This window comes from Pseudomonas sp. RIT-To-2 (assembly GCF_029623465.1).
In the GTDB taxonomy this organism is placed as follows: Bacteria; Pseudomonadota; Gammaproteobacteria; order Pseudomonadales; family Pseudomonadaceae; genus Aquipseudomonas; species Aquipseudomonas silvicola.
Genome location: NZ_JAPYKM010000005.1, coordinates 223031 through 271218, shown reverse-complemented (window position 1 = coordinate 271218; position 48188 = coordinate 223031). Strand labels below are relative to the sequence as shown.

Genomic DNA, 48188 nt, shown 5'->3' with positions numbered 1-48188 from the left:
GTGATCGTGCTGCTGGTGGTGCTGGTGGCGTTCATTCAGTTTGGCGGTGATCGGCTGGCCAAGGTGTTGAACAAGCGCTGAGGTATCATCGCGGCAAGACCATCAGTTGGCGAACCGCGATGACCCTCGACCCCAAGGCCCTGCAGCAGATCACCGAGACTACGCTGGGCAACTACAACCAGACCGCCGAGCGCTTCCGCGAAGGCACACGCGACCACGATGTGAGCCAGAACATCGAGGCCTTGCTGCGGCATATCCAGGTGCCGGCACCCGCGCGGATACTCGACTTCGGCTGCGGCCCGGGCCGCGACCTGCGCACCTTCACTGCGCTGGGCCACACGGCCACGGGGCTGGACGGCAGCGAACGCTTCGCCGAAATGGCGCGAGCCGACAGCGGTTGCGAGGTGTGGCAGCAGAACTTCCTGGCGCTGGACCTGCCCGCCGGCCAGTTCGACGGTATTTTCGCCAATGCCGTGCTGTTTCACATTCCGACCCAGGAACTTCCCCGGGTACTGCGCCAACTGCATGCCACGCTCAAGCCTGGCGGCGTGTTGTTCAGCTCCAACCCCCGGGGCGAGAACCAGGAAGGCTGGAACGGCCCCCGTTACGGTGCCTACCACGACCTGGAGAACTGGCGGCGGGTACTGGCAGAGGCGGGCTTCACGGAGCTTGAGCACTACTACCGCCCGGCAGGGCTGCCGCGTGAACAGCAGCCTTGGTTGGCGAGCGTCTGGCGCAAGGCGTAAGCCTGCGCCTCGCCGCGTAATCAGGTCTTGCGCGGTTCCTTGATCTTGTACCAGGCCACATAAAGCGCCGGCAGAAACAGCAGGGTCAGCAGCGTGGCGCTGATGATGCCGCCGATCATGGCGTAGGCCATGGGACCCCAGAACACTTCACGGGCGATGGGGATCATGCCCAGGCTGGCGGCCGCGGCCGTCAGCAGGATTGGCCTGCGACGGTGCTGGGTGGCTTCCACCACGGCGTCCCATGGCTCATACCCGTCCCGCTCGAAGGCGTCGATCTGGGTCACCAGGATCACCGAGTTGCGGATGATGATGCCGATCAGCGCCAATATCCCCAGTATCGCCACAAAGCCCATGGGCGTGCCCGTCGGCACCAGCGCCACCACTACGCCGATCAACCCCAGCGGCGCGACGCTGGCCACCAGGAACATCTTTTGCACACTGTGCAGCTGGATCATCAGGAAGGTCGCCATCAAGAACACCATCAACGGCACCACCCGCGCGATGGGGCCCTGGGCCTTGCCACTTTCTTCCACGGTACCACCGGTGGCCACCTTGAAACCGGTGGGCAGGCTGCTGGCGAACTTCTCGATGGTCGGCTTGAGCTGGGTAACCAGGTCGGTGGGCTGGATCTGGTCGCGCACCGCGGCTTTGATGGTGATGGTGGGCAGGCGATCACGCCGCCACACCAGCGGCTGTTCCAGCTCGTAACGCACCGTGGCGAAGGCCAGCAGTGGAATGGAGACCCCACTGGGGGTAACGATCTGCAGGTTCTGCAGGGTTTCCGGCGAGTCGCGCTCGACGTTCTCCGCCCGGCCCACCACGTTGATCAGGTAGATATCATCATTCACCTGGGTCACCGCCGTACCACTGACGATGCTGTTCATCAGCTTGGCCACGTCTTCGGAAGACAGCCCCAACTGCCGGGCCTTGTCCTGGGCGATGTCGATACGCAGCACCTTGCCCGGCTCGTTCCAGTCATAAATGATTTCGCCGATATGCGGGTTCTGGTCCAGCAGGGTGGCCAGGTCGATGGCGTGCTTGCGCACCTGGTCGATGTCCTTGCCGCTGACCCGGTACTGGATCGGCCGCCCCACTGGCGGGCCCATTTCCAGGGTTTGCACGTAGCTGCCGATGCCGACGAAATCTTCGCGCAGACGCTTGCGCAGCCGGTCCATCAATGCGGCGCGCTGCTCCAGGCTCTTGCTGACGATCACCAACTGGGCGTAGTAAGGGTTTTCCAGTTGCTGGTCCAGGGGCAGGTAGAAACGGATGGCGCCCTGGCCGATGTAAGTACTCCAGCGCGCGATGTCCGGGTCGTCCTTGAGCGTGGCTTCCAGCTTGTCGACGGCCTTGCGGGTTTCGTTGATCGAAGCGTTCTGCGGCAGGTTGAGTTCCAGCAGCACTTCGGGCCGGTCGGAAGACGGAAAGAACTGGTTCTGCACAAAGCGCATGCAGAACACCGCCAGCAGGAACAGCCCCACGGTGATCAGGATCGTCAGCCAGCGATGGCGCATGGCCCACAGCAGCCCGCCGTTTAAGGCCCGGCCGATGCGCCCGGGCTCATCGGAGTGCGGCTTCACGTTGGTGCTGAGGATATGCACACCCAGCACTGGCGCGAACAGCACCGCCACGCCCCAGGACACCAGCATGGCCACGGCAATCACGGCGAACAGGGTAAAGGTGTACTCACCCGCGGAGCTTGCATTGAGGCCGATGGGCACGAAACCGGCTACGGTCACCAGGGTACCGGTGAGCATCGGGAACGCAGTGGAGGTATAGGCGAAGGTGGCGGCCTGCTCCTTGGTCTCGCCTTTCTCAAGGCGCGTGACCATCATCTCCACGGTGATCATGGCATCGTCCACCAGCAAGCCCAGGGCGATGATCAGGGCACCCAGGGAGATCCGTTGCATGGTGATGCCGCTGTACTCCATGAACACGAAGACCATGGCCAGCACCAGCGGAATGGAACACGCCACCACCAGCCCGGCACGCACGCCCAGGCTGATGAAGCTCACCACCAGCACGATGATAACGGCCTCGAACAACGCGCTGGTGAAGCCGCCCACGGCCTCTTCCACCACCTGAGCCTGGTCGGAGACATTGTGGATGCCGACACCCACCGGCAGGTCGGCGGTGATCTCGGTGATGCGCTGGTGCAGCGCCTTGCCGAAGGTCTGGATGTTGCCGCCGTCACGCATGGCGATGGCAAGGCCAATGGCCGGCTGGCCGTTGTAGCGGAACATGGGCGTGGGCGGGTCGCTGTAGCCGCGCTGAATATCAGCCACATCGGCCAGACGATAGAACCGGTCATTGAGCCGCAGGTTCACCGCCGCCAGGTCTTTCTCGGAAGCGAACTGGCCGCTGGTGCGCACCGAAATGCGCTCGGGCCCGGCTTCGATGACCCCGGCGGGGGTCACGGCGTTCTGGCTCTGCAAGGCCTCTACCACTTGGCGCTGGTCGATACCCAGGGCGGCCAGCTTGCGGGTCGAGAAATTGAGGTAGAGCACCTCGTCCTGCTGGCCGATCAATTGGATCTTGCCCAGCCCCGGCACCTGGCGGATCTCGGCCCGGGCCTGCTCCACGTAGTCGCGCAGCTGGCGCATGCTCAGGCCATCGGCGGTAAAGGCGTAGATGGAACCGAACACGTCACCGAATTCATCGTTGAACGCCGGCCCCTGGATACCCTGGGGAAAGCTGCTGCGAATGTCGTCGATCTTCTTGCGTACCTGGTACCAGATCTGCGGAATGGCCTTGCCGTTGGTGGTGTCGCGCAGGTACACGAACACGGTCGACTCACCGGGCCGGGTGTAACTCTTCACGTAATCCAGCGAATCCAGCTCTTCGAGCTTCTTCTCGATGCGGTCGGTGACCTGCAGCAGGGTTTCGTCCTGGGTTGCGCCCGGCCAGCGGGTCTGGATGACCATGGTCTTGATGGTGAAACTGGGGTCTTCCTCGCGGCCCAGGTTGAGGTAGGAAAATACCCCCATCAGCAACGCCACGAACATCAGGTACCAGACGAAGGACTGGTGCTTGAGCGCCCAGTCGGACAGGTTGAAGCTTCCTTTCATCGCGTACTGCCCTCGTCCACTTTGACCTTCTGCCCCGGCTTGAGGCTGTTGACGCCGGCGCTGACCACCCGCTCGCCGGCCTTGACCCCGGCGCTGATCACTACACGGCCCTCGGCGCGGCTCAACACCTGCACGTCACGGGGGGCGACGGTCTGATTCTGCAGGTCGATCACCCAGATACGAGATTTGCCTTCGACTTCCTGAATAGCGCTGAGGGGCAATTCCACCCTGGGTTCGATGGCCGTGCTCAGGGTAACGCTGATGGCGGTGCCCAAGCGCAAGGCCGCCGGGGTTTCAGCCAGGGTCAGGCGCGCACGGCGGGTGCGGGTGGCGCTGTCGGCCTGGGGTTCGAGTTCGCGCACGGTGGCCGTGGTATTGATGCTCGGCTCCAGTTGGTCAGCCACTTTGAAACGAACGTCGCGGGGCAGGTTTTCCGCCAGCGATGAAGGCAGATCGATGACCGCCTCCTTGATGTCCGGGCGCGCCAGGGTCACCACTTCCTGACCGGCGCTGACCACCTGGCCTGCTTCGACGTTCCAGTGGGTGACCACGGCGTCGTGGTCCACGCGCAGTTCGCTGTAGTTGAGCTGGTCCTTGGCCTGGCTGACCGAGGCCTTGGCCTGGTCCAGCGAGGCGCGGGTGGTCTTGAGGTTGGTCTGGGCCACGTCCAGTTGCGCCTGGGCGCCGACGCCGCGGTCGAACAGCTCCTGCTGGCGGCGAGCATCGGCCTGGGCATTGATCCACTGGGCCTGAATCCGCGCCAGGTCACCCTGGCTGGAGCGCACCTGGTTCTGCAGGTCGGTAGGGTCCAGCGTAGCCAGCAGGTCACCAGCTTTTACTTCGCTGCCCACGTCCACGGCCCGACGGGCAATGCGGCCCGATACCCGGAAGCCAAGGGTGCTTTCATAGCGGGCCTGGATGGTACCGGCGAAACGGCCCAGTTGCGCTACGTCCAGTGGGCTGACCTGAACCGACAATACCGGGCGCACCGGTTCTGGCGGCGCTTCCTCCCTGGAGCAGCCCGCCAGCAGGACACCCAGGCAGGCCAGTGCGGTCACGTGCTTCATGGCTTGTCCTCGGCATGTTCCTGCTCGGCGATTTCCACCTGCATGTCCGGGTGCAGCAATTGGCCGCCCGCCACCACTACTTTCTCGCCGTCGTGCAAGCCGTCGGCGACCACTACCTTGCCGGTCAGGTAGCGGCTGACGCTGACCTTGTGCAGGTTAGCCTTGCCCTGGTCATCCACCACCCACACGGCAGGGTCGCTACCGTCCTTGGTCAGCGCTGACCAGGGCAGCTCGACACTGGGGCGCGCCGGCCCGGTCAGGGTACCGCTGACCACGGAGCCAAGGGTCATGCCAGTGGGCAGGCTATCCAGGGCTACCTTGACCTGCAAGGTACCGGTCTGCGCCGACACGGCCGGGGTGACTTCACGGACCTTGCCGCGGGTTTGCACACGTGGGTCTTCCACCAGGCTCACGGGCACCGGCTGTTCGGTAGGCGGCTGCACGAACAGTGATTCATAGACGTTGAACACCGCGTCACGCTCGCCGTCGCGGGCCAGGCTGAAGATCGGCACAGTGGCCTGCACCACCTGCCCTACTTCGGCCTGGCGGGCGGTGATGATGCCTGGCGCATCCGCCACCAGGTCGGTATAGCTCAATTGCTCGCGGGCACTGGCCAATTGCGCGTTGGCGGCGGCCAGGGCGCTTTGGCTGCTGCGCAGCGCGGCCTGGGCGGAGTCGTATTCACTCTGGCTGGTGTAGCCCTTGGGTAGCAGCTTTTGCTGGCGCACGAAGGCGGCCTGGGTCTGGGTGACCCGCGCCTGCTCGGCGAACACGGCGGCCTTGGCGGAGTCGACATTGGTCTGCAGGTCTTTGGGGTCGAGCTGGGCCAGCACCTGGCGGGCGCTGACACGGTCACCCACATCGACCATGCGCTTGATGATCTTGCCGCCCACGCGGAACGACAACTGGGTTTGCACCCGCGCCTGGATATCCCCGGTGAGGCTTACCGGCGGCGCGAAATCCAGCGCCTGCACAGCCTGCACCCGCACCCGCGGGCGCTCGGGTTCAGGTTGTTTATCCTGACCACAACCGGCCAGCGCTGCCGCCAGGCACAGCCCCCCCACGAACCTCAACCGAACAACCGCCATGCAGGCTCCTTTGCGTGCGTATCCCAGCCCAGAATTGATGCGACTGTGATCGTAGCTCAGGGTTCATCGAATATACAGAGATGATCGGAGATTTTGGCGGCACGATTGCGGCCTGGGGTAGCTGCTTCCGGGCAGGGCACCCCGCTCGAACGCCAACATCTGTTTTGCAGGCAGGATGGATCTTTTCTGCACGTTCGTACTCGAAACCCCCAACCTGCCTACCGCCAAGGAAGCCCCATGATGACCAACAAAACGTCGACCCCGCCTGCCCCTCAGGATTTCATCAAGCTGCTGGCCGCGTTGCGCCGCGCCGTAGCAGCCCCGCGCTGATCAGCAGGCAATAAAAAACGCCGACGCTGTGCAAGCCGTCGGCGTTTTTGTTTCAGCCTGAATCAGAACGCAGGCAACACCGCGCCGTTGTACTTCTTGGCGATGAATTCCTTCACTTCCGGGCTGGTCAGGGCAGCGGCCAGTTTCTTGATGGCGTCGCTGTCCTTGTTGTCCGGGCGGGCAACCAGGTAGTTCACGTATGGCGAATCGGCGCCTTCGATCACCAGAGCATCCTTGGCCGGGTTCAGGCCGGCGTCCAGGGCGTAGTTGGTGTTGATCATGTCCAGGTCAACCTGGTCCAGGGCGCGTGGCAGCATGGCCGATTCCAGCTCCTTGAACTTCAGATGCTTGGGGTTCTCGGCGATGTCTTTCGGGGTAGCCAGGGCGTTCTTCGGATCTTTCAGGGTGATCAGGCCGGCTTTCTGCAGCAGGATCAGTGCACGGCCGCTGTTGCTGCCTTCGTTCGGAATGGCAACGGTGGCGCCGTCCTTCAGCTCAGACAGCGACTTGATCTTTTTCGAGTAGCCACCGAAGGGTTCAACATGCACGCCGACCACGGTCACCAGGTGGGTACCCTTGCCGTCGTTGAAGTTTTGCAGGTATGGCAGGGTCTGGAAGTAGTTGGCGTCCAGACGCTTCTGGTCAACCTGCACGTTGGGCTGCACGTAGTCGGTGAATACCTTGATCTCCAGGTCCACGCCTTCCTTGGCCAGGGTTGGCTTGACCAGCTCCAGGATCTCGGCATGCGGTACCGGGGTGGCAGCGACCACCAGTTTCTCGTTGGCGTTGGCAACACCCATGGTCAGGGCGGCGGCCAGGGCAGTGAACAGCAGAGCCTTTTTCATGCAATGTCCTTGATCAATAAGGTGCCAGCGGCTTGATTGGCTGGCTTGGAGGCGGACGATACCGACATTCTTTATGCCAAGACAATATCTTTTATTTCGCTGCTTATGCCCTTTTCAACATTTTCCGGCCAATGGCCATGTCCGCGCCTCATGCATGCCTCAGCCCTTGTGTTGCGCCAGGCGCAACGCCGTCCGTTCCACAAGCGCCTTCAGCCCCTGAAGGCTTGAGCCAGAGCCTTCGCCAAGCAGCAGCTGGATCTGGCGTTCAATATCCGCCAGGGGGTCGACGATAGCCGGCAGGTTCAAGTGTTCCGGCAGGATCTCATCACCACTGCTGACCAGCAGCGCGAAATGGATGACATTTTCAAGCTCCCGGGTATTGCCCTGCCAGACATGACGCTCCAGAACCAGCTGCGCACTTTCGCTGATCAGCGGAACGGGCAGGTTCAGGCGTACGCTGTAGATGCCGACGAAATATTCGGCCAACGACAGGATATCGCCCGGCCGTTCACGCAACGCAGGCAGCTCCAGCTGGCCCTCGCTGAGGTAATGAAACAGGCGCTCGTTGAACTTGCCCGCCGCTACCGCCTGGGCCAGGTCGATGCTGGTCGCGGCCACCAGGCGCACATCCACGGGGCTGGGCTGCTGCGCGCCCACACGGGTCACTTCATGGTTTTCCAGCGCCGCCAGCAATTTGGTCTGGATGGGTAACGGCAGGTCACCTATTTCATCCAGGTAAAGGGTGCCACCGTTGGCCGAACCGAACCAGCCGGCCCGGCTGCTGACCGAACCACTGTAGGCGCCCGCCGTGTGGCCGAACAGCTCGGCATCAGCGTAGGTAGGGCTGATGGCCCCGCAATTGACCGACACGAACAGGCCGCCGCGGTCGCTGGCACGGTGAATGTGCCGCGCCAGCAACTCCTTGCCGGTGCCGGTCTCGCCGCGTATCAGTACCGGTAAGGCACGGCTGGCCAACCGCTCCATGTCCTCGCGCAATTGGCGGGAACGCGGGTCGACGAATACCAGCGCCTTGGCACGGATGCTCAGCGGGCTCTTGTCGGCTTCGGGAAAGGTCAGCAACGGCGGACCGAATTGTTCAGACTGGCTCATGAAAAAAACCTTATGCGCGACGCAAGGCGTGCTGCTCGATACGACCCTGCAAGCGGTACAGATAAGCGAAACCCTGCTCCCAGCGCTGGTGGCCGGACTTGACGTTGATATGCCCGGCGCCGGTGATGAGGCCGGCCTCGCTACCCCAGTCGCGGGCCATTTCCAGAGCACGCGGGGCACTGACGGCCGGGTCGTTGTCGGAACTGACGATCTGGCTGGGAAAAGGCAACAGGTGACGCGGGACAGGTGCGAAATTGCGCAATGCGGGCGAGCAGGCCGGCCGCTCGACATCGGCAGGGGCCACCAGCAGCGCTCCACGCACCTTGCGTAGCGATGCCAGTGGCGCGTGCTCAGCCCAGTGGGCCACGGTCACACAGCCCAGGCTATGGGCGATCAGGATGGCGGGCGTGTCATCAGCGTTGACCGCTTGTTCCAGCGCACCGACCCAGGCCTCGCGCTGAGGGGCGAACCAGTCCAGTTGCTCGACCCGCGCACTGTTGGGCAGGCTGTTCTGCCAATGTGTTTGCCAATGGTCCTCGGGCGAGCCCTGCCAGCCTGGGACTATCAGATAGCGGATCGATTCACTGCGCATGGAATACGCCTCCTGCATCATTTTGCGTGGGGTTCAGTATAAGGGTCGGTCATATATCCGTTAAGGAATAAGAAGCTATTTATTAATAACTTATAACCATATAACTGGGCCGCTTAAGGCCGGATTCCCAACAATCTAAATTATAATCATTCTCATGTATAGATTTGACGGCGCCTTGCCCTGTGCCTTCAGGCTGCCGCTTCGCAGACCAGGTGTTGCTTGGACGCGGCCAGCGACCGCTGCCACGGGGAGAGATACCTGCTGAATAGGTGTGGGTCGGATCCGACATCATCGGGCTGTCCACTTCGGACAATCACCCTTACAAGGAACGTTTAATCATGACCAATGATCAAGTAATCGCTGCAATCGCTCACCTGGTCGGTACTCAGTATGAGCCCGGCGTAAAAGCCCAGATCACCCAACTGACCGAGCGTGCTCGTGTCGTCGGCCCAAACGAAATGTCGACCAGGGAATATGACCTGAACCGCGTCCATATCGTCGCCAACGCCACCGGCACCATCGAGGCATTCACGTTCGGCTGACCCAACGCTGAGCAAAAAAAAGGCCCGTATCGTGAGATACGGGCCTTTTTTTGTCGGGCGAAAATCAATTACTTGATTTTGCCTTCCTTGTAGATCACGTGCTTGCGAACAACCGGATCATATTTCTTGATCTCGATTTTGTCCGGGGTGGTGCGCTTGTTCTTGTCGGTAGTGTAGAAGTGACCAGTACCGGCACTCGAAATCAAACGAATCAATTCACGCATGATTTTGCTCCCTTAGACCTTGGCGCCAGCAGCGCGGATTTCGGCCAGCACGACATCAATGCCACGCTTGTCGATGATACGCATGCCTTTGGCGGATACGCGCAGACGCACGAAACGCTTCTCGGACTCGACCCAGAAGCGGTGATGCTGCAGGTTCGGCAGGAAACGACGACGGGTTTTGTTGTTTGCGTGGGAAATGTTATTCCCGGTTACCGGACCCTTACCGGTAACTTGACAGACTCTCGACATGCCTCAGCCCTCTAAAACCACATGCCCAACCCGGCATGGGTTGGCCGCTTATCTCTCAGTCTTGGCGCCAGGCGCCGCGTTTCTTCAGGGGTCTTACCAGCCTCGCTCGCAGGCGAAGGATCCGGGCCCCTAGAAAAGAGCGCTGCTTTATACCAGAAAGACCTGCGGGCAACAACCATGACCTCACTTTCAATTTTCATCCGCCGCCGTTCCGCAGGCCCAAAGGCCGCCGTTACGGGGTGCGCTGGCGGGCGACCGCTCGTCGTGCCATCGGCGAAAATTTGGATAGTCAATTGCCCCGCGGATCTCTAGGGTAGGAACTTTATCCAGACTGCACTGGCAGATGGGCCATCAATCAGCCAAGGAACTCACCCATGCGTCTAGCGACTTTGCCGCTGCTGCTCGCTCCTCTCTTCACCCCGTTGCTGGCCCAGGCGGCACCGTTGACCGTGTGCACCGAAGCCAGCCCCGAAGGTTTCGACGTGGTGCAATACAATTCGCTGACCACCACCAACGCTTCCGCCGATGTGCTGATGAACACCCTGGTGGACTACGATACCGCCAAGGCCAAGGTGGTGCCGAGCCTGGCCGACAGCTGGACGTTGTCAGCCGACGGCCTGACCTACGAGTTCAAGCTGCACCCCGGGGTGAAATTCCACAAGACCGAATACTTCAACCCCAGCCGCGACCTGACGGCCGACGATGTGGTGTTCAGCTTCCGACGCATGCTGGATGAGGACAACCCCTGGCACAAGATTGCCCAGAGCGGCTTTCCCCACGCCCAGTCCATGCAACTGCCCAGCCTGATCAAGAAAGTCGAGGCCGTGGACCCACTGACCGTGCGCTTCACCCTGGCCCATGCCGACTCCACCTTTCTGGCCACCCTGACCATGGGCTTCGCCTCGATCTACTCCGCCGAATACGCTGACCAGTTGCTGCGCGCCAACACCCAGGACAAGCTCAACAGCCAACCCATCGGCACCGGCCCCTTCGTCTTCGGCCGTTTCCAGAAAGACGCCGTGGTGCGCTACCGCGCCAACCCCACCTACTTCCGCGGCAAGCCTGCGGTGGACCCATTGCTGTTCGCCATCACCGGCGACACCACCGTGCGCTTGCAGAAACTCAAGCGCAACGAATGCCAGATAGCCCTGTCTCCCAAGCCGCTGGATGTGGATGAAGCCAGCAAGGACAGTTCGCTGCAGGTGATCAAGACGCCAGCGTTCATGACCGCCTTCGTGGCCATCAACAGCCAGCACCCGCCGCTGGACAAGCCTCAGGTGCGCCAAGCCATCAACCTGGCGTTCGACAAGGCCAGCTACCTCAAGGCAGTGTTCGAAGGCACCGCGGTGGCCGCCAACGGCCCCTACCCGCCCAACACCTGGAGCTACGCCAAGGACCTGCCTGGCTACAACTACGACCCGGCCAAGGCGCGCGAACTGTTGGCCAAGGCAGGCCTGAAAGACGGTTTCAGCACCACTATCTGGACCCGCCCGTCCGGCAGCCTGCTCAACCCCAACCCCAGCCTGGGTGCACAGATGCTCCAGGCGGACCTGGGCAAGGTGGGCATCAAGGCCGAGATCCGCGTGATCGAGTGGGGCGAGCTGATTCGTCGCGCCAAGGCCGGTGAGCACGATCTGCTGTTCATGGGCTGGGCTGGCGACAACGGCGACCCGGACAACTTCCTGACCGCGCAATTTTCCTGCGCGGCCGTGCAGTCAGGCACCAACTTCGCCCGCTACTGCGACCCGGCGCTGGACAAGCTGATCACTGCCGGCAAGACCACTGGCGACCAAGGGGTACGCAGCAGGCTATACCTGCAGGCCCAGCAGCAAATTCAGGAGCAGGCCCTGTGGGTGCCGCTGGCGCACCCTACCGCCGCCGTGCTCGCCCGTGACAACGTCAAGGGCTACCAGGTGAGCCCATTCGGGCGGCAGGACTTCTCGAAGGTCACAGTGGGCCAATAACCGCCTTGCAACTGCACCAAGTCAGGGCCGCATCGCGGCCCTGCACGTTTCAGGGGCGAAAAAACCGCTACGATCGTCCATAAACGCCGTCGAAATACCCGTGAACGTCATGGCAGGCAAATTGCTACTACTGACTCATCCTTTGTAGTCAAAGTAAGGAATGGCCAATGCCCCTGCGTAGCGACTCGATGCAGCTCTCCCCCGCCGAACGCCGCTGGCTGCCCTGGTTCGGCAAGACCGGCAAGCTGGCCATGCGCTGGGCCTGCCACTGGAACCGGCATGCCGCGCCTACCCTGGAGAAGACTTTCGAGGCCATCGCCGATACCCGGGTCAAGCTGCTGCATGCCTGGGCCAATGAGCAATGGCAGCACCTGGCGGAACTGGCGGCCATCCTGGCGCGTGAAGCCGGTGGCCTGGATGCCGGGCTGCTGGCTGACAAGCTGCGCCAGGCTCCCTGCTTTTCCGAGTTGTTCGTGGTCGACCCGCAAGGCCAGTTGCTGGCCAGCACCTTCAACGGCGCCGCGCAGGGCCGCCAAGTGAATCCGGCGGCACTCAAGGAAGGTCTGAAAGCCCCTTTCCTGCACGGCCCGTACGTTGACCCGCTGACGCTGCAGATCGGCCCTTCCACGTCGCGCTTCCACGATGAAGTGACGCTGATGTTCTACCAGCCGCTCACGCATGATGGCAAACCCCACGGCTGCCTGTGCGGTCGTGTACCCAATGACGTGCTGGGCGACCTGATTCAGCGCGAAGCCGGGCACATCTTCCCGGAATCGGGGGACAACTACCTGTTCATGGCCCAATCGCGGTTCGACGCCGCGGTGGCCCCTGGCACCGCCCTTTCGCGCTCACGCTTCGAGGACAACGCCTTCACCCACGGCGACAACCTCAAGGGCGGGGTCAACACCGCCTTCGGTGTGGTCCGCGTGCAGCGCCATACCGAACTCGAGCTGCGCTTCACCGACCCGGCCACCGGGCAACTGCACCCTGGCATCCGCGAAACCATGCGTGCGGGCAGCAACCTGTTCGTCACCTACCCCGGCTACTCCGATTACCGCCACATTCCGGTGGTCGGCAAGGGCGTGACCTTTCAATTACCGGGCTCCCCGGACCGCTGGGGCATGATGTGCGAGGCCGACCTGGAAGAGGTCTACCGCCGCCGCTCCCTGACCCACGGGTTGATGAAGCCCTACCTGGTGACCATGGCCGGGCTGTTCGCCTGCAACTTCGGCGTGCAGCATTACAGCGGCCTGGACCAGACCTTCATCGACCTCATCCAGGTGTTCAGCATCCTCATCGCCGGCCTGCTGTTCAGCGCCCTGGGGCCCAAGCGCCTGGCCGCCCGACTGGAAGCCATGACCGACGTGATCCGCACCATCGCCGAGGGCGAAGGCAACCTGCGCCAGCGCCTGGACACCGCGACCATGGCCAATGATGAAACCGGGGACATGAGCCGCTGGATCAACAGCTTCATTGACAACCTCGACGCGGTGGTCGGCCAGGTCATCGCCGCCTCCCACTCGGTGGGGCAGACCAACGAAATGATGCTGGGCAAAAGCCGCATCGCTGGCCAGACCTCCAACGATGTGGCGCAGGCCATCCACCGCATGATGATCATCGTCGAGGGCCAGCTTGGCGAGATCCAGCAAGCCTCCCTGACCGCCGAGCAAATGAAGCAAGCCATGGACGAAGTCGTCCTGCGCGCCCAGGAACAATTTGCCTCGGTGCAGGCCGGCACCCAGTCAATCCGCGACGTGGTGCAGCGCTCGGCCACCAGCGTGCAGGAACTGGACAAGCGCATGAGCGAGATTGGCACCTTTACCGGGCTGATCACCGACATCACCAACCAGACCAACCTGCTGGCCCTGAATGCCGCCATCGAAGCCGCCCGCGCCGGGGAGAACGGCCGCGGCTTCGCCGTGGTCGCCGACGAAGTCCGCACTCTGGCCAGCCGCACTGCCCAGGCCGCCGCGCAGATCCGCACCATGGTCGAAGGCCTGCAAAGCGAGACCCGCAACGCCGTGGCCTTCATGGAGGGCGGCGTGCAGAACGTCGACGAAAGCCTGCGCCTGGCCGAAAGCGCCTCCTCGGAGAATGTGCAGTTGCATGAAGCGGTGGACAACCTGTTCGGCATCATCCAGCAGCTGAACGAAAAGAGCCTGGACTGCGGGCAGACCATCAAACAGGTCGACCAGGCCAGCGGCGACATGCGCCAGACCGTGGTGGTGTTGCAGAACAGCGCCGAGCGGGTGAAACACAATGCGAGCAAGTTGCAGCAGTTGGTGGGGCAGTTCGAGGTGACGGCAGGTGCTGCTTGAGATGAGTTCAATGCCTTTTTCTGAAATGGCCAGCAACGGTTGACACCCTGGACATCAATGCCTACTGTCTACATTGTAGACAACGTATACGCAACGATCTGGAGTGCTACCATGGCCTCACCTGTCCTGTCTTTCCGAGTGGAATCCGAGCTGATCAGCCAGCTCGATCAATTAGCCGAGGCGACCGACCGGGACCGCCAATACCACCTGAAACGGGCATTGGAGCGATATATCGAGACAGAGTCCTGGCATTTTCGCGCAGTGGCTGAAGGTATCGCCGATGCTGAAGCAGGCAACCTAATCGAATTGGATGCCGTGAAGGCTAAGTGGGAAGCGCGTGCCAAAAATCGCATTGACCAGCAAAGCGGAAAGTGACCTCGACGGAATTTTCGAGCATTACGCTCGCTTGATTGGCAATGAAAGAGCGGAAGCAGTCGCTTTCAGCGTACTGGAAGCACTCAGCACCCTGGACGCCTTCCCGCAGCTTGGCAGGCCTTCTGATATTCCCGATTGCAGGGAGTTGATCTTTTCGAAATACCCTTACCGTGCGGTTTACACGGTCAAAGGCAATAAGTTGCTGATCTATCGAATCCTGCATCAGCACGCTGAACGCCCGGAAGACTGGTAATCACCCGCCGCAGCGCAGCTTTGCGACTGCGGCAGGTGCCGTGCCTATCGCGGCATGACGACCCGACTTGAATCAGGTCAGAGCCATCCATATTCCACCATCGACAATGGCTCCCCCTCCCCCACGATAAAGTGGTCCAGCACGCGCACCTCAACGTATTCCAGCGACTCCTTGAGCCGCTTGGTAAGTACCCGGTCCGCCTGGCTGGGATGCGGGTTTCCGGAAGGGTGGTTATGGGCAAGAATCAACGCCGCCGCGTTGCGGGCCAATGCGCGCTTGATCACTTCCCTGGGATAGACGCTCGCGCTGTCGATCGAGCCTTGAAAAAGAATCTCGAATCCCAGCGGACGATGCTTGGTGTCCAGAAACAAGCACCCAAACACCTCACGAGCCTCATGACGCAGGACCGCCTTGAGATAATCACGCACGGCGCCTGGACTCTCCAGGGAAGGCTCCTTGTACAACTGCTCCGCCAGGTGACGACGCCCCATCTCCATCACCGCCTGCAATTGAGCGAATTTTGCCGGACCTAACCCCGCCTGCTCACTGAAAGCGGCTTGGTCCGCCGCAACCAGCTCGCGCAAACTACCAAAGCGGCTGATCAGTTCGCGCGCCAGATCCACGGCCGACTTGCCAGGAACCCCCGTGCGCAGAAAAATGGCCAGCAACTCCGCATCCGAAAGGCTTGCCGCACCTTGCCTCAACAGCTTTTCCCGAGGCCGTTCGGCTACCGGCCAATTTTGAATACTCATAGCGGCTCCCTGCCAGTGTGCTCGCTGCTCCCCAATGAGCGCTGTGCTATCTTAGCCCATCTTTTTTGCACGGTGAGCCGGCCCGGGGAGGTGCCATCACCGAGCGTCATCACTGGATCTGAAGGCAGGCCTATGCAGCGGCTGTATCGAAAACGCATCGTTCTGGGCGTCGGCGGCGGCATCGCCGCCTACAAGAGCGCCGAGCTGGTTCGCAGGCTTCTGGACCAGGGCGCCGAAGTGCGCGTGGTCATGACCCGCGGCGGCGCTGAATTCATCACCCCGCTGACCATGCAGGCTCTGTCGGGCCACCCTGTGCACCTGGACCTGCTGGACCCGGCCGCCGAAGCCGCCATGGGCCATATCGAGCTGGCCAAGTGGGCCGACCTGGTGCTGATCGCCCCGGCTACCGCCGACCTGATCGCGCGCCTGGCCCAGGGCTTGGCCAACGACCTGCTGACCACCCTGGTGCTGGCCACGGATGCCACCGTGGCGCTGGCCCCGGCCATGAACCAGGCCATGTGGCGCGACCCGGCCACCCAGGCCAACCTGCACCTGCTGCAAAGCCGCGACATGAAGGTGTTCGGCCCCGCAGCCGGCAGCCAGGCCTGCGGTGACATCGGCCTGGGCCGCATGCTGGAGGCCACCGAGCTGGCCCAATGCGCCGCCGACTGCTTCCAGCGCCAGTCGCTGACCGGCAAGCACGTGGTGATCACCGCCGGCCCGACCCAGGAAAACATCGACCCGGTGCGCTACATCACCAACCACAGCTCCGGGAAAATGGGCTTTGCCCTGGCGGAAGCCGCGGTGGAAGCCGGCGCCCGCGTGACCCTGATCAGTGGCCCGGTGCATCTGCCCACGCCAGACCGCGTGCAGCGCATTGATGTGGTCAGTGCCCGCGACATGCTGGCCGCCTGCGAGGCCGCGACCCCCTGTGACGTGTTCATTGCTTCGGCCGCCGTGGCCGACTACCGTCCGGAAGTCGTCGCCCCACAGAAACTGAAGAAAGACCCTACAAACGGCGACGGCCTTCTCCTGCAAATGGTGCGCAACCCGGACATCCTGGCCACTATCGCCACGCGTCCCGACCGCCCGTTCAGCGTCGGCTTCGCCGCCGAGACCGAGCACCTGCTCGATTACGCGGCACGCAAACTCAAGGACAAGAACCTCGACCTGATTGTCGCCAATGACGTGGCCAACCCCAGCATCGGCTTCAACAGCGAGGAAAATGCGGTCAGCCTGATTGACCGCGGGCTCAACACCACGGTGTTCACCCAGACCAGCAAGGGCAAGATCGCCCGCCAGATCGTTTCCTTTATCGCCCAACGGCTAGACCAGGTTTAACCATGCACGCTTTGCAAGCCAAGATCCTCGACCCCCGCATCGGCAGCGAATTCCCCCTGCCCCAGTACGCCACCCCAGGCTCCGCCGGCCTGGACCTGCGTGCCATGCTCAAGGAAGACACCGTCCTGGAGCCGGGCCAGACCATCCTCATTCCCACCGGCCTGTCCATCTACGTCGGCGACCCGGGCCTGGCTGCGCTGATCCTGCCGCGCTCCGGCCTGGGCCACAAACACGGCATCGTGCTGGGCAACCTGGTGGGCCTGATCGACTCCGACTACCAGGGCGAACTGATGGTGTCGTGCTGGAACCGCGGCCAGACGGCCTTCAACATCGCCATCGGCGAACGCATCGCGCAACTGGTGTTGGTACCAGTGGTTCAAGCGCACTTCGAACTGGTCGATACATTCGACGAAACCCAGCGCGGTGCTGGGGGGTTCGGCCACTCGGGCAGCCATTGACTACGCTGGAATGACAGCCAAGGGGCGGCGCCGGTAGCCGACCGTCAAAGGGAGATGCGCGGTGAACGACTTCACAGCAAGCGGCCGTGTCGGCGCTACCGAGACAAGCACGCCCCAGGTTCGTGCCGCCCTCTGGGTCGCCGGCATGGCCTTGGCCGTGGCGACCGTGCTCGTCGGCCTGGGGCTGCCCAGCCCCTCCCCCGACGCCGTCTACCGCTCGGTGGCCCAGGCTTCGGCCAACAGCGAGGGCCAGGTGCTGCACAAGCACATCGCCGTGCTGGCCGCCGAGACCGACAGCGCAGCCCACCAGCAGCAGGTGCTGCAACTGGTGCAGAACCCGGCCCACGCCACGAACCTGGTGGTGGCCTTGGGTTACCTGCCTGGCCTGGTCGACGCCTACGCCGTGGGCAAAGGCCAGGCCGCACTGGACAGTGACCGCCCTTCACCGATCAATTTTGTCACCCTGGATCTCATCCGCCAGGCTGAATCAGGTAATACCCCGCCCCTGCAGGCACAGAAGGTCGGTGACCGTTGGCTGGTCTACAGCCTTGCGCCCGTGCGTGACGCCACCGACTCCAGCATTCTGGGCACCCTGCTGCTAAGCTTCGACCTCGGGCGCGTGACCTCGGAATTCAGCGCCCTGCCGGCCGACGCCGGTGAATGGGTACTGGAGCAGCAATTCGACCAGGGCCCTGCCCAGACGCTGTTCAAGACCGGCGTGGGTGTACTGGACCAGCATTACCCGGTGCATGCGGGAAACTGGACGCTGACCCTCACCCCGGGCACCCTGTTCAAACCCCCGTTGCAGTGGCGCAGCCTGCTCTGCTGGGTGCTGGCACTACTGGTGGCCATTGGTGGCGCATGGCTGGCGCTTTCCATGCTGGCACGTCGCCTGCGCACACAGTTGGCGGCCGATGCCCGACAATTGTCCCAACTGATACAAGAACTCTCGGGCGGAAAAGCCGTCAAAGCCTTCAGTTTGAGCCTGCCGGAGCTCAATATCGTGGCCGCGAGCCTTGCCAGGCTGTCGTTGCAGGGCAACCGGCATGACAGCCCGGCTGTCGCGGCACAGAGCCTTGGCCGTGTAGCACCCCTGGCCGGGAAAGCGGTGTTCGGCCCGGCAGGATCGTTGCATCAAGATACCGACACACTCGATATCGCTATCCCCGACGACGATCAGGACCCCCTGAGAATGGAGCACCTCAACGCTATGAACAGCCAAGCGCACGTCGCACCCCAGTTTCCCGATAGCATCTTTCGCGCCTACGACATCCGTGGGGTTTTCGGCGACACCTTGACCGCCGAGACCGCCTATTGGATCGGCCGTGCCATTGGCTCGCAAAGCCTCGCCCAGGGCGAGCCGCATGTTGCCGTTGGCCGTGACGGCCGCCTGTCCGGCCCAGTGCTGGTGCAGCAACTGATCCAGGGCATCGCCGATTGCGGCTGCCATGTCAGCGATGTCGGCCTGGTGCCGACACCCGCGCTGTACTACGCCGCCAACGTGCTGGCCGGGAAGTCGGGTGTGATGCTGACCGGCAGCCACAACCCTCGGGACTACAACGGCTTCAAGATCGTCATCGCTGGCGACACGCTGGCCAACGAGCAAATCCAGGCCCTGCACGACCGCCTGAAGAACAACGACCTGGCGAGTGGCAAGGGCACCATCGAGAAAGTCGAGATCCTGGATCGCTACTTCAAGCAGATCAAGGACGACATCGTCCTGGCCAAGAAACTGAAAGTCGTGGTGGACTGTGGCAACGGCGCGGCTGGCGTGATCGCCCCGCAGCTGATCGAAGCCCTGGGTTGCGAAGTGATTCCGCTGTTCTGCGACGTCGACGGCAACTTCCCCAACCACCACCCGGACCCGGGCAAGCTGGAAAACCTTGAAGACCTGATCGCCAAGGTCAAGGAAACCAACGCGGACCTGGGCCTGGCCTTCGATGGCGACGGTGACCGCGTGGGCGTGGTGACCAACAAGGGCAACGTGGTATTCCCCGACCGCCTACTGATGCTGTTCGCCAAGGACGTGGTGTCGCGCAACCCTGGCGCCGACATTATTTTCGACGTCAAATGCACGCGCCGCCTGACCCCTCTGATCACCGGCTACGGTGGCCGCCCGGTCATGTGGAAAACGGGGCACTCGCTGATCAAGAAACAGATGAAGATCAGCGGCGCGCTGCTGGCTGGCGAGATGAGCGGGCACATCTTCTTCAAGGAACGCTGGTTCGGTTTTGACGACGGCATTTACAGCGCCGCGCGCCTGCTGGAGATCCTCAGCCAGGAAATAGACAGCGCCGAAGACCTGTTCGCTGCCTTCCCGAACGATATTTCTACCCCCGAAATCAATATACATGTGACCGACGAGGGTAAATTCAGCATCATTGATGCTCTGCAACGCGACGCACAATGGGGCGAAGCCAGCCTGACCACCATCGACGGTGTGCGGGTGGACTATCCCAAGGGCTGGGGGCTCGTACGCGCCTCCAATACCACGCCTGTGCTGGTGCTGCGTTTCGAGGCCGACGACCAGGCGGAACTCGAGCGCATCCAGAACGTTTTCCGCGCAGAACTGAAGAAAATCGCCCCTGATCTCCAACTACCGTTCTGATTCGTTTCACTGGAGCCCTGCATGACCCTCGAACGTGATGCCGCTACTAACGTCGCCAAGGTACTGTCCGAAGCGTTGCCTTACATCCGCCGCTTTGTCGGCAAGACGCTGGTGATCAAGTACGGCGGCAACGCCATGGAGAGCGAAGAGCTCAAGACCGGCTTTGCCCGTGACATCGTGCTGATGAAGGCGGTGGGCATCAACCCGGTGGTCGTGCACGGCGGTGGCCCGCAGATCGGTGACTTGCTCAATCGCCTGTCGATCAAGAGCGAGTTCATCGACGGCATGCGCGTCACCGATGCCCAGACCATGGACGTGGTGGAAATGGTGCTGGGGGGCCAGGTGAACAAGGATATCGTCAACCTGATCAACCGCCATGGCGGCAGCGCCATTGGCCTGACCGGCAAGGACGCGGAGCTGATTCGCGCCAAGAAACTGCAGGTCAGCCGCCAGACGCCGGAAATGACCAAGCCGGAAATCATCGACATTGGCCATGTGGGCGAAGTGGTGGGTGTGAACACCGACCTGCTGAACATGCTGGTCAGGGGTGACTTCATTCCGGTGATCGCGCCGATTGGCGTGGGCCCGGACGGTGAGTCCTACAACATCAACGCCGACCTGGTGGCGGGCAAGGTTGCCGAGGCCCTGAAGGCCGAGAAACTGATGCTGCTGACCAACATCGCCGGCCTGATGGACAAGGAAGGCAACGTGCTGACCGGCCTGAACACCGAGCAGGTCAACGCCCTGATCGCCGACGGCACTATCTACGGCGGCATGCTGCCCAAGATCCGCTGTGCGCTGGAAGCGGTGCAAGGTGGCGTGACCAGCTCGCACATCATCGACGGCCGCGTGCCGAACGCCGTGCTGCTGGAGATCTTCACCGACATCGGCATGGGTACCATGATCAGCAACCGCAAGCGTCACTGACCTGCCCAGGGTTAATTGGCCCCTGCAGGGGCCAATGAACCCGGTGCTTCAGTCGCCCAGCAGCGTCTGCACCCTCGCCCGGTCCTGGGCAAATTGCTGGTCCACCTGCTGACGAATAGCCTGATAGTTGACTATTCGCGCCTTCACATCGGCCTGCTGGGCCTGCAGCCCCTTGATCTGATCCAGCAATTGCTGAGGCACCACATGCCCGTTGCGCTGCAGTTCGGCCGCCTGTGCCTGAAAGGTGTTCTGCTGGCCCTGCAAGGTCTGCAGGTTGCCATTGGCAAGCGCCACCAGGCCGTCGACTTCCGCCAGCCGGTGGCTACGGGCACGGTCAAGCTCATCCAGGGAAGGATAAAGGTGCAGCAACTGTGCATCGGCAGCCGCGCGGGCGCTGGCTGCCTGCTGCTGGCGAATCTCGTCGGCGCTGGGCGCTGGCGGCACGGTCTGTACCACCCTGCCTTGGGCATTGAGCACTTCATAGCCCTTGCCCACGTACTCCGGCGGTACGCCCTGGCGGTCCAGGACGGTCACCCCATGGCTGTCGACGTAGCGGTAGAACACCAGCGGCGGCGGGGCATCCGCCGCACTTGCCAACGGGCACCACAGCACCGCGAGCAGGCAGAGCGCGGCGCAGGCCCGCACGCCAGTCACCCAGTCAGATACCGTACTGGGCGCGGTAGGCCTGAACGGCCGGCAGGTGCTGCTTGAGCTCGGCGTCGTCGGCCAGGAACTCCAGTACCTGGTCCAGGGAAACGATGCTGACCACCGGAATACCGAAGTCACGCTCCACTTCCTGAATGGCCGACAGCTCGCCATTGCCACGTTCCTGACGGTTCAGGGCGATCAACACGCCCGCTGCCTTGGCTTTCTGGGCAGTGATGATCTGCATGACTTCGCGAATAGCGGTGCCGGCGGTGATCACGTCGTCGATGATCAGGATATCGCCTTCCAGCGGCGAGCCCACCAGGCTGCCACCTTCGCCGTGGTCCTTGGCTTCCTTGCGGTTGAAGCACCACGGAATATCGATGCCGTGATGCTCGGCCAGTTGCACCGCGGTGGCGGCTGCCAGCGGGATACCCTTGTAGGCCGGGCCGAACAGCACGTCGAAGGCGATGCCGCTTTCAACCACGGCCGCGGCATAGTATTTACCCAGCTGGGCCAGGGCGGTGCCGGTGTTGAACAGGCCGGCATTGAAGAAATAAGGACTGGTGCGCCCGGATTTCAGGGTGAACTCACCGAAACGCAGTACCCCGCGATCGATGGCAAAACGAATGAAGTCGCGTTGATAGGCGTGCATGAAAAAAGTCCCGAATACCACGGCTTTAGCTAAATGAGTGGAGCTCGGGTATCATACACGCACGAGATTTTTGGGGCCATTTATGCGGATCATCAGTGTGAACGTTAATGGTATTCATGCGGCAGTCGAGCGCGGTTTGCTCAGTTGGCTGCAAGCACAGAATGCTGACGTCATCTGCCTGCAGGATACTCGTGCCTCCGCCTTTGAACTGGACGACCCAGCCTTCCAACTGGATGGCTACTTCCTTTATGCCTGCGATGCCGAAGTACCCACCCAAGGTGGCGTGGCACTTTACTCGCGGTTGCAACCCAAGGCGGTAATCAGCGGCCTCGGCTTCGAGACAGCCGACCGCTACGGGCGCTACCTGCAAGCAGACTTCGACAAATTGAGCATCGCCACCCTGCTGTTGCCTTCGGGCCAGAATGGCGATGAAGACTTGAACCAGAAATTCAAGTTGATGGACGACTTCGGCAAGTACCTGGACAAGCAGCGCCGCAAGCGCCGCGAGTACATCTACTGCGGCTCGCTGTATGTGGCGCAGCAGAAGCTGGACATCAAGAATTGGCGCGACAGCCAGCAATCCCCCGGTTTCCTGGCGCCCGAGCGGGCCTGGATGGACGAGATTGTCGGCAACATGGGTTATGTCGATGCCCTGCGCGAAGTCAGCCGCGAAGGCGACCAGTACAGCTGGTGGCCGGACAACGAACAGGCCGAGATGCTCAACCTGGGCTGGCGGTTCGACTACCAGCTGCTGACCCCAGGCCTGCGGCGCTTCGTGCGCAGCGCACGCCTGCCACGCCAGCCGCGCTTCTCCCAGCATGCCCCGTTCATCGTGGACTATGACTGGACCTTGACCATCTGAACGGCCGAGGTACAAAAAAGCCGACCCTTCGAGGTCGGCTTTTTTACGTGTGCCTGATACGGCGCGGTGCGGGGGACGACGCCCCAACAGCCTCGTTAGTCAGCCAGGGCAGCTTTTTGCAGCTCGAACAGGTCAACCATGCCTTTCTGCGCCAGCGCCAGCATGGCATTGAGCTCTTCAGGCTGGAACGGCGCGCCTTCGGCCGTGCCCTGCACTTCGATGAAACCACCGGTGCTGGTCATCACCACGTTCAGGTCGGTCTCGGCAGCCGAGTCTTCCAGGTAGTCCAGGTCCAGGACCGGCTCGCCCTGGTACATGCCTACCGACACGGCGGAGATCATGTGCTTGAGCGGGTCGCCGCCTTTCAGGCCGCCACGCTTCTTGACTACTTTCAGCGCGTCGACCAGGGCCACCATGGCGCCGGTGATGGACGCGGTACGGGTGCCGCCGTCAGCCTGGATCACGTCGCAGTCGACGTACAGGGTAATGTCGCCCAGCTTGGACATGTCCAGGGCGGCACGCAGCGAACGGCCGATCAGGCGCTGGATTTCCAGGGTACGGCCGCCCTGCTTGCCTTTGCTCGCTTCACGCTGGTTACGCTCGCCGGTGGCGCGCGGCAGCATGCCGTATTCGGCGGTCAGCCAGCCTTGGCCCTGGCCCTTGAGGAAGCGCGGCACGCCATTTTCGACGCTGACGGTGCAGATCACCTTGGTGTCACCGAACTCGACCAGTACAGACCCTTCGGCGTGCTTGGTGTAGTTGCGGGTGATGCGGATCGAGCGGAGCTGATCGGCAGCGCGACCACTTGGACGTTTCATCTGGGATACCTGTACTGAGGAACGAAAACTGCCGAGCAGTATAAGACCTGTGATCATTTAATGCCCGAGTTGCGTGCATGCCGCGGCCGGCCCGAGCCGGAGAGGCGGCCCTGGGGAAACAATTTTCAGCCCAACGGTCGACATGCTGTAACAGCAATGGTTTGGGCGCCGGCCTGCCGGTGCGCTACAATCCTGCGCCTTTGCAGCCATCCGGCTCTTATCCCACTCTGCGAGGTACTCCCATGGTGCACAGCATGACCGCCTTCGCCCGCGTCGAAAGGGCGGGCACCCAGGGGACCCTCAGTTGGGAGCTGCGCTCGGTCAACCATCGCTACCTGGAACCGCACCTGCGTCTGCCGGAGGCTTTCCGCGACCTTGAAATCGCCGTGCGCGAAGCGCTGCGCCAGGGTATTTCCCGTGGCAAGGTGGAATGCACCCTGCGCTTTTGCGAAGTCACCAGCGGCAAGCCGCTGCAGGTTGACCGCGAGCGCGCCGCGCAACTGGTGGCCGCCGCCGAGACCGTCGCCAGCCTGATCAAGCAGCCCGCCGCGCTCAACCCTCTGGAAGTGCTGGCCTGGCCCGGCGTGCTGGTGGCTGACGCCGCCGACCCGCAGGCCCTGAACCAGGAAGCCATCGAGCTGTTCAACGAGGCCCTGAAAGAGCTGAAGGCCGGTCGCGACCGCGAAGGCGCCGAACTGGCCCGGCTGATCAACGCCCGCCTCGACGCCATGAGCGAAGAAGTCAAGACGCTGCGTGCCCAGGTGCCGCACATGCTCGGCGTGCAACGCCAGAAGATCCTCGACCGCTTTGCCGACATGCAGGCTGAACTGGACCCCCAGCGCCTGGAGCAGGAAATGGTGCTGCTGGCCCAGAAGAGCGACGTGGCCGAGGAACTCGATCGTCTGAGCACCCACGTCACCGAGGTGCGCCGGGTACTGAAAACCGGCGGCGCGGCGGGCCGGCGCCTGGACTTCCTGATGCAGGAACTCAACCGCGAAGCGAATACACTGGGCTCCAAGGCCTTCGACCCGCGCAGCACCCAGGCTGCGGTCAACCTCAAGGTGTTGATCGAGCAGATGCGTGAACAAGTGCAGAATATTGAGTAAGGCAAACCGCAGAATGAACCACAGCACCGGCACCCTTTATATCGTTTCCGCCCCTTCGGGCGCAGGCAAGACCAGCCTGGTCAAGGCCTTGATGGATACTCAGTCCGAAACGCAACCGAGCATCCGCCTTTCGATATCCCACACCACCCGCGCCATGCGCCCCGGTGAAGCGGATGGCGTGAATTACCACTTCGTCGACCGCGCCGAGTTCGTGCGCATGATCGAACATGGTGATTTCCTGGAGCAGGCCGAAGTGTTCGGCAACCTCTATGGCACCTCCCGGAGCGCCCTGCAGCGCACGCTGGACGAAGGTCACGACCTGATCCTGGAGATCGATTGGCAAGGCGCCCAGCAGGTGCGCAAGCTGATGCCGGCCGCCCGCTCCATCTTCATTCTGCCGCCGACCCAGCAGGCCCTGCGCCAGCGCCTGACCAACCGCGGCCAGGACAGCGACGAGATCATCGACGGGCGCATGCGCGAAGCCGTCAGCGAAATGAGCCACTACAACGAATACGACTTCGTGGTGATCAACGATGACTTCGCCACCGCGCTTGAAGACCTGAAGGCGATTTTCCGCGCCAACAAGCTGCAACTCGACCAGCAGCAAGGTCGGTTCACCGAACTATTGAGCCAATTACTGGCTTAAATGAAGCTTTCCGCGCTGCGATAGGTTACCGTTGAGGTGTCTGCGCAGCGGCTGGACAGCCTGTTTGAAAATCAGCGCTTCCCTAAACGCTGGTGATTTTTTAAACTATCGAGTCCGCTCGCCCATCCGGGCTGCGCGCATACTGCATTTGCTACGAGGAAGACCATGGCCCGCGTAACCGTTGAAGACTGCCTAGAACACGTGGATAACCGTTTTGAGCTGGTCATGCTCTCTACCAAGCGTGCCCGTCAACTGGCAACCGGCGGCAAAGAGCCGAAAGTGGCGTGGGAAAATGACAAGCCCACCGTCGTAGCCCTGCGCGAGATCGCCGAAGGCCTGATCGACTATGCCGCTATCGCAGAAGCTGAAATCGTTGAAGACGAACCGCTGTTCGCAGCGTTCGAGGACGAGTCCAACGAGGCCGTCTAAGCCTATGCCTGGTCGACGTAGTACGGCGCGGGAATACAGCCTTCGGCAGGAGTCATCATGCCGAGCATAGACGCCCTCGCCGATCGCTTGTCGACCTACCTCGGCGCCGACCAGGTGAACCTGGTTCGCCGGGCGTATTTCTACGCCGAACAAGCCCACGACGGCCAGCGCCGCCGTAGCGGCGAGCCATACGTCACGCATCCGCTGGCGGTGGCCAATATCCTCGCCGACATGCACATGGACCATCAGAGCCTGATGGCGGCCATGCTTCATGACGTGATCGAAGACACGGGCATTGCCAAGGAAGCGCTCTGTTCGCAGTTTGGCGAAACCGTGGCCGAACTGGTCGACGGGGTCAGCAAGCTGACCCAGATGAACTTCGAGACCAAGGCCGAGGCCCAGGCCGAGAACTTCCAGAAGATGGCCATGGCCATGGCACGCGACATCCGCGTGATCCTGGTCAAGCTCGCCGACCGCCTGCACAACATGCGCACCCTGGAAGTACTGTCCGGTGAGAAACGCCGGCGCATCGCCAAGGAAACCCTGGAGATCTACGCGCCCATCGCCAACCGGCTGGGCATGCACAACGTGCGCGTGGAATTCGAGGACCTGGGCTTCAAGGCCATGTACCCGATGCGCTCGGCGCGCATCTTCCAGGCGGTCAAGCGCGCCCGTGGCAACCGCAAGGAAATCGTCCAGAAGATCGAGCAGTCCCTGGCCCATTGCCTGGCCGTGGACGGTATCGAAGGCGATGTCAGCGGCCGCCAGAAACACATCTACGGCATCTACAAGAAGATGCGCGGCAAGCGCCGTGCCTTCAACGAGATCATGGACGTGTATGCCTTCCGCATCGTGGTGGACAAGGTCGATACCTGCTACCGGGTGCTGGGCGCCGTGCACAATCTGTACAAGCCACTGCCGGGCCGCTTCAAGGACTACATCGCGATTCCCAAGGCCAACGGCTACCAGTCGCTGCATACCACGCTGTTCGGCATGCACGGCGTGCCTATCGAAATCCAGATCCGCACCCGCGAAATGGAAGAGATGGCCAACAACGGTATCGCCGCTCACTGGCTGTACAAGTCCAGTGACGACGAACAGCCCAAGGGCACCCATGCCCGGGCCCGCCAGTGGGTCAAGGGCGTGCTGGAAATGCAGCAACGCGCCGGCAACTCCCTGGAATTCATCGAAAGCGTGAAGATCGACCTGTTCCCGGACGAGGTCTACGTGTTCACGCCCAAGGGCCGCATCATGGAGCTGCCAAAGGGCTCCACGGCGGTCGACTTCGCCTATGCGGTGCACACCGACGTGGGCAACAGCTGTATTGCCTGCCGCATCAACCGCCGCCTGGCACCGCTGTCCGAACCCCTGCAGAGCGGCTCCACGGTGGAAATCGTCAGCGCTCCCGGCGCCCGACCGAACCCGGCCTGGCTCAACTTCGTGGTCACCGGCAAAGCGCGCACTCACATCCGCCATGCGCTCAAGCTGCAGCGCCGTTCCGAGTCGATCAGCCTGGGCGAACGCCTGCTGAACAAGGTGCTCAACGGCTTCGACAGCGCGCTTGAACGCATTCCCGCCGAGCGCGTGCAGGCCATGCTCACCGAGTACCGGCTGGAGCAGATCGAAGACCTGCTCGAGGACATCGGCCTGGGCAACCGCATGGCCTACGTGGTGGCGCGGCGCCTGCTGGCCACTGAAGGCGAGCAACTGCCGAGCCCCGAAGGCCCGCTGGCCATTCGCGGTACCGAGGGCCTGGTGCTCAGCTACGCCAAGTGCTGCACGCCGATTCCGGGCGACCCGATCGTGGGACACTTGTCCGCCGGCAAAGGCATGGTGGTGCACCTGGAAAACTGCCGCAACATCAGTGAAATCCGCCACAACCCGGAAAAATGTATCCAGCTTTCCTGGGCCAAGGATGTCACGGGCGAATTCAATGTCGAGCTGCGCGTGGAGCTCGAACATCAGCGCGGGCTCATCGCTCTGCTGGCCAGCAGCGTCAACGCCGCCGATGGCAACATCGAGAAGATCAGCATGGACGAGCGCGACGGCCGCATCAGCGTGGTTCAACTGGTCGTCAGCGTTCACGACCGCGTGCACCTGGCTCGCGTGATCAAGAAACTGCGGGCACTGACCGGCGTCATCCGCATTACCCGGATGCGCGCGTAGGGCCACTGCCTTCACCTCTCTGCCAAGGAGTCATCAATGACCAAGACTGTTATCACCAGCGACAAGGCCCCGGCGGCCATCGGCACCTACTCCCAGGCCATCAAGGCGGGCAACACCGTCTACATGTCTGGCCAGATTCCGCTGGACCCCAAGACCATGGAACTGGTGGAAGGCTTCGAAGCCCAGACCGTGCAGGTGTTCGAAAACCTGAAAGCCGTGGCCGAAGCTGCTGGCGGTTCGTTCAAGGACATCGTCAAGCTGAACATCTTCCTGACTGACCTGAGCCACTTCGCCAAGGTCAACGAAGTCATGGGCCGTTATTTCGAACAGCCTTACCCAGCTCGCGCCGCCATCGGCGTGGCCGCACTGCCACGCGGTGCACAGGTTGAAATGGACGCCATCCTGGTCGTCGAGTAAACCTTCACGGCGAGGCGCGCCCGCGCCTCGCCGGTCCCCTGCCCTATTTCCGGAAGGATTCCCCATGCGCCACGCGCTTGTCCTGCCGTTGCTGGCCGCGCTGCTCAGCGGCTGCGCCAGTCACAGCAATGTCGACCCCAGCGGGGTCTGGATCAACCAGCAAGTCATCGACGCCGCCGCCAAAGGCATCAGCCTGCGCCAGGCCATGCCGAAGAACGACCAACCGCTGGAATGGCAACTCAACAGCAAGGCCAACCAGGCCAGCTTCAGCAACGGCTTCGAAGTGGGCCAGGGCAACCTGCAACCGCTGGGCAAAGGCAAATGGACCGTCACCCTGTCGGGCTCGCTGACCGAAGACATGACCACCGTCAGCGATGACGAGCTGGAAGTGGAGGCCAACAAAGCTGGCCCCAAGCAGGTCTTCAACAGGCTGAAAACCACTGCCGAGCCTAACGCTCCCGTGGGCAGCAGCTTCGAACGCGCGTTATACGGCGCCTACATGGGCGGTGAATGGACGATCGTCGAAGGCCCGGGCCAAGGCAGCAATGTACGCTTCCTGGCGGATGGCCAACTGGCGGGCTTCCCCGGTGCCGACCGCTACGCCCTGTGCCTGGCCGGCGACTGCGCCACCATGACCGGTGGCCAGGACAGTATGTGGATCGAACGTAACAAGCAGGGCGCGCCATTCATCTTCAAGCGTGATGGCAAGCAACTGGAGATCTTCCAGGTCGTGAACCAGGCCCAGGCCGATGAAATGCCGCAGTTCAAGGCCGGCGAGCGTCGCTGGTTGCTGAAGAAGCAATAACCACGCCCCCCCAGCGCCTTGTGGGACCGCGCTTCAGCCGGTTCCACAAGGAACGCTGCAAGGTTCAGCCGTTGAGAATAGCTTCATACCCCTCGCGATAACTGGGGTAGCGCGGCACCCAGCCCAAAGCCCTGGCCTGGGCGTTGCTGCAACGCTTGTTGCCATTGCGCCGCAGCGTCGATTCTTCCCCCAACTCCCGCACCGCCAGCCGCGCCCGCAACCAGTCCACCACCTCGGCCAAGGGCGCAGGCTTATCGTCGACGCCCAGATAACAGCCCGCCACCGGCATGCCCTGGGCATCCTTCATCAACAGGAAGGCAAGCAGCCCTGCGGCATCGTCACTGTGAATACGGTTACCGAACAAGGCCGGCTCATGAGGCACCCGGTACCCCTGGCGTACCTGCTGCAGCAGGCGCTCGCGCCCCGGCCCGTAAATGCCGGTCAAGCGCACCACAGTGGCCGGCCCGCTTTCCCTGGCCACTTGCTCGGCCTCCAGCATCAGGCGCCCGGAAAAGGCGACTGGCTCCGTGGGTGAATATTCATCGATCCACTCCCCCGCCGCCTGTGCATAGACACTGCTGCTGGAGACGAAAAGCAGTCGGCGGGGCATCTGCCGGTTGTGCCTCAGCCAGCCAAGGACGCGCTTGAGCCCCTCAACGTAAGCGGCACGATACCCCGGCTCGTCATGCTGCTGGGCGGCGACGCAATACACCACATAGTCGATGGCACCCTGGGGCCAACTCGCCGGGCAGCCTGGCTCGGCCAGATCGCCGGCTACAGGAACAACCCCTTCGGGCAACCGCGCGACATCGCGTCGCAAGCCGAATACTTGCCATTGCTGCGCGAGCATCTGCCGGGCGAGGCGCCCGCCGACATCACCGCAGCCGACAATCAGAACATTTGGGGCAGACATGGAAGTTCTCCCGAATCAAGACTTTAGGCTCATCCCGGTGGCCAAAATGCCACTAAACCCGGAAAAAGTTCACCGTATCGCTTTTGTTAACAAGAATTACTTGCAATAATAATCGCCCATTTTGTTCTCGGCCTGTTCTCGAGGCCTCGAAGGACATCAACTCAATTTCCTCTCAGGTCCGGCCAGCATGACTCAGAATCAACCTTCCGCTTCGCCAACCCGCACTCGCCCATGGCGTGGTATTGCCGCGCTGGTCATCGGCCTTGCGCTGACCCCGGCCGCTTTCGCGGATGAGCCAGCTGCCCAGGCCCATCAACCGACTGCCGCCACTGCCGCTGCACCCGCTGTGCAGGACGCTGCGGTGCAACCGGTGGACGCCGCGGCTGCAACCCCGGTAGCGGATGAGCCTGCAGGTGAACCCGCCGTGGAAACCGGCTTCACGCTGGGCCATGACCTGTCGCCGTGGGGCATGTTCCAGAATGCCGACATTATCGTCAAAATCGTGATGATCGGTCTGGCTATCGCCTCCATCATCACCTGGACTATCTGGATCGCCAAAGGTTTCGAGCTGCTCGGCGCCAAGCGCCGGCTGCGTGGCGAGATCGCCCAGCTGAAAAAGGCCACTACCCTGGCGGCCGCGAGCGAATCGGCCAGCAAGCCGGGTACCCTGGCGCACTTGCTGGTGCATGACGCGCTTGAAGAAATGCACCTGTCCACCAACGCTCGCGAGAAGGAAGGTATCAAGGAACGCGTCAGCTTCCGCCTGGAGCGCCTGGTAGCGGCCTGCGGTCGCAACATGAGCAACGGCACCGGCGTACTGGCCACCATTGGTTCCACCGCGCCGTTCGTCGGCCTGTTCGGTACCGTGTGGGGCATCATGAACAGCTTCATCGGCATCGCCAAAACCCAGACCACCAACCTCGCGGTAGTAGCCCCCGGCATCGCCGAAGCGCTGCTCGCCACGGCACTGGGCCTGGTCGCCGCTATCCCGGCGGTAGTGATCTACAACGTCTTCGCCCGCTCCATCGCCGGCTACAAGGCTCAGGTTTCCGATGCGTCCGCCCAGGTACTGCTGCTGGTCAGCCGTGACCTGGACCACCAGCCAGGCGAGCGCAGCGCTCAGCCACACATGGTGAAGGTGGGTTAATCCATGGGTCTGCACCTCAACGAAGGTGGCGACGACCTCGCCGAGAACCACGAAATCAACGTCACGCCGTTCATCGACGTGATGCTGGTGCTGCTGATCATCTTCATGGTCGCAGCACCGCTGGCTACCGTGGACATCAAGGTCGACCTGCCCGCCTCCACCGCCAAGCCCGCGCCCAGGCCGGAGAAGCCGCTGTTCCTCAGCGTGAAGGCCGACCAGAGCCTGTACCTGGGCGATGACAAGGTTGACCGCACCCAGCTGGGCCCGGTACTGGACGCCAAGACCAAGGGCAAGAAAGACACCACCATCTTCTTCCAGGCTGACAAGAGCGTCGATTATGGCGACCTGATGGAAGTGATGAACGCGCTGCGTGCCGCTGGCTACCTGAAAGTCGGCCTGGTGGGCCTTGAGACGGTAGGGAAGAAATGATCACAGCGCGCCAAAAGCTGACGCGTTATGGCGGTAGTCTGGCGGTGGTGCTGGGGATTCATGCCCTGGCCATCGCCCTGGCGCTCAACTGGCATTCGCCACCACCACCGCAAATGCCTCCACAGGCGATGATGGTGGAACTGGCGCCGGTGCCGGAAGCAGCACCGCCACCACCGCCGAAGGTGATCACGCCACCGACGCCGCCCACCCCGGTTGAAGAACTGCCGCTGCCAAAACTGGCCGAGGCGCCAAAACCGACCATCGCGATTCCCAAGCAGGAAAAGCCCAAACCCAAGCCCAAGCCACAGCCGCCCAAGCCTGAGAAGAAGCCGGAACCGCCCCAGGAAACGCCACCGTCGGAAAAAGTCGTCGACACCGCACCCGCGAAGGAATCGGCACCCAAGGCACCCGTCGCGCAGCCTCAGCTGCCGTCCAACAGCAATGCCCTGCCAAACTGGCAAGGCGACCTGCTGCGCCACCTGGCCAAGTTCAAGCGCTACCCCGAGGACGCGCGTCGCCGTGGCCTGCAGGGTGTGAACCGCCTGCGCTTCGTGGTGGATGGCGAAGGCAAGGTGCTGTCGTTCGAACTGGCCGGTGGTTCGGGCAGTGCGGCGCTGGACCGCGCCACCCTGGAGATGATCCGTCGGGCACAGCCGCTGCCGCCGCCGCCCAAGGAACTGCTGAACAACGGCACCCTGGAAGTGGTTGCGCCGTTCGTCTACTCGCTGGACAAAAGATGAATATCTGTTTCTGACATACAGATGCAACCTTGATAACGTGCGTCTATCGATTGCAGCCGCTATGCTGGGCTCGCAACTTCATGGACGCACGTTATGACTCTCACAGAATTGCGCTACATCGTCACCCTCGCCCAGGAGCAGCATTTCGGCCATGCCGCCGAGCGCTGCCACGTCAGCCAACCGACCTTGTCGGTGGGGGTCAAGAAACTCGAAGATGAACTGGGCGTGCTGATTTTCGAGCGCAGCAAGAGTGCCGTGCGCCTGACCCCGGTCGGCGAAGGTATCGTTGCCCAGGCGCAGAAGGTCCTGGAACAAGCCCAGGGCATCCGCGAACTGGCCCAGGCCGGCAAGAACCAGCTGACTGCGCCCCTGAAGGTCGGTGCCATCTACACCGTCGGCCCGTATCTGTTCCCGCACCTCATTCCGCAACTGCACCGTGTCGCACCACAGATGCCGTTGTACATCGAAGAAAACTTCACCCACATCCTGCGCGACAAATTGCGCAATGGCGAACTGGACGCAGTGATCATCGCCCTGCCGTTCAACGAGGCCGATGTGTTGACGTTGCCGTTGTACGACGAGCCGTTCTACGTGCTGATGCCTGCCGGGCACCCATGGACCCACAAGGAAACCATCGACGCCTCGCTGCTGAACGACAAGAGCCTGCTGCTGCTCGGCGAAGGCCACTGTTTCCGCGACCAGGTGCTCGAGGCATGCCCTACCCTGGTCAAGGGTACCGAGGGCGCCAAGCACACGACGGTGGAGTCAAGCTCCCTGGAAACCATTCGCCACATGGTCGCCTCCGGCCTGGGCGTCTCGATACTGCCGCTGTCAGCGGTGCACAGCCACCATTACGCCCCCGGCGTGATCGATGTCCGGCCGCTGACCCCGCCATCGCCATTCCGCACCGTGGCCATCGCCTGGCGCGCCAGCTTCCCGCGGCCCAAAGCCATCGAGATCCTGGCCGACTCCATCCGCCTGTGCTCCGTGGCCAAGCCAACCCCGTTGAGTAAAGTGGCGACATGACCGAGCTGTCCCAGGTATCGGTTACCGCCCTCAAGGGCATCGGCGAGGCCATGGCCGAGAAATTGACCAAGGTGGGCCTGGAGAACCTTCAGGACGTGCTGTTCCACCTGCCGCTGCGCTATCAGGACCGCACCCGCGTGGTGCCCATTGGCGCCCTGCGCCCCGGCCAGGATGCGGTGATCGAGGGGGTGGTCAGCGGCGCCGACGTGGCCATGGGCAAGCGCCGCAGCCTGCTGGTGCGCCTGGGCGACGGGACGGGTTCGTTGAGCCTGCGCTTCTACCATTTCAGCAATGCCCAGAAAGAAGCCCTCAAGCGCGGTACCCACCTGCGCTGCTATGGCGAAGCGCGCCCTGGCGCCTCGGGCCTGGAAATCTACCACCCCGAATACCGCGCCCTGACCGGCGACGAACCGGTGCCCGTGGAACAGAACCTCACGCCCATCTACCCCACCACCGAAGGCCTGACCCAGGCACGCCTGCGGCAGCTGTCGCAACAGGCCCTGGCCATGCTGGGCCCGCGGAGTCTGCCAGACTGGCTGCCGCCGGAACTGGCCCGTGAACACCAGCTGGCGCCGCTGGACCAGGCCATCCGTTACTTGCACCATCCGCCGCCAGACGCCGACCTGGAAGAGCTCGCCGTGGGCCATCACTGGGCCCAGCACCGCCTGGCGTTCGAGGAACTGTTGACCCACCAGCTGTCCCAGCAACGCCTGCGCGAAAGCCTGCGGGCCTTGCGCGCGCCGGCCCTGCCGAAGGCCAAGCGCCTGCCGGCACAATACCTGGCCAACCTGGGTTTCAAGCCAACGGGCGCGCAGCAGCGGGTGGGCAAGGAAATTGCCTACGACCTCAGCCAACGCGAACCCATGCTGCGCCTGGTGCAAGGCGACGTCGGCGCCGGCAAGACAGTGGTCGCGGCGCTGGCGGCTTTGCAGGCGCTTGAGGCCGGCTATCAGGTGGCCCTGATGGCCCCTACCGAAATTCTCGCCGAACAGCATTTCATTACCTTCAAGCGCTGGCTCGAACCCCTGGGCATAGAAGTGGCCTGGCTCGCCGGCAAGCTCAAGGGCAAGGCCCGGGTTGCCGCCCTTGAGCAGATCGCCGGCGGCGCCCCCATGGTGGTCGGTACCCATGCGCTGTTTCAGGAAGAGGTGAAATTCGCCAAGCTGGCCCTGGTGATCATCGACGAACAGCACCGCTTCGGCGTGCAGCAGCGCCTGGCGCTGCGCCAGAAAGGCGTGGGAGGACGCATGTGCCCGCACCAGTTGATCATGACCGCCACACCTATCCCGCGCACGCTGGCCATGAGTGCCTACGCAGACCTGGACACTTCGGTCCTGGACGAACTGCCCCCCGGCCGCACCCCGGTCAATACCGTGCTGGTGGCCGACAACCGGCGCGTCGAGGTGGTCGAACGGGTGCGCGCCGCCTGCGCCGAGGGCCGCCAGGCCTATTGGGTATGCACCCTGATCGAAGAATCGGAGGAGCTGACCTGCCAGGCCGCCGAAACCACCTTCGAGGAGCTGACCAGCGCCTTGGGCGAACTGCGCGTCGGCCTGATTCATGGGCGCATGAAGCCCGCCGAGAAAGCCGAGATCATGGCCCTGTTCAAGGCCGGCGAATTGCAACTGCTGGTGGCAACCACCGTGATCGAGGTGGGGGTCGACGTGCCCAATGCCAGCCTGATGATCATCGAGAACCCCGAACGGCTTGGCCTGGCGCAACTGCACCAGTTGCGTGGCCGCGTCGGCCGTGGCAGCGCCGCGAGTCACTGCGTGCTGCTGTACCACCCGCCCCTGTCGCAGATCGGCCGCGAGCGCCTGGGTATCATGCGTGAAACCAATGACGGCTTCGTGATCGCAGAAAAAGACCTGCAGTTGCGCGGCCCCGGAGAGATGCTCGGTACCCGCCAGACAGGTTTGCTACAGTTCAAGGTAGCCGACCTGATGCGCGACGCCGATCTGCTTCCAGCCGTACGAGAAGCGGCCCAGACCCTGCTCTCGCAATGGCCGGCACACGTCGACCCGTTATTGGAACGCTGGCTCCGGCATGGCCAACAATATGGACAGGTTTGAAAAAAGACTTGGCACGACCGAACCAGCTTGCAGCGCAAGCTGGGTATACTGTCGGCCATGTAGGAATATGGATACAGACCATGACTGAAGTTGCCCTGGACACCGCGACCCCCCACACCCCGTCTGTCATTCAGGATATGCTGGGGAAGCTGGGAATCAGTTATCGCGAGGTGCTCGACCACCCGCACCTGAACCCTGCGCGCAAGGTCCAGGCGGTGCTGCTCAACGACGCCGTTGGCGCACTGATGGTGCTGTTTCCGCAGAATCAGCTGCTGGATCTCGACCGCTTGGCCGAACTCACCGGCCGCAAGCTGACCGCAGTGCCGCTGGACCGCATGACGCGAATGCTGGCCAAGCACGACCTCAAGCAATTGCCCGGCCTGCCAACGCTCACCAGCTCGCCGTGCCTGTACGACGAAAGGCTGGTGGAAGAGAGCGACCTGCTGGTGAACTCGGGGGAACCCGGCCTCTGGCTGGAGATCGGCCGCGACGACTTCAGGAAGGTACTGAACAAGGCCAGCGCCGGCAACTTCGGCGTGCTGCTGACCAGCATACGCCCCAACCTCAACCGCCCCGACGATGACCGCAAGGAAATCACCCAGGCCGTTCAAGTGTTCACCGCACGGCGTATCCAGCAACGGCTGGAGGCCACCATCGAGATTCCGCCCCTGGCGGAAACCGCGCAGAAAATCATCAAACTACGGGTGGACCCCAACGCCACCATCGACGATATCACGGGTGTGGTCGAAACAGACCCGGCGCTGGCGGCACAGGTGGTCAGTTGGGCGGCCTCCCCCTACTACGCGTCGCCCGGCAAGATTCGTTCGGTTGAAGACGCCATCGTCCGCGTGCTGGGGTTTGACCTGGTCATCAACCTGGCCCTGGGCCTGGCGCTGGGCAAGACCCTGAGCCTGCCCAAGGACCAGCCGCAGCACGCCACGCCCTACTGGCAGCAGTCGATCTATACCGCCGCCGTCATCGAAGGCCTGACCCGCGCCATTCCTCGGGCACAGCGGCCCGAAACCGGGCTGACCTACCTGGCCGGCCTGCTGCACAATTTTGGCTACCTGCTGCTGGCCCATGTGTTCCCGCCGCACTTCTCGCTGATCTGCCGCCACCTGGAGGTCAACCCGCACCTGTGCCACAGCTACGTGGAACAGCACCTGCTCGGCATCACCCGCGAGCAGATCGGCGCCTGGCTGATGCGGTTCTGGGACATGCCCGACGAGCTGGCCAACGCCCTGCGCTTCCAGCACGACCCTGGCTACGATGGCGACTACGCCCAGTACCCCAACCTGGTATGCCTGGCGGTGCGCCTGTTGCGCAGCCGCGGTATCGGCTCGGGTGCCGACGAGGGCATTCCCGATGAACTGCTGGAGCGTCTGGGGCTTAGCCGTGAAAAGGCCGAGGATGTGGTCACCAAGGTGCTGGACGCCGAGGTCATGCTGCGCGAACTGGCGGCGCAGTTCAACCAGCACTGACGCCTGTCAATGCTGCGGGAGCTGGCCTGTCAGCTCCCGGAAACACAGCTGCGGCGACAGGTCGTTGGGCAGAACCCGCTTCACTTCTTCGGTTTCAGGTATTTCATGATGCCCTGGAACCAGATCACCAGAGCCGGGTTGCCCTTGATCTGGATGGTCTTGTCCTGAATACCCTGCATGAAGGCCAGTTGCTTGTTCTTGGCCTGCAACGTTTCATAACCGAATGCCGCGTCCTTGAACGCGATCGCGAAGGCCGGTGCGTCCACCTTGCCGCCTTTGCTGGTGATGCCCATATCCTTGACGATGAAGTGCCTGGCCACCTTGCCATCCAGCGTCTGCAACTGAAATACCAGGTCGCGGTCCTTGAGTTGCTGAGCGAACGCCGGGTTCCTGCGACTGGCCCGCGCCATCAACAGCCCCATGGCCCAAAGCAAAAAGCGAAACTTCATGTACACGCCTCGAAATAGAAGTGGATGACGATCGCGGCAGTTTACCGAGATCCTGCACAATCACCATATAAAACCCACCAGCCTGCGGACATCGCTGATTTTCCTCGATTTTAGCGGGTCATATCGTGACATCGCCGGCTGTCTAAGCCCGCAACAAACTGCGCCCGCCCCCACCTTCCATTGTCCCGGCAACTCCGTCACGATAAGCACGCGAACTCTGGTCGCACCCTTCCCTCGTGAGCACCACGCAGGGATGACCTCACGGGTTTGACAGGCATTAGTGGGACCACTAGCCTTTTTTCGGATCCCACACATATTTTGTGACAATTATGATCAGGTAAGCCAATCGTGACAGCCAAAAAGCCGTTGAGCTCCATTCTGGTCAGCGAGCAGGTGCCCGCCCATCTTGCTCGCTCGGTCATCGAGGAAAAATTGCGAAGTGCAATCGTGGACGGCCGACTACCGGCGGGCACCGCGGTACGACAACAGGAACTGGCAACGCTGTTCGGCGTCAGCCGAATGCCAGTGCGCGAAGCATTGCGTCAGCTCGAAGCCCAGGGACTGCTCAAGGTTGTCATGCACAAAGGTGCCGTGGTGGCGCCGCTGGTCGACGAGGATGCCGCTGAAACCTACGACTTGCGCCTGCTGCTGGAAACCGAGGCCCTGCGCCAGTCGGTTCCCAACCTGACCGAGGCGCACCTTGCCGAGGCGCGATACTGCATCGACCAACTCGATACCGAGACCAACCCGGCCGAACTCGGCCGGCTGAACCGCCTTTTTCACATGGCACTGTATGCCGGCGCGAACAACAGCAAGCTGCTGCGCATGATCGAGCAGGAGCTCAACCAGGAAGAACGCTTCCTGCGTTTTCACCTGTCTTCCATGGGCCTTGGCAAACCTACCCAGGATGATCACATAGCCTTGGTCGACGCGGTCCAGGAGCGCAACGTGGACCTGGCCGTGGGCATATTGCAACAGCATCTGGCCAATGCTTCGCATACTATTCGCCACTACCTCGAAACCCGCGCCTCGGCATAACCGTGCCGGGTGAGGCTGCCCGTCAAGGGCAACCCATGCTGATGTTCGCGGCCTGCTCTCCAGGCCACGGACCCACGGCGTCCCGGCTGCCCGGCGCTTCATGAACCGCTCTCATTTATCACGCTCTTTTCCCAGGAATGCGCCCATTCCCGGGTGAGTGCCGTCGCCCGCTTCCTCGCCCTCCTCCTCGACTTCATGTCCTGATACCGCGCGCCGATGGAAAATCGGCTTTTTAGCGCACACTCTTGCACTGGCCAATGGCCGTGAATGGTTCTTTTCAAGTAACGGATCATCACATCGTCACCCACGCAGGAGCGTAAACCACGGGCACCGCCCTGAATCAATAAGACAGCAGCCACCCACCTACTTGAGTGCTCTGAGTGAGGCATTCACTCATTTTTATTTATTTTGACTATAAAACGTCGAAAGGGGAGCACTTGCGCCTCTAAAACTTGCTGCGCTTGTTTTAGCGAACCCCTATTTCTCTTAAAAACATAACTTATTGTTTTTTAACGATTTTATTTGAAATACAGATAAAACCTGGTCTAACTTGATTAGCACTGGCGGGGCAGTTCCCCGGCAGCCAACGCTGCAACGGGCATAAGTTTATATCCGACCAGCCACGGTACGGAATTGTTCAAGCAGCACGCAAAGCGATAGCCAGAAGTTTCAACTCATCGTTAATAACTTTAAGGAAGCGCCATGACCTTTCAAATTGATGTGCTCGTACAAAAGAAAAACCAACTGAGTGCCCACCCGATATTTGGCGAAATCAATTCATTGCCCGTATTGCAGCGTTTCATGGAAACCCATGTGTTCGCGGTATGGGACTTCATGTCGTTGACCAAGCGCCTGCAGCGGGAGCTCACTTGTGTGAACCTGCCGTGGCTGCCCCCGACAGATGCCAAGGCGGCACGGTTGATCAACGAAATCGTACTGGGCGAAGAATCGGATGAGCGCCTGAACAATGGGCACTACAGCCATTTCGAACTCTATCTCGATGCAATGCGCGAGATAGGCGCGGATACCGGCCCCGTCCAGCAATTCGTGGCCCTGCAGGCCGAGGGCGTGCACTACCGGACCGCCCTGCAGAGCGTTAATACCGACCCTGCGGCTATCCATTTCGTGACTGACACGCTGGAAACCGCCCTGCATGCCCCCGCCCATGCCGTGGCCGCGGCCTTCCTGCACGGCCGGGAAAGCGTGATCCCCCAGATGTTTCAGCGCCTGCTGGATGACTGGGGTATTACCGAACACCAGGCCCCCACCCTTTGCTATTACCTGCAGCGCCACATTGAAGTCGACTCCGATGACCACGGCCCCGCAGCCCAGTCACTGCTGGACCGCCTGACCGGCGATGACCCTCAGCGCCTGGCCGAAGCGCACGAAGCCGCCATCGCTGCCATCGACAGCCGCATGGCCCTGTGGGACAGGCTGCGCGTCAGCATGAAAGCCGGGGCCGAGGTGAATGCATGAACGCCGCCGACTACCGCTCATTCGCCGACGCGTGGGAAGACCGCGCCACCATTCGCACCCGTCCGCGACGGCGTGTGGAAGACGACGAGCGCCTGATCTACCCCCTCAGCCGCCAGCCGTTGGTGCTGGGTGCCACATTTCTGCGGGAGTGCCCGCACCAGCGCGATTTCGCCCTGGTGCAAAGCCTCTACAAATTCATTCATGACGTGGTGATTTTCGAGACTGAAATCGTCAACCGCACGGCCAGCAGCATCGCCCGCGGGCGCTTTCCCCTCGACTACCCCTTTGCCTGCCGCTACGACGCGATGACCGTGGTCGTGGACGAGGACTACCACGCACTGGTGGCCATGGACTTCATGCAGCAGACCATCGAACTGACCGGCATCGAGCCCATTGCCCTGCCCGCCGAGATCGAGCTCAGCAGGGCGATACCAGCGGCGCTGGCGCAGGTACCAGCGGCACTGCGGCCAGCGGCGGAACTGATCTGCGTGGCAATCGCCGAGAACACCCTGACCAACGATGTGGCTGCGTTCGCTCGCGACGACACGGTCAAGGACTCGGTCAAGGGCCTGATGGCCGACCACCTGCTGGATGAAGGCCGCCACTCGACCTTCTGGACGAGGCTGGTGCGCATCTACTGGCAAGGCGCCTGCGCCAGCGACCGGGCAGCGCTGGCCAGCATGCTGCCAGTGTTTATCGAACGTTATTTGACCAATGACATCCAGAAAGCCTTCGACCTGGCCTTGATCGAGCACCTGCACCCCGACCCGACCGTGCGCCGGGCCCTGGGCGAAGAAGCCCAGAGCCTGGCATTTCCGATCAACGCTCAACACCCGCTGCTGGGCAACATCCTGCGCTTTTTCAAAGGCAGTTCGATGCTCGACAGCCCTTGCGTAAGCGATGCCCTGGCCGCCTACCTGGCTTGATTCAAGGAGAAGACAATGAAACGTCTGCAGATCATCCTGTATGGTTCCAGCCGTGCCTTGCATGCACTCGGCACGGTACTGCAAGAGTATGGGCACCAAGTAAGCCCGACCTGTGAACAGCCCGATGTGCTCATCGAGGACGGCAGTGGCCAGGCCCTTCCGGCTACCCCGCCTCGCTGCCTGCACCTGGGTTTGCGCCTGTGCCTGGAGCCGGGCAGCGGCAACCTTCCCCGGGTGCAATGGCAATGCTGGGCCGGCACGGCCCAGGCCCAGCGCCTGGTCATCTGCCAGGCGCTGGCAGCATCGGCAGCGGGCAATGGCGAAGCACTGCGTGCCAGCGTCGAGCAAAGCCTGCTGGAGCGCATGAGCCTGGAGATCACCCGCTTTTCCCGCGATCCGCAGCACTTCGCCCAGCGGGCCGTGTGCGACGCAGCAGGGCTGGGCCGGCAACAAGGCCTCGATGCAATCGAACCGCTGGCGTTCGAACATCGCCTGAGCCAGAACAACGTGCCACACCTGCTGGATGAACAACTGCCGTCGCTGCTGGAGCAGTTGCACGCCAGCCTGCGCCTGAATGCCGGGCGCACGGCGCTGCAACTGGCCGACAGCGCGTTGAGTTATGCCCAGTTGCAGCAGCAGGCGGCAGCGATCCGTGCCGCCCTGCCGGCAGGCGGAGGGGTGATCGGTGTGTGCCTGGAAAAGTCGGTCGAACTCTACGCCAGCCTGCTGGCGGTGCTCGGCAGCGGTGCCGTGTACCTGCCGATGGACCCCAGTCATCCCTCGCAGCGCCTGCGCGCCATTGCTGAAAATGCGCAGGCCAGCCTGTTGCTCCATAGCGGGCCGGCGCCGTTCAGCCTCGACGGCATGCAGGCGCTGCGGGTGGACGATATCAAACCTGCCGCTCCCGGCAGCCACTGGTTCGACCAGCCCGTACAAGGGCAGTCACCCGCGGTGGCCATCTACACCTCCGGCACCAGCGGGCAGCCCAAGGGCGTGCTGCTCAGCCATGCCAACCTCAACCACTTCCAGGCCTGGTACCGGGGGCACGTGGAACTCACCCACGACAGCCGTGTGCTGCAATTTTCCACCATTGGTTTCGATGCCTCGCTGCTCGACATCCTGCCCACCTTCGCCGCGGGAGCGACACTGGTAGTGCCCACCGCGGACCAGCGCCGCGACCCCGCGCAATTGATCGAACTGCTCAATGCCCAGGAAGTCAGCCACGCGTTCCTGCCCCCCGCCCTGCTGAGTATTCTGCCGCCCACAGCGCCCCTGGCCTTGCAGCACCTGATCACGGGCGGTGACGTGTGCGAGCCGGCGGTGCTGGCGAACTTCGCCGGCCGCTGCCAGTTCCACAACATCTATGGCCCGACCGAAACCACGGTGCTTGCCACTACCCGGCGCATGCACCCTGGCGACAACCCGCGGCAGATCGGTGGGCCGATCGCCAATACCCAGCTGCTGATCCTCGATGACCAGGGCTGGCCCGTCGCTGACCACACACCGGGCGAGCTCTACATAACCGGTGCCGGTGTGGGCCTGGGTTACCTCAACAACCCGCAACTGAGCGCCGAGCGCTTCGTCACCCTGAACCTTCCCGATGGGCGTAGCCTGGCGGCCTACCGCACCGGCGACATGGGCCAATGGGCTGAACAGGGCATTGTCCTGAGCGGGCGGCGTGACAACCAGGTGAAGATCCGCGGCTTTCGGGTCGAACCGGAAGAAGTGGAACACTGCCTGCGTGCCAGTGGCCAGTTCGCCCAGGTAGCCGTGGCCGTCGACCCACAACACCGGCTACTGGCCTTCGTCGCCCAGCCCCGGGCAGGTGACGGGCAGGCGCTGGCCAACCTGCAGGCCCATGCCCAGGCCCACCTGGCCGACTACATGCGGCCACTGCAATACACCGAACTGACCGTGCTGCCCGCCACCGCCAATGGCAAGGTCGACCGCCGAGCCCTGCTCACCCTGCCTCAAGCCCACGCCCAAGCCCACGAAAGGCCGGCCAATGCCACCGAAACCCAACTGCTGGCCCTGTGGAGCGAACTGCTGGAATTGCCTGCCGAGGCCATCGGCACTGATCACAGCTTCTTCAACCTGGGCGGCCACTCCATTTTGTTGTCGCAGATGCTGGTACAGATCCGTGAGCGTTTCGGCACGGGCATTCCGATCAACCGCTTTATCGAGCACCCCACCCTCAAGCGTCTTGCCGAACTGGTCGATGGCGTCGAGGACCAGGTGCGCCAGGTCAGCCCACGGGCACTGGCCGATGCATTCCGCGAACTGAACCTCACACCCTTGCCCGTCGAACATATGGGCGACGTGCACAAGGTCATCGTGACCGGAGCGAACAGCTTTCTGGGCGTGCACATCGTCCAGGCCCTGTTGGCGTGGGGGGCCAGCGAGGTCGCCTGCCTGGTCAGGGCCCAACCGGGGCTCAGCGCCAGTGAGCGTTTCCAACAGGCGCTGGTGGAGAACCGGCTGGAACACCTTGACCTCAGCAGGGTGCGGGTACACGCCGCTGACATCACCCAACCGCGACTGGGGCTGAGCGACGCGTTGTACGAAGAAATCGACGCCCACTACGGCGCGCTGATTCACAACGCAGCGCAGGTCAACCACGTGCTGGATTACGATGCACTGGCCGCCACCAACGTCGAGCCGGTATTCCATTGCCTGCGCCTGTGCGAAGGGCGGCGCAAGAAGATCTTCAACTTCGTCTCCACCCTATCGGCCTCCAGCGTTGTCGACGCCAACGGTAACGTGCTGGAAGAACCGCCGGCCGATACCCCGCCCATCTACATTCGCAATGGCTACAACCTGTCGAAATGGGTGGCCGAGCGAATCATTCAGCGCGCCCGGGAGGCCGGGGTGTGGGCCAACCTCTACCGGCCCGGAAACATCACCTTCAACAGCCGCACCGGGGTCTGCCAGCCCCACAAGAACCGCCTGATGCTGATGCTCAAGGGCTCGCTGCAACTGGGCCAGGTGCCAGCGCTGGACCTCAACTTCGACCTGATGCCGGTGGATTTCCTCGCGCGCTTCCTGGCCTTCCACGCCAGCCGCTACCAACCGGCGCGGGCGGTGTTCAACCTGCACAACCCTGAACCGCTGAGCTGGGCCAGTTATGTGGATGCCTTTCGCGAAGCGGGCCGGGACTTCGAGCTCGTCAGCGTGGCCCAGTGGCAACGGCAACTGGGCCGCGTGGACGCCGACAACGCCCTGTTCGGGGTGCTGGGCTTCTACCTGGATGGCTTCGAGGAAGACATCGGCGACATCTCGCGCATCGACCATGGCAATGCCCGCAGCGGCGTGCAACGCATGGGCGAGCGCTACCCCAGCAAGACTCCGGCGCTACTGCGCAAGGGTTGCGCGTACCTGAAAGAAATCCAGTTCATCTGAACCACCCTACCCAAGGAGAAACACCATGAACGTACTGACCCCCGATACCCTTGTACGCAACCCTCAGGGCTGCACCGTCACCGCCGTGGTCAACATCGCCGCGCCTGCCGACAGCGTCTGGAAAGTAGTGGGCAACTTCGCCGGCTTCGATAAATTCATACCGGCCCTGGAACGCATCGAAATGACCGGCAGCGGCGTGCGCTCGGTTCGCAAGAAGTTCTTTCGCGACGGCGAGAACATCGTCATCGAGCAACTCAACAGCCACGATGACCAGGCCCGCCGCATGACCTGGAGCCTGATCTACACCACCCTGAACATCGGCAACCTGTGGGCAGCCATGGAGGTCACGGCCAAACCTGACAACACCAGCGAAGCAAAATGGACCATCCAGGGCGAGCCCTGGGAGGGCGGCGCCCAGGCCCTGCCGGCTTTCGAGGCGTTCCTGCAAGGCTTCGCGGATGACGCCATGAACAATGTGCGCAACCTGTTCAGCTAACCCGAAGCGCTAACCCTGTGGGACCAGTTGGCCACCCAACCGGTCCCACACCCCAGCTTGTGTATAGCCAGTGTTGCAAAATGTACAAGGCTTCATGAAAATAAGACTAATTATCATTCATGCAGTCTTGCGCGGCGCATCCTATGTCCTCCCAAGAATTTGCCGTGGGTTCGCTTTACCGCGCCCATCACGGCTGGCTCAACACCTGGCTGCGCAGCCACCTGGGCAACGCGGCCGATGCCGCGGACCTGGCCCAGGACACCTTCCTGCGCCTGCTGCAACGCACTGAACGCCTTGAACTGAGCGCCCCCCGTGCGTTCCTGCGCACTATCGCCCGGGGCTTGGTGATCGACCATTGGCGCCGCGAAGAACTGCACCGCGCCTACCTGGAAACCATCGCTCACCTGCCCGCCGCCGAAGCTCCGAGCCTGGAAACCCGCGCCTTGCTACTGGAGTTGCTGGAACAAATCGCGCGCCTGCTGGACGGGCTCAAGCCCAAGGTGCGCAAGGCCTTCCTGCTATCCCAGTGCGAAGGCATGCCCCACAAGGATATCGCCGCGCAATTGGGCGTGTCCCTGCGCTCGGTGGAGCGCTATGTGGCTGATGCCCTGTTCCATTGCTACCTGCTGCGCTATGAACAGTGACCCCGGCGGCCCTGCGCCAGACCCGCAGATGGTGCGCCAGGCCATTCACTGGATGCTGCGCCTGAACAATGACGGCGGTAGCGCCCGGGTACAGCGCCAATGCGCCACGTGGCGCGCGGCAGACCAGCGTCATGAGCTGGCCTGGCAGCGCATTCAGTCGCTGACCCAGGAAGTGGCCGGCCACTACCGCGCCGTACCCGGTGCCGGCCTGGCCCTGGAAAACAGTGCCCAGCGCCTTGGCCGGCGCCAAGCCTTGAAATTGCTGGGGGTGGTTTCCCTGGTGGGCGGTGCCGGGTGGTTGGGCAAAGACCTGGAACAATGGCAGCAGTGGGCATCGGATTACGCGACCGGCGTCGGCGAACGCCGCACATTTACCCTGCCGGACGGCTCGCAGCTGCAGCTCAATACCCGCAGCGCCGTTGACCTGCGCTTCAGCGCGCAACAACGCCTGCTCAGCCTCAAGCACGGTGAAATACTGCTGACCTGCCAGCCAGACCCGCAAGGCCGGCCGCTGCGGGTCCACAACCGTGATGGCCTGTTCGAAGCCTCCCAGGGGCGCTTCGCCCTTCGCCAACAGGACGGCTGCACCCGCATGACCGTCGCCCGCGGTCAGGTGGCCATCTACCCGGCCTCAGGCGGCGCGCTGGCCTGGGCGCAAGCAGGCCAGAGCTGGCAAGTCGACAGCGCCGGCGCTCGGCAGGTTGCTGCGCCCGAGATGGACATGGGCGCCTGGGCCGACGGTCTGATCGTGACCCGCGACATGCGCTTGCAAGCCTTCCTCGAAGAAGTGGGCCGCTACCGCCATGGCTACCTCAGTTGCGCCGCAGACATCGCCGGGCTGCGGCTGTCGGGTGTGTTTCGTCTAGACGACACCGACAAGCTCCTGGCCCTGCTGCCCCAGACCCTGCCCGTGCGGCTGCATAGCCGCACCCGCTATTGGGTGCGCCTGGAAAGGTCGGTGTAGCCTCCCCAAGCCCCATGCCAGCCAATGTCTTCATGGCAGCTCGGTGCTGAAGGGGGCTATGGCCCCCAACTTTTTTGGCGGGTTTCGCCGGCCCGTTCGGCTTGGACAGTAATTAACCCGTTCAAGCCCCTTTCCACGCTCGGAACCGCATCATGACCGGCAAGACCTCATCGCTTCCGCTTTCCCTGCCCAGCGCCGTGCGCGCCGCATTGCTGTCTACCGCCCTTGGCCTGGGTGCCCTGCCCCTGGCAGCCCAGGCAGCCGCGGCCCAGGACGCACAGGCCGCCACCCGCGCCTACGACGTTGCTGCCGGGCCGCTGGGCGAAGCCCTCAATCAGTTTGCTCGCCAGGCCGGCATCACCTTGGCCGCCACCCCCGCGCAAACTCAGGGCAAACAGAGCCAGGGCCTGCACGGCACGTTCAGCGTCGGTCAAGGCTTGAGCGCCCTGCTGGCCGGCAGCGGCTTGCAGGCCAGCAGCAGCGACGGCGCCAGCTTCGTGGTCCAGGACACCCAGGACCAAGCCATGGCGCTGCCTTCCACCGACGTACGCGGCTTTGCACTGGGTAACGCACTGGGCAGCATGGACGGCTACAACGCCACCCACAGCCAGATCGCCACCAAGACCAGTACTGCCTTGCTGGAAACGTCGCAAAGCGTATCGGTAGTCACCCGCCAGCAAATGGACGACCAGGGCTCGCAGACCGTCGCCCAGACCATGCGCTACACCCCTGGCGTGCTGACCAACCCCTATGGCGCTACGCATCGCTATGACTACGTGGCCATGCGCGGCTTCAACGACGGCTCGGTGGACAACATCTACATCGATGGCCTCAAGTCCATGGGCGACAGCGGCACTTACAGCACTATGCAGATCGACCCCTACTTCCTGGAGCGGGTCGATATTCTCAAAGGCCCCTCATCGGTGCTCTACGGGCGCAGTTCCCCCGGTGGCCTGGTGGCATTGACCAGCAAAAAGCCGCTGTACGAGGCCTACCACGAGATACAGGCCACCGTCGGCACTCAGGGCCAGCATGGCGTGGGCTTCGACTTCAGCGGCCCGGTGGATGACGACAAGCGCATTGCCTACCGCGTGACTGGCCTGACTCACGAGTCCGACACGCAGTTCGACCACAATGAAGAAAAACGCTACGCCATCGCGCCCACGCTGAGCATCGATTTCGATGAGGATACTTCGCTGACCCTGCAGGCCTACCTGCAACACGACCCGGAAGGCGGCTACCACGGCGGACTGCCCGCCGACGGCCTGTTGCACCAGCGCAACGGTCAGCGCATCTCCGAGCATTACTTCGAGGGCGAGCCGGGCGTCGACCATTACAGCCGTGACCAGCAGTCATTCGGCTACCAGTTCGAGCACCGCTTCAACGACGTATTCACCGCGCGGCAGAACTTCCGTTACCTGGACTCCAAGGTCGACCTGGACCAGGTCTACGGCTACGGCTACACCAGCGCCACCAGCAACGAGCTGAACCGCTACTACTCCGGCGCCAGCGAACGCCTGCATTCGTTCATCATCGACAACATGCTGCAGGCCGAGTACTTCACCGGCGCCGCCAGGCACAC

45 protein-coding genes and 1 pseudogene (1 of these 46 cut by a window edge) are annotated in these 48188 nt (G+C 62.7%); 32 read left to right on the top strand and 14 right to left on the bottom strand.

Annotated elements, in window-relative coordinates:
- A pseudogene (locus QBK88_RS07260) lies at window positions 1–81 on the top strand (ABC transporter permease); the annotation flags it as partial.
- A 38-nt stretch (window positions 82–119) separates the two neighbouring features.
- Complete coding sequence (locus QBK88_RS07255) at window positions 120–746, top strand: class I SAM-dependent methyltransferase (protein ID WP_268147151.1); 627 nt, start codon at window positions 120–122, stop codon at window positions 744–746.
- 20 nt (window positions 747–766) lie between these two features.
- Here the strand turns inward: QBK88_RS07255 and QBK88_RS07250 are convergent, their stop codons facing one another.
- The 6 genes from QBK88_RS07250 to QBK88_RS07225 form a co-directional block, all read right to left on the bottom strand.
- Window positions 767–3814, bottom strand: coding sequence for an efflux RND transporter permease subunit (locus QBK88_RS07250; protein WP_277961509.1), 3048 nt, complete (start codon window positions 3812–3814; stop codon window positions 767–769).
- A complete protein-coding gene (locus QBK88_RS07245) occupies window positions 3811–4881 on the bottom strand; it encodes an efflux RND transporter periplasmic adaptor subunit (protein ID WP_277961508.1) in 1071 nt (356 codons plus the stop codon). Before QBK88_RS07245 ends, QBK88_RS07250 begins: the two co-directional genes overlap by 4 nt.
- Window positions 4878–5969: an efflux RND transporter periplasmic adaptor subunit gene (locus QBK88_RS07240; protein WP_277961507.1), complete on the bottom strand. Its 1092-nt coding sequence runs from the start codon at window positions 5967–5969 to the stop codon at window positions 4878–4880. The genes QBK88_RS07245 and QBK88_RS07240 overlap by 4 nt, the downstream gene beginning before the upstream one ends.
- 392 nt (window positions 5970–6361) lie before the next feature.
- Window positions 6362–7144, bottom strand: a complete 783-nt coding sequence (locus QBK88_RS07235) for a MetQ/NlpA family ABC transporter substrate-binding protein (protein WP_277961506.1) — start codon at window positions 7142–7144, stop codon at window positions 6362–6364.
- Window positions 7145–7303: 159 nt separating this feature from the next.
- Entirely contained in the window at window positions 7304–8254 is a 951-nt protein-coding gene (locus QBK88_RS07230; RefSeq protein WP_277961505.1) for a sigma 54-interacting transcriptional regulator, read from the bottom strand.
- Between the two features lie 10 nt (window positions 8255–8264).
- On the bottom strand, window positions 8265–8846 hold the full coding sequence (locus tag QBK88_RS07225) for an alpha/beta hydrolase (RefSeq protein WP_277961504.1): 582 nt from the start codon (window positions 8844–8846) through the stop codon (window positions 8265–8267).
- A 338-nt stretch (window positions 8847–9184) separates the two neighbouring features.
- On the opposite strand from QBK88_RS07225, the gene QBK88_RS07220 reads away from it, so the two are divergent.
- Complete coding sequence (locus QBK88_RS07220) at window positions 9185–9388, top strand: I78 family peptidase inhibitor (RefSeq protein WP_277961503.1); 204 nt, start codon at window positions 9185–9187, stop codon at window positions 9386–9388.
- A gap of 68 nt (window positions 9389–9456) precedes the next feature.
- Here QBK88_RS07220 and rpmG read toward each other — a convergent pair whose 3' ends face one another.
- A complete protein-coding gene (gene rpmG, locus QBK88_RS07215) occupies window positions 9457–9612 on the bottom strand; it encodes a 50S ribosomal protein L33 (protein ID WP_003177274.1) in 156 nt (51 codons plus the stop codon).
- Between the two features lie 12 nt (window positions 9613–9624).
- Window positions 9625–9861: a 50S ribosomal protein L28 gene (gene rpmB, locus QBK88_RS07210; protein WP_008366806.1), complete on the bottom strand. Its 237-nt coding sequence runs from the start codon at window positions 9859–9861 to the stop codon at window positions 9625–9627.
- 374 nt (window positions 9862–10235) lie between these two features.
- Here rpmB and QBK88_RS07205 point away from each other — a divergent pair, with 374 nt between their 5' ends.
- From QBK88_RS07205 to QBK88_RS07190, 4 genes are all read left to right on the top strand, one after another.
- Window positions 10236–11825, top strand: coding sequence for an ABC transporter substrate-binding protein (locus QBK88_RS07205; RefSeq protein ID WP_277961502.1), 1590 nt, complete (start codon window positions 10236–10238; stop codon window positions 11823–11825).
- A 167-nt stretch (window positions 11826–11992) separates the two neighbouring features.
- A complete protein-coding gene (locus QBK88_RS07200) occupies window positions 11993–14143 on the top strand; it encodes a methyl-accepting chemotaxis protein (protein WP_277961501.1) in 2151 nt (716 codons plus the stop codon).
- A 111-nt stretch (window positions 14144–14254) separates the two neighbouring features.
- Window positions 14255–14518, top strand: a complete 264-nt coding sequence (locus tag QBK88_RS07195; protein ID WP_277961500.1) for a ribbon-helix-helix protein, CopG family — start codon at window positions 14255–14257, stop codon at window positions 14516–14518.
- Complete coding sequence (locus QBK88_RS07190) at window positions 14481–14771, top strand: type II toxin-antitoxin system RelE/ParE family toxin (protein ID WP_277961499.1); 291 nt, start codon at window positions 14481–14483, stop codon at window positions 14769–14771. Before QBK88_RS07195 ends, QBK88_RS07190 begins: the two co-directional genes overlap by 38 nt.
- Window positions 14772–14848: 77 nt before the next feature.
- On the opposite strand, the gene radC is transcribed toward QBK88_RS07190, so the two are convergent.
- On the bottom strand, window positions 14849–15523 hold the full coding sequence (gene radC, locus QBK88_RS07185; protein WP_277961498.1) for a RadC family protein: 675 nt from the start codon (window positions 15521–15523) through the stop codon (window positions 14849–14851).
- Between the two features lie 132 nt (window positions 15524–15655).
- On the opposite strand from radC, the gene coaBC reads away from it, so the two are divergent.
- The 4 genes from coaBC (at window position 15656) to argB (ending at window position 20857) form a co-directional block, all read left to right on the top strand.
- Complete coding sequence (gene coaBC, locus QBK88_RS07180; protein WP_158152804.1) at window positions 15656–16864, top strand: bifunctional phosphopantothenoylcysteine decarboxylase/phosphopantothenate--cysteine ligase CoaBC; 1209 nt, start codon at window positions 15656–15658, stop codon at window positions 16862–16864.
- A 2-nt stretch (window positions 16865–16866) separates the two neighbouring features.
- Window positions 16867–17322: a dUTP diphosphatase gene (gene dut, locus QBK88_RS07175; RefSeq protein ID WP_158152803.1), complete on the top strand. Its 456-nt coding sequence runs from the start codon at window positions 16867–16869 to the stop codon at window positions 17320–17322.
- A 1210-nt stretch (window positions 17323–18532) separates the two neighbouring features.
- On the top strand, window positions 18533–19930 hold the full coding sequence (gene algC, locus QBK88_RS07170) for a phosphomannomutase/phosphoglucomutase (RefSeq protein ID WP_277961512.1): 1398 nt from the start codon (window positions 18533–18535) through the stop codon (window positions 19928–19930).
- A gap of 21 nt (window positions 19931–19951) precedes the next feature.
- Window positions 19952–20857, top strand: a complete 906-nt coding sequence (gene argB, locus QBK88_RS07165; RefSeq protein ID WP_277961497.1) for an acetylglutamate kinase — start codon at window positions 19952–19954, stop codon at window positions 20855–20857.
- Window positions 20858–20905: 48 nt separating this feature from the next.
- On the opposite strand, the gene QBK88_RS07160 is transcribed toward argB, so the two are convergent.
- Both QBK88_RS07160 and pyrE read right to left on the bottom strand, forming a co-directional pair.
- On the bottom strand, window positions 20906–21511 hold the full coding sequence (locus QBK88_RS07160) for a DUF4124 domain-containing protein (RefSeq protein WP_445764902.1): 606 nt from the start codon (window positions 21509–21511) through the stop codon (window positions 20906–20908).
- 4 nt (window positions 21512–21515) lie between these two features.
- Entirely contained in the window at window positions 21516–22157 is a 642-nt protein-coding gene (pyrE, locus tag QBK88_RS07155) for an orotate phosphoribosyltransferase (RefSeq protein WP_277961495.1), read from the bottom strand.
- An 82-nt stretch (window positions 22158–22239) separates the two neighbouring features.
- Here pyrE and QBK88_RS07150 point away from each other — a divergent pair, with 82 nt between their 5' ends.
- A complete protein-coding gene (locus tag QBK88_RS07150) occupies window positions 22240–23019 on the top strand; it encodes an exodeoxyribonuclease III (RefSeq protein ID WP_008366828.1) in 780 nt (259 codons plus the stop codon).
- Window positions 23020–23114: 95 nt separating this feature from the next.
- Here the strand turns inward: QBK88_RS07150 and rph are convergent, their stop codons facing one another.
- Window positions 23115–23837, bottom strand: a complete 723-nt coding sequence (gene rph / locus QBK88_RS07145; RefSeq protein ID WP_158152800.1) for a ribonuclease PH — start codon at window positions 23835–23837, stop codon at window positions 23115–23117.
- 242 nt (window positions 23838–24079) lie between these two features.
- On the opposite strand from rph, the gene QBK88_RS07140 reads away from it, so the two are divergent.
- The 6 genes from QBK88_RS07140 (at window position 24080) to QBK88_RS07115 (ending at window position 29406) form a co-directional block, all read left to right on the top strand.
- Entirely contained in the window at window positions 24080–24943 is an 864-nt protein-coding gene (locus QBK88_RS07140) for a YicC/YloC family endoribonuclease (protein ID WP_277961494.1), read from the top strand.
- Window positions 24944–24956: 13 nt separating this feature from the next.
- Complete coding sequence (gmk, locus tag QBK88_RS07135; protein WP_277961493.1) at window positions 24957–25589, top strand: guanylate kinase; 633 nt, start codon at window positions 24957–24959, stop codon at window positions 25587–25589.
- 165 nt (window positions 25590–25754) lie between these two features.
- Window positions 25755–26018, top strand: coding sequence for a DNA-directed RNA polymerase subunit omega (gene rpoZ, locus QBK88_RS07130; protein WP_007921129.1), 264 nt, complete (start codon window positions 25755–25757; stop codon window positions 26016–26018).
- 57 nt (window positions 26019–26075) lie between these two features.
- Window positions 26076–28184, top strand: a complete 2109-nt coding sequence (gene spoT, locus QBK88_RS07125) for a bifunctional GTP diphosphokinase/guanosine-3',5'-bis pyrophosphate 3'-pyrophosphohydrolase (protein WP_268147111.1) — start codon at window positions 26076–26078, stop codon at window positions 28182–28184.
- Window positions 28185–28220: 36 nt separating this feature from the next.
- A complete protein-coding gene (locus tag QBK88_RS07120) occupies window positions 28221–28601 on the top strand; it encodes a RidA family protein (protein WP_008366837.1) in 381 nt (126 codons plus the stop codon).
- A 64-nt stretch (window positions 28602–28665) separates the two neighbouring features.
- The gene (locus QBK88_RS07115) at window positions 28666–29406 is read left to right on the top strand and encodes a hypothetical protein (protein ID WP_277961492.1); all 741 of its coding nucleotides are present in this window, start codon (window positions 28666–28668) and stop codon (window positions 29404–29406) included.
- A 64-nt stretch (window positions 29407–29470) separates the two neighbouring features.
- Here the strand turns inward: QBK88_RS07115 and QBK88_RS07110 are convergent, their stop codons facing one another.
- A complete protein-coding gene (locus QBK88_RS07110) occupies window positions 29471–30319 on the bottom strand; it encodes an SDR family oxidoreductase (RefSeq protein WP_277961491.1) in 849 nt (282 codons plus the stop codon).
- Window positions 30320–30506: 187 nt separating this feature from the next.
- Here QBK88_RS07110 and exbB point away from each other — a divergent pair, with 187 nt between their 5' ends.
- The 6 genes from exbB (at window position 30507) to QBK88_RS07080 (ending at window position 37214) form a co-directional block, all read left to right on the top strand.
- Window positions 30507–31466 carry a tonB-system energizer ExbB gene (gene exbB / locus QBK88_RS07105; RefSeq protein ID WP_277961490.1) on the top strand — a complete coding sequence of 320 codons (960 nt, stop codon included), beginning with the start codon at window positions 30507–30509 and terminating at the stop codon, window positions 31464–31466.
- Window positions 31467–31469: 3 nt separating this feature from the next.
- Window positions 31470–31895 carry a TonB system transport protein ExbD gene (exbD, locus tag QBK88_RS07100; protein ID WP_277961489.1) on the top strand — a complete coding sequence of 142 codons (426 nt, stop codon included), beginning with the start codon at window positions 31470–31472 and terminating at the stop codon, window positions 31893–31895.
- Window positions 31892–32635, top strand: a complete 744-nt coding sequence (locus tag QBK88_RS07095; protein WP_277961488.1) for an energy transducer TonB — start codon at window positions 31892–31894, stop codon at window positions 32633–32635. Before exbD ends, QBK88_RS07095 begins: the two co-directional genes overlap by 4 nt.
- A 93-nt stretch (window positions 32636–32728) precedes the next feature.
- The gene (locus QBK88_RS07090) at window positions 32729–33661 is read left to right on the top strand and encodes a hydrogen peroxide-inducible genes activator (RefSeq protein WP_158152791.1); all 933 of its coding nucleotides are present in this window, start codon (window positions 32729–32731) and stop codon (window positions 33659–33661) included.
- Window positions 33658–35733 carry an ATP-dependent DNA helicase RecG gene (gene recG / locus QBK88_RS07085; RefSeq protein ID WP_277961487.1) on the top strand — a complete coding sequence of 692 codons (2076 nt, stop codon included), beginning with the start codon at window positions 33658–33660 and terminating at the stop codon, window positions 35731–35733. Before QBK88_RS07090 ends, recG begins: the two co-directional genes overlap by 4 nt.
- An 80-nt stretch (window positions 35734–35813) precedes the next feature.
- The gene (locus QBK88_RS07080; protein WP_277961486.1) at window positions 35814–37214 is read left to right on the top strand and encodes an aminoacyl-tRNA deacylase and HDOD domain-containing protein; all 1401 of its coding nucleotides are present in this window, start codon (window positions 35814–35816) and stop codon (window positions 37212–37214) included.
- Window positions 37215–37294: 80 nt separating this feature from the next.
- On the opposite strand, the gene QBK88_RS07075 is transcribed toward QBK88_RS07080, so the two are convergent.
- Window positions 37295–37663 (bottom strand): helicase, encoded by a 369-nt coding sequence (locus tag QBK88_RS07075; protein ID WP_277961485.1) that lies wholly within the window; start codon window positions 37661–37663, stop codon window positions 37295–37297.
- A gap of 348 nt (window positions 37664–38011) precedes the next feature.
- Between QBK88_RS07075 and QBK88_RS07070 the strand changes: the two genes are divergently transcribed.
- The 8 genes from QBK88_RS07070 to QBK88_RS07035 form a co-directional block, all read left to right on the top strand.
- A complete protein-coding gene (locus QBK88_RS07070; protein WP_277961484.1) occupies window positions 38012–38701 on the top strand; it encodes a GntR family transcriptional regulator in 690 nt (229 codons plus the stop codon).
- A 702-nt stretch (window positions 38702–39403) separates the two neighbouring features.
- Window positions 39404–40177, top strand: coding sequence for a DUF3050 domain-containing protein (locus QBK88_RS07065; RefSeq protein WP_277961483.1), 774 nt, complete (start codon window positions 39404–39406; stop codon window positions 40175–40177).
- Entirely contained in the window at window positions 40174–41103 is a 930-nt protein-coding gene (locus tag QBK88_RS07060; RefSeq protein WP_277961482.1) for a diiron oxygenase, read from the top strand. Before QBK88_RS07065 ends, QBK88_RS07060 begins: the two co-directional genes overlap by 4 nt.
- Window positions 41104–41118: 15 nt before the next feature.
- Window positions 41119–44502: a non-ribosomal peptide synthetase gene (locus tag QBK88_RS07055; protein ID WP_277961481.1), complete on the top strand. Its 3384-nt coding sequence runs from the start codon at window positions 41119–41121 to the stop codon at window positions 44500–44502.
- A 25-nt stretch (window positions 44503–44527) separates the two neighbouring features.
- Window positions 44528–44998, top strand: a complete 471-nt coding sequence (locus QBK88_RS07050) for an SRPBCC family protein (protein ID WP_277961480.1) — start codon at window positions 44528–44530, stop codon at window positions 44996–44998.
- A 143-nt stretch (window positions 44999–45141) separates the two neighbouring features.
- Window positions 45142–45642: a sigma-70 family RNA polymerase sigma factor gene (locus tag QBK88_RS07045; RefSeq protein ID WP_277961479.1), complete on the top strand. Its 501-nt coding sequence runs from the start codon at window positions 45142–45144 to the stop codon at window positions 45640–45642.
- Window positions 45632–46606, top strand: coding sequence for a FecR family protein (locus tag QBK88_RS07040; RefSeq protein WP_277961478.1), 975 nt, complete (start codon window positions 45632–45634; stop codon window positions 46604–46606). Before QBK88_RS07045 ends, QBK88_RS07040 begins: the two co-directional genes overlap by 11 nt.
- A gap of 152 nt (window positions 46607–46758) precedes the next feature.
- Window positions 46759–48188 carry the 5' portion of a TonB-dependent siderophore receptor gene (locus QBK88_RS07035; protein ID WP_277961477.1) on the top strand. It continues 1051 nt past the right edge of the window, so the window shows 1430 of its 2481 coding nt (coding positions 1–1430); its start codon is at window positions 46759–46761; the stop codon falls past the right edge of the window.

Excerpts from the sequence above, each read along its gene's own strand:
- QBK88_RS07090 (WP_158152791.1), top strand. The coding sequence starts at position 32,729 with ATGACTCTCACAGAATTGCGCTACATCGTCACCCTCGCCCAGGAGCAG.
- QBK88_RS07205 (WP_277961502.1), top strand. The coding sequence starts at position 10,236 with ATGCGTCTAGCGACTTTGCCGCTGCTGCTCGCTCCTCTCTTCACCCCG.
- rpoZ (WP_007921129.1), top strand. The coding sequence starts at position 25,755 with ATGGCCCGCGTAACCGTTGAAGACTGCCTAGAACACGTGGATAACCGT.
- QBK88_RS07220 (WP_277961503.1), top strand. The coding sequence starts at position 9,185 with ATGACCAATGATCAAGTAATCGCTGCAATCGCTCACCTGGTCGGTACT.
- QBK88_RS07115 (WP_277961492.1), top strand. The coding sequence starts at position 28,666 with ATGCGCCACGCGCTTGTCCTGCCGTTGCTGGCCGCGCTGCTCAGCGGC.
- QBK88_RS07140 (WP_277961494.1), top strand. The coding sequence starts at position 24,080 with ATGGTGCACAGCATGACCGCCTTCGCCCGCGTCGAAAGGGCGGGCACC.
- algC (WP_277961512.1), top strand. The coding sequence starts at position 18,533 with ATGAACAGCCAAGCGCACGTCGCACCCCAGTTTCCCGATAGCATCTTT.
- QBK88_RS07200 (WP_277961501.1), top strand. The coding sequence starts at position 11,993 with ATGCCCCTGCGTAGCGACTCGATGCAGCTCTCCCCCGCCGAACGCCGC.
- QBK88_RS07110 (WP_277961491.1), bottom strand. The coding sequence starts at position 30,319 with ATGTCTGCCCCAAATGTTCTGATTGTCGGCTGCGGTGATGTCGGCGGG.
- QBK88_RS07065 (WP_277961483.1), top strand. The coding sequence starts at position 39,404 with ATGACCTTTCAAATTGATGTGCTCGTACAAAAGAAAAACCAACTGAGT.
- spoT (WP_268147111.1), top strand. The coding sequence starts at position 26,076 with ATGCCGAGCATAGACGCCCTCGCCGATCGCTTGTCGACCTACCTCGGC.
- rpmG (WP_003177274.1), bottom strand. The coding sequence starts at position 9,612 with ATGCGTGAATTGATTCGTTTGATTTCGAGTGCCGGTACTGGTCACTTC.
- QBK88_RS07235 (WP_277961506.1), bottom strand. The coding sequence starts at position 7,144 with ATGAAAAAGGCTCTGCTGTTCACTGCCCTGGCCGCCGCCCTGACCATG.
- exbB (WP_277961490.1), top strand. The coding sequence starts at position 30,507 with ATGACTCAGAATCAACCTTCCGCTTCGCCAACCCGCACTCGCCCATGG.
- radC (WP_277961498.1), bottom strand. The coding sequence starts at position 15,523 with ATGAGTATTCAAAATTGGCCGGTAGCCGAACGGCCTCGGGAAAAGCTG.
- rpmB (WP_008366806.1), bottom strand. The coding sequence starts at position 9,861 with ATGTCGAGAGTCTGTCAAGTTACCGGTAAGGGTCCGGTAACCGGGAAT.
- QBK88_RS07060 (WP_277961482.1), top strand. The coding sequence starts at position 40,174 with ATGAACGCCGCCGACTACCGCTCATTCGCCGACGCGTGGGAAGACCGC.
- QBK88_RS07225 (WP_277961504.1), bottom strand. The coding sequence starts at position 8,846 with ATGCGCAGTGAATCGATCCGCTATCTGATAGTCCCAGGCTGGCAGGGC.
- QBK88_RS07230 (WP_277961505.1), bottom strand. The coding sequence starts at position 8,254 with ATGAGCCAGTCTGAACAATTCGGTCCGCCGTTGCTGACCTTTCCCGAA.
- QBK88_RS07150 (WP_008366828.1), top strand. The coding sequence starts at position 22,240 with ATGCGGATCATCAGTGTGAACGTTAATGGTATTCATGCGGCAGTCGAG.
- QBK88_RS07080 (WP_277961486.1), top strand. The coding sequence starts at position 35,814 with ATGACTGAAGTTGCCCTGGACACCGCGACCCCCCACACCCCGTCTGTC.
- dut (WP_158152803.1), top strand. The coding sequence starts at position 16,867 with ATGCACGCTTTGCAAGCCAAGATCCTCGACCCCCGCATCGGCAGCGAA.
- QBK88_RS07075 (WP_277961485.1), bottom strand. The coding sequence starts at position 37,663 with ATGAAGTTTCGCTTTTTGCTTTGGGCCATGGGGCTGTTGATGGCGCGG.
- exbD (WP_277961489.1), top strand. The coding sequence starts at position 31,470 with ATGGGTCTGCACCTCAACGAAGGTGGCGACGACCTCGCCGAGAACCAC.
- recG (WP_277961487.1), top strand. The coding sequence starts at position 33,658 with ATGACCGAGCTGTCCCAGGTATCGGTTACCGCCCTCAAGGGCATCGGC.
- coaBC (WP_158152804.1), top strand. The coding sequence starts at position 15,656 with ATGCAGCGGCTGTATCGAAAACGCATCGTTCTGGGCGTCGGCGGCGGC.
- QBK88_RS07095 (WP_277961488.1), top strand. The coding sequence starts at position 31,892 with ATGATCACAGCGCGCCAAAAGCTGACGCGTTATGGCGGTAGTCTGGCG.
- QBK88_RS07240 (WP_277961507.1), bottom strand. The coding sequence starts at position 5,969 with ATGGCGGTTGTTCGGTTGAGGTTCGTGGGGGGGCTGTGCCTGGCGGCA.
- QBK88_RS07055 (WP_277961481.1), top strand. The coding sequence starts at position 41,119 with ATGAAACGTCTGCAGATCATCCTGTATGGTTCCAGCCGTGCCTTGCAT.
- QBK88_RS07050 (WP_277961480.1), top strand. The coding sequence starts at position 44,528 with ATGAACGTACTGACCCCCGATACCCTTGTACGCAACCCTCAGGGCTGC.
- QBK88_RS07040 (WP_277961478.1), top strand. The coding sequence starts at position 45,632 with ATGAACAGTGACCCCGGCGGCCCTGCGCCAGACCCGCAGATGGTGCGC.
- QBK88_RS07045 (WP_277961479.1), top strand. The coding sequence starts at position 45,142 with ATGTCCTCCCAAGAATTTGCCGTGGGTTCGCTTTACCGCGCCCATCAC.
- gmk (WP_277961493.1), top strand. The coding sequence starts at position 24,957 with ATGAACCACAGCACCGGCACCCTTTATATCGTTTCCGCCCCTTCGGGC.
- rph (WP_158152800.1), bottom strand. The coding sequence starts at position 23,837 with ATGAAACGTCCAAGTGGTCGCGCTGCCGATCAGCTCCGCTCGATCCGC.
- QBK88_RS07245 (WP_277961508.1), bottom strand. The coding sequence starts at position 4,881 with ATGAAGCACGTGACCGCACTGGCCTGCCTGGGTGTCCTGCTGGCGGGC.
- QBK88_RS07195 (WP_277961500.1), top strand. The coding sequence starts at position 14,255 with ATGGCCTCACCTGTCCTGTCTTTCCGAGTGGAATCCGAGCTGATCAGC.
- QBK88_RS07255 (WP_268147151.1), top strand. The coding sequence starts at position 120 with ATGACCCTCGACCCCAAGGCCCTGCAGCAGATCACCGAGACTACGCTG.
- QBK88_RS07250 (WP_277961509.1), bottom strand. The coding sequence starts at position 3,814 with ATGAAAGGAAGCTTCAACCTGTCCGACTGGGCGCTCAAGCACCAGTCC.
- QBK88_RS07120 (WP_008366837.1), top strand. The coding sequence starts at position 28,221 with ATGACCAAGACTGTTATCACCAGCGACAAGGCCCCGGCGGCCATCGGC.
- argB (WP_277961497.1), top strand. The coding sequence starts at position 19,952 with ATGACCCTCGAACGTGATGCCGCTACTAACGTCGCCAAGGTACTGTCC.
- pyrE (WP_277961495.1), bottom strand. The coding sequence starts at position 22,157 with ATGCACGCCTATCAACGCGACTTCATTCGTTTTGCCATCGATCGCGGG.